The 57,269-nt window shown below is 69.8% G+C and carries 51 protein-coding genes (2 of these 51 cut by a window edge); 22 read left to right on the top strand and 29 right to left on the bottom strand.

Going from position 1 to position 57,269, the window contains the following annotated elements:
• Positions 1-665: the 5' portion of an aldose epimerase family protein gene (locus BKA15_RS32015; protein WP_179757696.1), read on the bottom strand. Its footprint begins 166 nt before the window's first position; 665 of the gene's 831 nt are visible here — the first part of the coding sequence; its start codon is at positions 663-665; its stop codon lies beyond the left edge, outside the window.
• 122 nt (positions 666-787) lie between these two features.
• Between BKA15_RS32015 and BKA15_RS32010 the strand changes: the two genes are divergently transcribed.
• The 9 genes from BKA15_RS32010 to BKA15_RS31970 all read left to right on the top strand — a co-directional run bounded on the left by BKA15_RS32010 (position 788) and on the right by BKA15_RS31970 (position 12,505).
• Complete coding sequence (locus BKA15_RS32010; RefSeq protein WP_179757695.1) at positions 788-2,233, top strand: hypothetical protein; 1,446 nt, start codon at positions 788-790, stop codon at positions 2,231-2,233.
• Between the two features lie 215 nt (positions 2,234-2,448).
• Positions 2,449-4,443: an ABC transporter substrate-binding protein gene (locus BKA15_RS32005; protein ID WP_179757694.1), complete on the top strand. Its 1,995-nt coding sequence runs from the start codon at positions 2,449-2,451 to the stop codon at positions 4,441-4,443.
• A gap of 2 nt (positions 4,444-4,445) precedes the next feature.
• A complete protein-coding gene (locus BKA15_RS32000; RefSeq protein WP_179757693.1) occupies positions 4,446-5,438 on the top strand; it encodes an ABC transporter permease in 993 nt (330 codons plus the stop codon).
• Positions 5,435-6,580 carry an ABC transporter permease gene (locus tag BKA15_RS31995; protein WP_179757692.1) on the top strand — a complete coding sequence of 382 codons (1,146 nt, stop codon included), beginning with the start codon at positions 5,435-5,437 and terminating at the stop codon, positions 6,578-6,580. Before BKA15_RS32000 ends, BKA15_RS31995 begins: the two co-directional genes overlap by 4 nt.
• A 12-nt stretch (positions 6,581-6,592) precedes the next feature.
• Positions 6,593-7,804, top strand: coding sequence for an ABC transporter ATP-binding protein (locus tag BKA15_RS31990; protein WP_179757691.1), 1,212 nt, complete (start codon positions 6,593-6,595; stop codon positions 7,802-7,804).
• Positions 7,801-8,862 carry an ABC transporter ATP-binding protein gene (locus BKA15_RS31985; RefSeq protein ID WP_312879592.1) on the top strand — a complete coding sequence of 354 codons (1,062 nt, stop codon included), beginning with the start codon at positions 7,801-7,803 and terminating at the stop codon, positions 8,860-8,862. Before BKA15_RS31990 ends, BKA15_RS31985 begins: the two co-directional genes overlap by 4 nt.
• 95 nt (positions 8,863-8,957) lie before the next feature.
• Positions 8,958-10,925 (top strand): penicillin-binding transpeptidase domain-containing protein, encoded by a 1,968-nt coding sequence (locus BKA15_RS31980; protein ID WP_179757690.1) that lies wholly within the window; start codon positions 8,958-8,960, stop codon positions 10,923-10,925.
• On the top strand, positions 10,922-11,866 hold the full coding sequence (locus BKA15_RS31975; protein WP_218871663.1) for a sugar kinase: 945 nt from the start codon (positions 10,922-10,924) through the stop codon (positions 11,864-11,866). The genes BKA15_RS31980 and BKA15_RS31975 overlap by 4 nt, the downstream gene beginning before the upstream one ends.
• A 9-nt stretch (positions 11,867-11,875) precedes the next feature.
• Positions 11,876-12,505: a bifunctional 4-hydroxy-2-oxoglutarate aldolase/2-dehydro-3-deoxy-phosphogluconate aldolase gene (locus BKA15_RS31970; protein ID WP_179757689.1), complete on the top strand. Its 630-nt coding sequence runs from the start codon at positions 11,876-11,878 to the stop codon at positions 12,503-12,505.
• Positions 12,506-13,012: 507 nt separating this feature from the next.
• Here BKA15_RS31970 and BKA15_RS31965 read toward each other — a convergent pair.
• Positions 13,013-13,267: a hypothetical protein gene (locus tag BKA15_RS31965; RefSeq protein ID WP_179757688.1), complete on the bottom strand. Its 255-nt coding sequence runs from the start codon at positions 13,265-13,267 to the stop codon at positions 13,013-13,015.
• Positions 13,268-13,470: 203 nt separating this feature from the next.
• Complete coding sequence (locus BKA15_RS31960) at positions 13,471-14,883, bottom strand: citrate synthase (RefSeq protein WP_179757687.1); 1,413 nt, start codon at positions 14,881-14,883, stop codon at positions 13,471-13,473.
• 91 nt (positions 14,884-14,974) lie between these two features.
• Between BKA15_RS31960 and BKA15_RS31955 the strand changes: the two genes are divergently transcribed.
• A complete protein-coding gene (locus tag BKA15_RS31955; RefSeq protein ID WP_246322468.1) occupies positions 14,975-16,150 on the top strand; it encodes a citrate synthase in 1,176 nt (391 codons plus the stop codon).
• A gap of 44 nt (positions 16,151-16,194) precedes the next feature.
• Positions 16,195-16,968 carry an enoyl-CoA hydratase-related protein gene (locus BKA15_RS31950; protein ID WP_179757686.1) on the top strand — a complete coding sequence of 258 codons (774 nt, stop codon included), beginning with the start codon at positions 16,195-16,197 and terminating at the stop codon, positions 16,966-16,968.
• Here BKA15_RS31950 and BKA15_RS31945 read toward each other — a convergent pair.
• From BKA15_RS31945 to BKA15_RS31925, 5 genes are all read right to left on the bottom strand, one after another.
• A complete protein-coding gene (locus tag BKA15_RS31945; protein WP_179757685.1) occupies positions 16,955-17,431 on the bottom strand; it encodes a hypothetical protein in 477 nt (158 codons plus the stop codon). The genes BKA15_RS31950 and BKA15_RS31945 overlap by 14 nt on opposite strands.
• A gap of 93 nt (positions 17,432-17,524) precedes the next feature.
• A complete protein-coding gene (locus tag BKA15_RS31940; protein ID WP_179757684.1) occupies positions 17,525-18,286 on the bottom strand; it encodes a 3-hydroxyacyl-CoA dehydrogenase in 762 nt (253 codons plus the stop codon).
• Between the two features lie 15 nt (positions 18,287-18,301).
• Positions 18,302-19,495, bottom strand: a complete 1,194-nt coding sequence (locus BKA15_RS31935) for a thiolase family protein (protein ID WP_179757683.1) — start codon at positions 19,493-19,495, stop codon at positions 18,302-18,304.
• Between the two features lie 61 nt (positions 19,496-19,556).
• Positions 19,557-20,504: a permease prefix domain 1-containing protein gene (locus BKA15_RS31930; protein ID WP_179757682.1), complete on the bottom strand. Its 948-nt coding sequence runs from the start codon at positions 20,502-20,504 to the stop codon at positions 19,557-19,559.
• A 1-nt stretch (position 20,505) separates the two neighbouring features.
• Positions 20,506-20,841, bottom strand: a complete 336-nt coding sequence (locus tag BKA15_RS31925) for a PadR family transcriptional regulator (protein ID WP_179757681.1) — start codon at positions 20,839-20,841, stop codon at positions 20,506-20,508.
• A 165-nt stretch (positions 20,842-21,006) separates the two neighbouring features.
• Between BKA15_RS31925 and BKA15_RS31920 the strand changes: the two genes are divergently transcribed.
• The 3 genes from BKA15_RS31920 (at position 21,007) to BKA15_RS31910 (ending at position 24,292) form a co-directional block, all read left to right on the top strand.
• Positions 21,007-21,633: a superoxide dismutase gene (locus tag BKA15_RS31920; RefSeq protein ID WP_179751010.1), complete on the top strand. Its 627-nt coding sequence runs from the start codon at positions 21,007-21,009 to the stop codon at positions 21,631-21,633.
• Between the two features lie 168 nt (positions 21,634-21,801).
• Positions 21,802-22,833, top strand: a complete 1,032-nt coding sequence (gene fgd / locus BKA15_RS31915; RefSeq protein ID WP_179757680.1) for a glucose-6-phosphate dehydrogenase (coenzyme-F420) — start codon at positions 21,802-21,804, stop codon at positions 22,831-22,833.
• A 160-nt stretch (positions 22,834-22,993) separates the two neighbouring features.
• Entirely contained in the window at positions 22,994-24,292 is a 1,299-nt protein-coding gene (locus BKA15_RS31910) for an outer membrane protein assembly factor BamB family protein (protein ID WP_179757679.1), read from the top strand.
• 28 nt (positions 24,293-24,320) lie between these two features.
• Here BKA15_RS31910 and dprA read toward each other — a convergent pair whose 3' ends face one another.
• The 10 genes from dprA to BKA15_RS31860 form a co-directional block, all read right to left on the bottom strand.
• Positions 24,321-25,481, bottom strand: coding sequence for a DNA-processing protein DprA (gene dprA / locus BKA15_RS31905; protein ID WP_179757678.1), 1,161 nt, complete (start codon positions 25,479-25,481; stop codon positions 24,321-24,323).
• The gene (locus tag BKA15_RS31900) at positions 25,478-27,025 is read right to left on the bottom strand and encodes a YifB family Mg chelatase-like AAA ATPase (protein WP_179757677.1); all 1,548 of its coding nucleotides are present in this window, start codon (positions 27,023-27,025) and stop codon (positions 25,478-25,480) included. The genes dprA and BKA15_RS31900 overlap by 4 nt, the downstream gene beginning before the upstream one ends.
• The gene (locus BKA15_RS31895; protein WP_179757676.1) at positions 27,025-27,399 is read right to left on the bottom strand and encodes a YraN family protein; all 375 of its coding nucleotides are present in this window, start codon (positions 27,397-27,399) and stop codon (positions 27,025-27,027) included. The genes BKA15_RS31900 and BKA15_RS31895 overlap by 1 nt, the downstream gene beginning before the upstream one ends.
• A gap of 141 nt (positions 27,400-27,540) precedes the next feature.
• Entirely contained in the window at positions 27,541-27,861 is a 321-nt protein-coding gene (locus BKA15_RS31890) for a DUF2469 domain-containing protein (protein ID WP_179757675.1), read from the bottom strand.
• A gap of 24 nt (positions 27,862-27,885) precedes the next feature.
• Entirely contained in the window at positions 27,886-28,611 is a 726-nt protein-coding gene (locus tag BKA15_RS31885) for a ribonuclease HII (protein ID WP_179757674.1), read from the bottom strand.
• Entirely contained in the window at positions 28,611-29,396 is a 786-nt protein-coding gene (gene lepB, locus BKA15_RS31880) for a signal peptidase I (protein ID WP_218871662.1), read from the bottom strand. Before lepB (BKA15_RS31880) ends, BKA15_RS31885 begins: the two co-directional genes overlap by 1 nt.
• Positions 29,383-30,375, bottom strand: coding sequence for a signal peptidase I (gene lepB, locus BKA15_RS31875; protein ID WP_312879589.1), 993 nt, complete (start codon positions 30,373-30,375; stop codon positions 29,383-29,385). Before lepB (BKA15_RS31875) ends, lepB (BKA15_RS31880) begins: the two co-directional genes overlap by 14 nt.
• Positions 30,376-30,396: 21 nt before the next feature.
• Positions 30,397-30,753, bottom strand: a complete 357-nt coding sequence (gene rplS, locus BKA15_RS31870) for a 50S ribosomal protein L19 (protein WP_179757672.1) — start codon at positions 30,751-30,753, stop codon at positions 30,397-30,399.
• A 270-nt stretch (positions 30,754-31,023) separates the two neighbouring features.
• Positions 31,024-33,294 (bottom strand): Ig-like domain-containing protein, encoded by a 2,271-nt coding sequence (locus BKA15_RS31865; protein WP_179757671.1) that lies wholly within the window; start codon positions 33,292-33,294, stop codon positions 31,024-31,026.
• Between the two features lie 152 nt (positions 33,295-33,446).
• Positions 33,447-35,036, bottom strand: a complete 1,590-nt coding sequence (locus tag BKA15_RS31860; RefSeq protein ID WP_179757670.1) for an ABC-F family ATP-binding cassette domain-containing protein — start codon at positions 35,034-35,036, stop codon at positions 33,447-33,449.
• Between the two features lie 235 nt (positions 35,037-35,271).
• Here BKA15_RS31860 and BKA15_RS37110 point away from each other — a divergent pair, with 235 nt between their 5' ends.
• The 4 genes from BKA15_RS37110 to BKA15_RS31840 all read left to right on the top strand — a co-directional run bounded on the left by BKA15_RS37110 (position 35,272) and on the right by BKA15_RS31840 (position 41,326).
• Positions 35,272-37,179 carry an ATP-binding cassette domain-containing protein gene (locus BKA15_RS37110; protein WP_179757669.1) on the top strand — a complete coding sequence of 636 codons (1,908 nt, stop codon included), beginning with the start codon at positions 35,272-35,274 and terminating at the stop codon, positions 37,177-37,179.
• A complete protein-coding gene (locus tag BKA15_RS31850; protein ID WP_179757668.1) occupies positions 37,176-38,948 on the top strand; it encodes an ABC transporter ATP-binding protein in 1,773 nt (590 codons plus the stop codon). The genes BKA15_RS37110 and BKA15_RS31850 overlap by 4 nt, the downstream gene beginning before the upstream one ends.
• A 331-nt stretch (positions 38,949-39,279) precedes the next feature.
• Positions 39,280-39,801, top strand: coding sequence for an RNA polymerase sigma factor (locus BKA15_RS31845; RefSeq protein WP_179757667.1), 522 nt, complete (start codon positions 39,280-39,282; stop codon positions 39,799-39,801).
• The gene (locus BKA15_RS31840) at positions 39,788-41,326 is read left to right on the top strand and encodes a hypothetical protein (RefSeq protein WP_179757666.1); all 1,539 of its coding nucleotides are present in this window, start codon (positions 39,788-39,790) and stop codon (positions 41,324-41,326) included. The genes BKA15_RS31845 and BKA15_RS31840 overlap by 14 nt, the downstream gene beginning before the upstream one ends.
• A gap of 60 nt (positions 41,327-41,386) precedes the next feature.
• Here the strand turns inward: BKA15_RS31840 and BKA15_RS31835 are convergent, their stop codons facing one another.
• From BKA15_RS31835 to BKA15_RS31825, 3 genes are read right to left on the bottom strand one after another with little or no spacing between them, the layout of a single operon-like run.
• A complete protein-coding gene (locus BKA15_RS31835) occupies positions 41,387-42,145 on the bottom strand; it encodes a succinate dehydrogenase/fumarate reductase iron-sulfur subunit (protein WP_179757665.1) in 759 nt (252 codons plus the stop codon).
• A 19-nt stretch (positions 42,146-42,164) separates the two neighbouring features.
• A complete protein-coding gene (locus tag BKA15_RS31830) occupies positions 42,165-44,135 on the bottom strand; it encodes a fumarate reductase/succinate dehydrogenase flavoprotein subunit (RefSeq protein WP_179757664.1) in 1,971 nt (656 codons plus the stop codon).
• A 1-nt stretch (position 44,136) separates the two neighbouring features.
• Positions 44,137-44,850, bottom strand: coding sequence for a succinate dehydrogenase cytochrome b subunit (locus BKA15_RS31825; RefSeq protein WP_179757663.1), 714 nt, complete (start codon positions 44,848-44,850; stop codon positions 44,137-44,139).
• 192 nt (positions 44,851-45,042) lie between these two features.
• Here BKA15_RS31825 and BKA15_RS31820 point away from each other — a divergent pair, with 192 nt between their 5' ends.
• Entirely contained in the window at positions 45,043-45,894 is an 852-nt protein-coding gene (locus BKA15_RS31820; protein ID WP_179757662.1) for a GH25 family lysozyme, read from the top strand.
• A 20-nt stretch (positions 45,895-45,914) separates the two neighbouring features.
• Here the strand turns inward: BKA15_RS31820 and BKA15_RS31815 are convergent, their stop codons facing one another.
• From BKA15_RS31815 to BKA15_RS31790, 6 genes are all read right to left on the bottom strand, one after another.
• Positions 45,915-46,691: a succinate dehydrogenase/fumarate reductase iron-sulfur subunit gene (locus BKA15_RS31815; RefSeq protein WP_179757661.1), complete on the bottom strand. Its 777-nt coding sequence runs from the start codon at positions 46,689-46,691 to the stop codon at positions 45,915-45,917.
• 7 nt (positions 46,692-46,698) lie between these two features.
• Entirely contained in the window at positions 46,699-48,561 is a 1,863-nt protein-coding gene (locus tag BKA15_RS31810) for a fumarate reductase/succinate dehydrogenase flavoprotein subunit (RefSeq protein WP_179757660.1), read from the bottom strand.
• A complete protein-coding gene (gene sdhC, locus BKA15_RS31805) occupies positions 48,561-49,364 on the bottom strand; it encodes a succinate dehydrogenase subunit SdhC (protein WP_179757659.1) in 804 nt (267 codons plus the stop codon). Before sdhC ends, BKA15_RS31810 begins: the two co-directional genes overlap by 1 nt.
• Before the next feature lie 297 nt (positions 49,365-49,661).
• Positions 49,662-50,966 carry an MFS transporter gene (locus BKA15_RS31800; protein ID WP_218871661.1) on the bottom strand — a complete coding sequence of 435 codons (1,305 nt, stop codon included), beginning with the start codon at positions 50,964-50,966 and terminating at the stop codon, positions 49,662-49,664.
• Between the two features lie 42 nt (positions 50,967-51,008).
• Positions 51,009-51,917, bottom strand: coding sequence for an NADP-dependent oxidoreductase (locus tag BKA15_RS31795; protein ID WP_179757658.1), 909 nt, complete (start codon positions 51,915-51,917; stop codon positions 51,009-51,011).
• Positions 51,917-53,167: an APC family permease gene (locus tag BKA15_RS31790; RefSeq protein ID WP_312879587.1), complete on the bottom strand. Its 1,251-nt coding sequence runs from the start codon at positions 53,165-53,167 to the stop codon at positions 51,917-51,919. Before BKA15_RS31790 ends, BKA15_RS31795 begins: the two co-directional genes overlap by 1 nt.
• A gap of 67 nt (positions 53,168-53,234) precedes the next feature.
• Between BKA15_RS31790 and BKA15_RS31785 the strand changes: the two genes are divergently transcribed.
• From BKA15_RS31785 to BKA15_RS31775, 3 genes are read left to right on the top strand one after another with little or no spacing between them, the layout of a single operon-like run.
• Positions 53,235-54,515, top strand: coding sequence for an ABC transporter substrate-binding protein (locus BKA15_RS31785; RefSeq protein WP_179757657.1), 1,281 nt, complete (start codon positions 53,235-53,237; stop codon positions 54,513-54,515).
• A gap of 7 nt (positions 54,516-54,522) precedes the next feature.
• Positions 54,523-55,455 carry a carbohydrate ABC transporter permease gene (locus BKA15_RS31780; RefSeq protein WP_179757656.1) on the top strand — a complete coding sequence of 311 codons (933 nt, stop codon included), beginning with the start codon at positions 54,523-54,525 and terminating at the stop codon, positions 55,453-55,455.
• The gene (locus tag BKA15_RS31775) at positions 55,452-56,276 is read left to right on the top strand and encodes a carbohydrate ABC transporter permease (RefSeq protein ID WP_179757655.1); all 825 of its coding nucleotides are present in this window, start codon (positions 55,452-55,454) and stop codon (positions 56,274-56,276) included. Before BKA15_RS31780 ends, BKA15_RS31775 begins: the two co-directional genes overlap by 4 nt.
• Before the next feature lie 69 nt (positions 56,277-56,345).
• Here BKA15_RS31775 and BKA15_RS31770 read toward each other — a convergent pair whose 3' ends face one another.
• Together BKA15_RS31770 and BKA15_RS31765 are read right to left on the bottom strand one after the other, a co-directional pair.
• Positions 56,346-56,906, bottom strand: coding sequence for a hypothetical protein (locus tag BKA15_RS31770; RefSeq protein ID WP_179757654.1), 561 nt, complete (start codon positions 56,904-56,906; stop codon positions 56,346-56,348).
• Between the two features lie 200 nt (positions 56,907-57,106).
• On the bottom strand, positions 57,107-57,269 hold the 3' portion of the coding sequence (locus tag BKA15_RS31765) for a hypothetical protein (protein ID WP_179757653.1). Its footprint extends 314 nt past the window's final position; the window shows 163 of its 477 coding nt (coding positions 315-477); the start codon falls outside the window, past its right edge; the stop codon is at positions 57,107-57,109.

Here is a 57,269-nt window from a genome sequence, read left to right as displayed (position 1 = left end):
TCCAAGGATCCGACGCCGGGCCAGGTCAGCGTCGTCGGCCCGGCGACCTGCAGGCAGTCGTTGAGGGCGCGTTCGGCCGGATCGACCGTCTGCCAGAGCCCGGTCGGTGCCTCGTCGGCATCGCGATGCTGCCGCCAGACCGGTCCGGCCAGGCCGAGTTCGACCGGACCGGAGCCCGGCAGTTCGCGGGCGAACCACGGATGCCAGCCCACCGCGGCCGGCTGTTCGCGGTCGCCGGCCTGGACCCGCAGCACCACCCGCAGCCGGCCCTCGGACAGCTTCGGGATGATCATGACCCGGCCGCCGAACGGCCAACCGCTGCCCTGGTCCAGATCGCAGACCAACCGGTCGCCGTCGATCCGCCAGGGCAGCTTCCAGGTGAGTCCCAGCACGGCATGCCGGCCGTCGTCGGCGGGCAGCCGGTGGGTGGTGCCGCCGAACTCGAAGACGGCGTCGCGGATCAGGCTGGTCCAGGGCGCCATCACGAACGAGCCCCAGAACCAGGAGCCGCGGGGCGGCGGCTGCTGCTCCGGCCCGACGATCACCTGATGTGCACCGAAGACCAGCGACGTCAGCCGCCCGGCCTCCGTACTGAACGTGGCCCGGCTGCGGGCCGTCTCCAGCACCAGCAACTGGTCTGGCCCATGATCATGAACTCGGTCCATCGTCCGTCCTGCCCGTTGCGGATCCGCCGAACGGTAGGTTACCTTGATCAACGAGATATTGGTCTTATTTTCCGTAATTCGAAGATAGTCGCCATCGTTGGCTCGATCGGAGCACCGACACCATGTCCCAAGATCAACTCCCCCGACGTTACCGCGCTCCCGGATTCAAGGCCGGGCTGCCGCCGGGCGGCATCAAGTCCGCACTCCCCGGCGGCAATACGGTCGGCGGCTGGATCCGTGAGGCCGAACCCCGCAAGGATGGCTACCGCCACGTCGACACCCCTGCCATGATCGAACTCCTGCAGCGGATCGGCGCGAACCACTACTTCTTCGGCATCTGGGACTCGCCGACCGACTTCGACGACCTGCGGCTGGAGTTCGCGCCGGCCGCCCAGGCCGCCGGGATCCAGCTGCTGCCGTACATCGTGCCGCCGACCGAGACCTACAGCTGGGGCCGTGCCTCGCGGCCGTACGTGATGGACTACCTGGCCTGGGCGAAGGCACTGGCGGAGCTGTCGCTGGAATACCCGGTGCTCACCGGCTGGGCGATCGACGACTTCGACTGCGGCGACAACCCCGCCGTGTTCACCCCGGAATACCTCGCCGAGATCCGGGAGGCTCAGTTCGCGATCAACCCGGACCTGGGTTTCTTCACCTGCGCCTACCACGGTTCGGCGACGTCGGACGAGTTCATGATCAAGTACGGGCCGTACATCGACGGCATCATCTATCCGTACCTGGACGGGCCGAACATCAACACGATCGTGACCGACCGGGTCCGGCAGGACATCACCGAGATCAACGAGGTGGCCCGGCGGCACGACGTCGGGCTGATCTTCCTGGTCTACACCGGCCGGTTCCTGGACGGGGTCCTCGCGCCGACCGCCGAGTACGCCGGTTCCTGTGTCAGCCAGGCGGTCCAGGCCGCCGCCGAGGGCGAGACCTTCGGCGTCGTCTCGTACGGGCTCCAGGTCGATGGCGCCCCGACGGTAGCGAACGAGCGCCGGTCGATGTACGGCGACGGCCGCGGTGCCCTGGTCGCCTCGCACGCCCGGATCAAGGCCGGCGACTACGCGGAGCTGTCCACCAAGATCACGATCGATCCGGGCAGTCCGCGTTACGAGCTGAGCTTCTGGCACTCCCGGGCGTTGCAGCTGTGGCGGATCCCGCAGCGCGGCGACTTCCGGATCCTGGTCCTGGTCGACGGCGCCCAGGTCTGGGCCGCCGACGTGCACGACGCCACCTGGCAGCAGCTCTGGGTGCAGGGACTCGATCCGCAGGGCCAGTTCGACGTCTCCTCGGCCATGATCGGCAAGACCGAGGCGACGCTGAGCTTCCGGCTGACCGCCCTGCGCGACATCTCGGGGCGCAGCGTCGACGTCGGAGTTGATCATCTGGAGACGATCGGATTCAGCCTGGCCGATCCCGGCTTCGAGGACCCCGCTGCCTGGCAGGTCAGGTCCTCCGGCGGACCGATCGTAGGCCTGGTCGACGTCTTCGTACCGGATCGTCCGGCGCAGATCATCGAGGCGGTCGGCGCCGCGTACCGGCAACAGCCACAGAGCTGAACGGCCCCGGGCCGGGCGCTCAGGGAACGTTCGGGTTACAACGATCCAGGAGCACCCGGGAACCCTTGACGGGGATTCACAGCAGATTTAGATTCAGAGAACCATCGAGACATCGAAGTTATGTCCGATATTTGGAAAATAGTGGTTCGGGGGGCACTGGGGCTCCAGTGGTCACGGCGCCGCCCACCCGACGCACCCGAGTGAGGTAGCACGCCATGACATCGCCCCTGAACCACGCACTCGACCGCCGCGACTTCCCTCGCCGTGATCTCCTTCGCGCCGGCACCGCCGCCGCGGCGGTCACCGCCCTGGCCGGCTGCTCGGCCCTGGACATCGCGCCGGACACCGGCGGCCAGGCCACCGGGCCGGCGCTGGACACGACGCAGAAACAGTCGCCGATGCTGCAGAAGCTCGTCGACAGCGGGAAGCTGCCCGATCTTGCCGGGCGCCTGCCGGAGAACCCGCTGCAGATCCCGATGCAGGAACAACTCGGCCAGTACGGCGGCAACATGCGCCGGGCCCAGGTCGATCCGGGCTCCACCGGCGGCCAGTACATGGTGTTCTCCGGCCTCGCCGAGTGGAGCCCCACCACCCCGGGCCAGCCGCAGCCGGGGCTCGCCGAGAAGTGGGAGATCAGCCCGGACGGCCGGGTGTATACGTTCACACTCCGCAAGGGACTGAAGTGGTCCGACGGCGAGCCGTTCACCACGGCCGATCTGATGCACGTGTACGAGAAGGTCATGCTCAACAAGGAGCTCAGCCCGGTCTTCCCGGGCTGGCTGACCGTCGCCAAGAAGCCGGCCGTGTTCGCCGCGCCCGACGACATCACCCTGACCGTGACGTTCGCGGCACCGCACTCGCTGTTCCTGAAGTTCCTCTGCTTCATCCCGTTCGGCGGCTGGCTGATCCAGCCGACGCACTACCTGTCCCCGTTCCACAAGGAGATCGCGGCCAAAGATGATCTTGCCGCGGCGATGAAGAAATACTCCGTGACGACCTGGATGGACCTCTACAACAACCGCAACAACTCCAACCAGAACCCGGACCGGCCGGTGCTGGGGCCGTGGCGGCTCACGAAGTCGATCAACGCCACCAACACGACCGGCAGGCTGGAGCGCAATCCCTATTACTGGAAGGTCGACGAGGCCGGCCGCCAGCTGCCGTACCTCGACACCGCGTCGTTCCAGGTGCTGTCCCCCGACGCGATCGGACTGCGGGCCGCCAACGGCGAGCTGGACATCGCCCTCTGGGACCTGCCGGAGACCTCGCTGCCGGTGTTGATCAAGAACCAGGACAGCAAGCCGTTCAGGGTGCTGCGCTGGCAGACCGACGCGAACACCTCGATCCTGCTGAACCAGAGCCACCGGGACCCCGTGATCGCCGAGCTGTTCCAGAAGCTCGACTTCCGCGCCGGGTTCAGCCACGCGATCAACCGCACCGAGCTCAACGACGCGCTGCTGGCCGGGCAGGGCAAGCCGGTCCACCCGTGCGGCCAGGCCGGTGACGAGTACTTCAGCGAGGGCATGGGTCAGCGGTTCATCGAGTTCGATCCCGACGAGGCCAACAAGCGGCTGGACGCGGCCGGGCTGACCGAGCGGGACGGCAAGAACATGCGGCTGCGGCCGGACGGCAAGCCGATGCGGTTCACCATGCAGACCTTCCCGGTCGGCGTCGGCCTGAACCAGATGACCGTGCTGGAGTACGCCAAGCGGAACCTGGCCGAGGTCGGGATCGACACGGTGATCAAGACGATCAGCCAGGACCTCTGGTACACCGAGATCCCGCAGGGCAACTTCGACATCATCTGCTACCCGTTCCCCGGCTACCAGTGGGACATCGATCCGCTCTGGTATGTGCCGAACTCCAACCTGACGTACTGGGCGCCTCGGTTCGGCACCTGGAGCTACGACCCGAAGAACAAGTTCGCCGCCGAGCCGCCGGAAACGATCAAGAGCCTGCTCGACCTGTACGACCAGCTGAAGGTCGCCCCGAACGACGAGGAACGGATCAAGTACGGGCGTGAGATCACCAAGCTGCACGACGAGAACGTGTGGATCATCGGCACCATGCCGCTGCCGTACACGCCGATGGTGGTCGCCGACGACCTGAAGAACGTCCGGCCCGAGGCGGTGGCGAGTTTCCGGCAGCACTACGAGGGAGCGACGGACCTGGCGCAGATCTTCTACGCCGAACCCGCCAAGCACGCCTGACGATGATCAAGTACGTCGTCCGGCGGATCCTGTTGATGATCCCCACCGTGTTCGCCGTGTCCCTGGTGTCGTTCCTGGTGATCCAGTTGCCACCGGGCGACTACCTGACCACGGTGATGGTCAACCTGCAGCGCGAGGGCCAGGTCGTCCAGCCCGAGCAGTTGATCGCACTCCGGCAGCGGTACGCCCTGGACCAGCCGATCATCGTGCAGTACTGGACCTGGATCACCAACATCGTCTTCCGCGGCGACTTCGGCCAGTCGTTCAGTTATGCCAGGCCGGTCTCGGACCTGCTGGCGGAACGGATGCCGCTCACCCTCGGGCTGGGCATCACCGCGTTCCTGGTCGGCTGGGTGATCGCGTTGGCGGCCGGGATCTATTCGGCGGCCCGTAAGTACGGCGTGATCGACTACATCATCACCGTGCTGGCGTTCCTCGGCGTCGCGGTGCCGGGCTTCCTGATCGCCCTGGTCTGCATGTACGTGCAGTTCCAGGTGTTCGGCTGGAGCGTCGGCGGCATGTTCTCGGCCGAGTACGCGCAGGCGAACTGGAATCTGGGCAAGGTGCTCGACCTGCTCAGCCACCTCTGGCTGCCGGCGGCGGTGCTGGTCTCCGGCGGTGTCGGCGGCACCATCCGGGTGCTCCGGGCGAATCTGCTCGACGAACTGGGCAAGCCGTACGTCGTCGCGGCGCGCGGCCGCGGCCTGGACGAGCGCAGCCTGCTGCTTCGCTATCCGGTCCGGGTCGCGCTGAACCCGTTCATCGCCACGATCGGCTGGGCGATCCCGGCGATCTTCGACGGAGAGGTGCTGGTGTCGACCGTGTTCGGGCTGGAGACGACCGGGCCGCTGCTGTTGCGGGCGCTGCAGAGCCAGGACATGTACCTGGCCGGCAGCGTGCTGCTCATCGTCTGTGTGCTGACCGTGATCGGGACCTTGATCAGCGACCTGTTGCTGGCCGCGGTCGATCCCCGAGTCCGGGCGGGGCTGGCATGATCAACGACACCCTGGAGGAAACGCGCCCTGAGCCTGTCGAAGGGCCTGCAGCCGTTGCGGACAAGCGATCCGTCGCCACCGCCTCGCAGCGGCAGCTGATCTGGTGGCGGTTCTCCCGGCACAAGCTGGCCGTGATCAGCCTCTTCGTGCTGTTGATCTTCTATCTGGTCGGCGCGACCTGCGAGTTCGTCGCGCCGCGGGCCCAGGACACCGCGCTGCCGCAGGCCGCGTACTCGCCGCCGCAATGGGTGAAGATCTCCCCCACCGCGCCGCACCTGTACGTCAACGGGGTGGTCGGGGTGCCCAACGTGGACACGCTCAAGCGGGACTACCAGATCGACGAGAGCGTACGGATCCCGGTCGGCTTCTTCGTCAAGGGCGATCCGTACCAGCTGTTCGGGCTGATCCCGGGCGACGTGCACCTGTTCGGGTCGACCGAGCCGGGCGCTCCCGTGTTCCTGCTCGGCTCCGACCAGCAGGGCCGGGACCTGTTGTCCCGGCTGATCTACGGGTCCCGGATCTCGTTGTCGGTCGGCCTGATCGGCGTGGTGCTCAGTCTGACCCTCGGCCTGTTGCTGGGCGGGCTGTCCGGCTACTTCGGCGGCCGGGTCGACAGCGCGATCCAGCGGATCATCGAGTTCTTCATCTCGATCCCGACCTTGCCGCTGTGGCTGGGGTTGGCGGCCGCCGTGCCGCCGGGCTGGGACTCGTTGAGCACGTACTTCGCGATCACCTTGATCCTGTCCCTGATGGGCTGGACCGGGATGGCCCGGGTGATCCGGAGCCGGCTGCTGCAGATCCGGCACGAGGACTTCGTGCTGGCCGCTGAACTCGACGGGGCCCGGCCGTTGCGGGTGATCGGCAAGCACATGCTGCCCGCGTTCACCAGCCACATCATCGCGTCGCTGTCGCTGTCGGTGCCCGGAATGATCTTGGGCGAGACGGCGCTGTCGTTCCTCGGGCTCGGACTGCAGCCGCCGGTGGTCAGCTGGGGCGTCACGCTGGGTGATGCGCAGTCGATCCGGGTTCTGGCCGAAGCCCCCTGGATGTTGTTCGCCGGGCTCGCCGTGGTGATCACCGTGATGGCCTTCAACTTCGTTGGCGACGGGCTCCGCGACGCCGCCGACCCGTACGGATCCTAGGGAGCGCGCGCGATGGCTGAGCAAGATCAACCGCTGCTCCGGGTCCGCGGGCTGAAGACGCAGTTCGCCGTCCGGGAGGGCACCGTACGGGCGGTCGACGGCGTCGACCTGACCATCCGGCCGGGCGAAACCCTTTGTGTGGTGGGCGAATCCGGCTGCGGCAAGAGCATCACCGGCCGGTCGATCATGCAGCTCGTCGACGAACCGGGCCGGATCACCGCCGGCGAGATCTGGTTCCGGACCCGGTCCGGGGTGAACCTCGGCCCGGCACCGGGCAGCGGCCTCCGCCGCGCCTGGCGCCGCAACGAACGACGGCCCGAACGTTCCCTGAGCTTGTCGAAGGGCAAGGGAGATGATCCCCAAGGCCCTTCGACAGGCTCAGGGCACGAAGCGATCGATCTCGCGCCGCTGCCGACCGGCGGCCCGGCGATGCGGGCGATCCGGGGCAAGGAGATCTCGATGATCTTCCAGGAGCCGATGGCCTCGCTCAGCCCGGTGCACACGATCGGCCGGCAGCTGACCGAGATGATCATGCTGCACGAACGGCTCTCCGCGGCAGAAGCCAAGGACCGGGCGATCGACGCGCTGCGCCGGGTCGGGCTGCCGAGCCCGGAGAAACGGTTCGACGCGTACTCCTTCGAACTGTCCGGCGGAATGCGGCAGCGGGCCATGATCGCGATGGCGATCGTCTGCGAGCCGCAGCTGTTGATCGCCGACGAGCCGACCACCGCGCTAGACGTGACCACCCAACGGCAGATCCTGGACCTGCTGCGCCGAATGCAGGACGAGCTGGGCATGGCGATGATGTTCATCACGCACGACCTCGGCGTGGTCGCCGAGATCGCCGACCGGGTCGCGGTGATGTACCTCGGCATGGTGATCGAGGAGTGCGACGTCCACCAGCTGTTCGCCTCGCCGCGGCACCCGTACACCCGAGCCCTGCTGGCCTCCATCCCCGACCTCGAGGCGACCGACCGGCAGCGGCTCAGCACCATCCGCGGCACCGTCCCGCACCCGTTGAACCGCCCCGACGGTTGCCCGTTCGTCACCCGCTGTGATCATGCGATCGACGACTGTTCGGCCGCGTTGCCGTCCATGATCGACGGCGCCGCCGGCGCCCGGCCGCGCGGCGTCCGCTGCGTCCACTATCCCGACGCGGCGGCCGTGGACGACGGGATCGGCCGCGATCTCGACCCGGCACCGCACGCGGAGGTGGCCTCGTGATCAAGGAGAACCCGCCGCTGCTCGAGCTCCGGGACGTGTCGATGGAGTTCGCCGTCGCCCGCGGCTGGTTCGGCGCCAGGGGCCGGATGACCGTCCGGGCGGTCCGCAACGTGTCGCTCAGCATCGGCCAGGGCGAGACGATCGGACTGGTCGGCGAGTCCGGCAGCGGCAAGACGACCCTCGGCCGCTGCATCCTGCGCGCGCACCGGCCGACCGGCGGATCGATCGTCTACCACACCGAGGCCGGCGAGGAGGTCGACCTGGTCACCGCCGGCCCGGAGCAGCTGCGCCGGCACCGGCGGGACATCCGGATGATCTTCCAGGACCCGAACTCCTCGCTGAACCCGCGGCTCACCGTCGCCCAGATCATCGGCGAGCCCTTGATCACCAACCGGCTTGCCCGCGGCGCCGACCTCAAGGAGCGGGTGCTGGAGACGATGCGGCTGGTCGGGCTCCGGCCGGACCAGGCCGAGCGCTACCCGCACGCCTTCTCCGGCGGCGAACGGCAACGGGTCGGCATCGCCCGTGCGTTGATCACCAACCCGCGGCTGGTGGTCTGCGACGAGGCCGTCACCGCGCTCGACGTGTCGATCCGCAGCCAGGTGCTCAACCTGCTCCAGGAACTCCAGGAGCGGCTCGGGCTGACGTACCTCTTCATCTCGCACGACCTGGCCGTGATCAAGCACCTGTGCGACCGGGTGGCCGTGATGTACGTCGGCGAACTGGTCGAACAGGCCCCGACCGCGGAACTGTTCGCCCGGCCGCGGCACCCGTACACGGAGGCACTGCTGGCATCGCTGCCGGTGCCGGACCCCGACCGCCGACGGGACGAGCGACCGCCGATCAGCGGCGAGATCCCCGACCCGGCCGAGCAGATCCCCGGCTGCGTCTTCCACCCCCGCTGCCCGCACGCCCAGGACCGCTGCACCCACGACGTGCCCGGCGAGCACCACACCGCCCCCGACACCGTCTCCCGCTGCCACTTCGCCGAGGACCTCCACCTGCTCGGCATCGGCGGCCGGGGATCTGCCGGTTTTTCACGTAACGTGAAAAACTAGCGCTTCCCCACAGATACTTCTCACGTAAAGCGACAGGAAAGTTGGGGAAGTGGGGCGCACGGGGCGGGTGTTGTGCCGGATGTAAGGATGGGCCGGTGCCGGACCGAAGCTTCGCCCGACTCCGCCTCCTGATCGCCGGAGGACTCGCCTTCGCCCTGACCGCCTGCACGGCCGGCGGAGGCGGCGGTACGGAACCGCCGCCGCCCGGGGACGACCCGGCGCGGGCGGCCGCCGAACTCGCCGCCGGGCTGCAGTCCGGCGATCTGACCAAGGTCCAGTTCTCCCGGCTGGACGGCACCGCCGTCGACGAGCAGTTCGACGCGCTGGTGGCCGGGCTGCCCGGGTCGAAACGGACCGTCGAGGTCGGTGAGATCCAGACCAGCGGGGACGAGGCGACCGCGGTGCTCTCCTACACCTGGGCCTTCCCGGGGGTGAAGGACCGCTGGGTGTACGACGCGACGGCCCGGCTTGTCGTCGAGGACGGGCGCTGGCGGACCACCTGGGCGCCGGACGTCGTCCAGCCCAACCTGGACGGAACCAACCGGCTGACCGGCCGACGGCTGGACCCGACCCGCGGCGAGCTGATCGGCGCCGACGGCGAAACGATCATGAACCTGCGGCCCGTGGTGCGGATCGGGATCGACAAACAGAAGGCCGGCAAGGACGCGGCGAAGTCCGCCGAACGGCTGGCCAAGCTGGTCAAGATCGATCCGGCGGCCTACGTCAAGGAGGTCGAGCAGGCCGGCAAGCAGGCGTTCGTCGAGGCGATCGTGCTCCGCGAGGAGGACAAGGCCCGGCCGAGCAACGAGTCCGTCCTCAAGATCACCGGCGCCCGCGCGATCAGTGCCGACCGGGTGTTGGGCCCCAGCCGCACGTTCGCCCGGGCCCTGATCGGCACGGTCGGCGAGGCCACCAAGGAGATCGTCGACAAGTCGAAGGGCACGGTCGTCGCCGGCGACCAGGTCGGGCTGTCCGGCCTGCAGCGACGGTACGACGAGCAGCTGCGCGGACTGCCCGGCATCGAGGTCAAGGTGATCCCGGACTCGTCGCAGCCCGGCGGGTCGCCCAGCCCGACCCCGTCGCCCACGTCCTACCCGACCGGGCCGGAGACCACGGAGCCGATCTTCACCGCGAAGCCGGTCCGCGGCGTCGACCTGACGATCACACTCAACGTCGCGCTCCAGCAGCTGGCCGAGAAGACGCTCGGCGATGTCAAGGGCGACGCCGCGATCGCCGTCCTGCGCAAGTCCGACGGGGCGCTGCTGGCGGCCGCCACCGGACCGAACTCCGAGGGCGAACCGATCCCGAACTTCGGGCAGTACCCGCCCGGCTCGACGTTCAAGGTGATCACCGCGCTGGCCCTGCTGCGGGCCGGGCTGAAGCCGGACAGCATGATCGAATGCCCGGCGACGATCACCGTCGACGGCCGCCGCTTCACCAACTACAGCGACTATCCGAGCGGATCGCTGGGCCGGATCCCGCTGTCCGAGGCGTTCGCCCAGTCCTGCAACACCGCCTTCATCGGCCAGCTGTCCAAGATCAAGGACTCCGGGCTCGCCGAAGCCGCGGCCTCGCTCGGCTTCGGCGTTGATCACGACTCCGGCTTCCCGTCCTTCTACGGCAAGCTCGGCGAGCCGAAGCTGCAGACCGAGCGGGCCGCAACCCTGATCGGCCAGGGCCAGGTGCTCGCCTCCCCGATGGCGATGGCCGCGGTCGCCGCCTCGGTCGCCGGCGGTGGCACCCGGCTGCCGTACCTGATCAAGGACCAGGTGCCGGAGCAGAAGGGCAAGCCGCTGACCAAGGCCGAGGCGACGCAGCTCCGGTCGCTGATGCGCGGCGTGGTCACCTCGGGCTCGGGCCGGTTCCTGGAGGACCTGGACGGGCCGGACGTGATCGCCAAGACCGGCACCGCCGAGTACGGTTCGGACACGCCGCTGAAGACGCACGCCTGGATGATCGCGGCCCGCGGCGACCTGGCCGTCGCCGTGTTCGTCCAGGACGGCAAGTCCGGGTCGTCGGCCGCCGGGCCGTTGCTCGAGGAATTCCTGGAGGGAGTGGGATGACCGACTCCGAGGTCGTCACGTTCGGCGAGCCGATGGCGCTGTTGCTGGCCGAGCGCGACCTGCCGCTCGACGCCGCCACCGGCTTCGCCTGGTCGATCGCCGGCGCCGAGAGCAACCTGGCCATCGGCCTGGCCCGGCTCGGGCACGCCGTGGCATACGCGGGGCGGGTCGGCGACGACGTGTTCGGCGCCCGGATCCGGCGCGAGCTGCGGGCCGAAGGGATCGACGTCTCCGGGCTGATCACCGATCCGGAGCTGCCGACCGGGCTGCTGATCCGGGACTCCCCCGTCGACCGGCCGATCACCGTCCACTACCGCCGGTCCGGCAGCGCGTCGACCGCGTACAGCGTCGATGATCTTCCCGGTACGGCGATCCGGGCGGCCCGGCTGCTGCACCTGACCGGGATCACCGCCGCGCTGTCCGCGTCGTCCTTCCAGGCCTGCAAGACCGCGATGATCATGGCCCGGGGGGCCGGCGTCACGGTCACCTTCGACCCGAACCTGCGGCTCCGGCTGGCCGGCCCGGACGAGTGGGCCCGGATCGTCGACGAGCTGGCCCGGCACGCCGATCTGATCTTCGTCGGCGCCGACGAGGCGACCATGATCACCGGTGGTGTGCCGACCGAGAAATGGTTCTTCGAACGGGGTGTCGGCACGGTCGTGATCAAGGACGGCGGCAATGGTGCCGTCGAGCACACGCCCGGCAGCAGCACCGCGGTCGGCGTACGCCGGGTGCCGCTGGTCGACCCGGTCGGCGCGGGCGACGCGTTCAACACGGGCTGGCTGTCGGCGTGGCTGCGCGGCCTCCCGGTGGACCGGCGGCTGGCCGAGGGCGCCGCTGTGGCATCGTTGGTGGTCGCCACCCACGGCGACGCGATCGGACTGCCGGACGCGGCCACCCGGGACCGGGTGCTCGCCGAGGGCGCCGACATCGACCGATAGGAGTTGATCATGACCTCCGGCTCGGCCGCCGTCCGCGCGGCGGTGATCGACAGTGCCGTGATCGGCATCGTCCGGACCGGCGACGCCGACGACGCGATCGTCAAGTCCCGCCAGATCTGGGACGCCGGAGTCGGCGTCGTCGAGGTCGCACTCACCACGCCCGGCGGCCTGCGCGCCATCGAGACCCTGGCCGCCGAGGCCGGCGACGGGCGGATCATGGGCGCCGGCACCGTCCTCGACGCCGCCACCGCCCGCGCCGCCGTGCTGGCCGGTGCCCAACTGCTCGTCACGCCGACGCTGGCACCGGACGTGATCGAGGTCGGGCTCCGCTACGACGTGCTGACCGCAATCGGGTGCGCCACCCCGACCGAGATGCTGCAGGCCAAGTCGCTCGGCGCAGACCTGATCAAGGTCTTCCCGGCCAGCCGCTGGTCCCCCGGTTCGCTCAAGGACGTCCTGGCCGCCCTGCCCCAGCTGGACTGCGTCCCGACCGGCGGCATCGCCCCCGACACTGCCGCGGACTGGATCGCGGCCGGCGCCGTCGCCGTCGGCCTCGGCTCCGCCCTGACCAAGGGCCCCGACCCCGCCGCGTCCGTCGCCGAACTGCTCGCCGCGATCCGTACCGTCCGGAACTCCTGAGCCACCGCGCCCTGAGCCTGTCGAAGGGCCAGGCGAGCGCGGCGCACCCTGAGCCCGCCGACGGGCCAAGCCAGAACCGCACCCATCCTGAGCCCGCCGAAGGCCAGGCCCGAACCGCAGCACACCCTGAACCCGCCGAAGGGCCAAGCCCGAACCGCAGCACACCCTGAACCCGCCGACGGGCCAAGCCCGAACCGCGACGCACCCTGAACCCGCCGAAGGCCAGGCCCGATCCTGCCCTTCCCGCCTGCTTGACCCAATCCATCGACTGGGCACCTCCGCAGCGACACGCCGCGGAAACGGCTGCTTTTGTGCCCGGTCGGCGGATTGGGGGCGAGGGCGTGGGCGATCCAGCCGCCGCTCCTGGCCGGTGTCACAAATCTGCAACGCAACGGATCCAGCAATCGGTTTCCCGGCTCCCGGGAGGCGTTCCATCGCAGATCTGGGACACCCGATTCGCCCGACCGGGGGTGCGGCTTGGACGGTGGGCCGTGGCCCGGTTCGCGGCTAGCGACAGACCAGACCCGGCGGAGTCTTGACCGACAGCTGGCCGTCGGTGCGCCCGGCCCAGAGGCCGCCCCGAACCGGGCTCAGGGCGTAGTCGGTGCGCTCCGGTTCGCCGCCGAGTTCGAGGTCCTCCAGCCAGTCCTCGCCGCCCTTCTGGACGGTGAGTGTGCAGGCGCCGTCGCCGGAGATGGTCAGGTTCCGGATCGCCTGGCCGTTCCCGACCGTGATCGATCTGAACTCGACCGTGGTCGGCATCGGCGTCCGCCCATGCTCAGGAGTGATCTGCGCGCAGGCGGCATCGCCGTCGGTGGCGACCTCGCGCAGCGCAGTTCACCTTGTCGATGGCGGCCCGATCGCCAGCGGGCACCGGTGAACTGCAACCGCCGACCGAGACGAGCACGGCGAGAACCACAGCGTGTCGGTCGTAGCGGACCAACGGGCTGGCTGGAGCTTGCCTGTCAGGGGCCGACGTACCGGCCGGTCGGGCGGAGGCGGAGCGGCGGGCGCTGATATTCGTCGAGGGCGTGGGCGATCCAGCCGCCGATCCGGGCGCAGGCGAAAATCACCTCGCCGGACTCGGGCGCCATGCCGAACGCGCGGACCAGACAGGCGAGGGCGAAGTCGACGTTGGGCGACTGACCGGTGCGGCGGGTCACCGTCTCCGCGACCGAGTCGGCCAGCCTCAGGGTCCGGCCGGTCCCGGGCACGGTGGCGAGTCGATCCAGCAGCACCGTGGCGCGCGGATCCTGGCCGGCGTAGAGGCGGTGGCCGAGGCCGGGGACTCCGGTCCGGCCGCGCAAGGTCTCGGCGAGCGCGCGGTCGACCGAGGTTCCGCGCTCGACCGCCGACAGCAGGTGGTACGCGTCGACGCTCGCGGTGCCGTGCAGTGCCGAGTCCAGGGCCGCCAGCCCCGCCGACACAACGCTGTACGGATCCGCGCGGGCCGACGCTGCCGCCCGGGCGGCCAGGGTCGAGACGGCGAGGTCGTGGTCGAACAGCGCGACCAGCGCCGCGTTCAGGGCGGCCACCCGGGGCCGGGTCGGCCGCCGAGCGGTGAGCTTCGGCCAGAGTGCCGCGGCGAGCGTGCGGCCCCGGCGAGGCGCCGGTCCGGGCTCGGCCTGATCGGGCAGGGCGGCGATCAGGCCGGCCAGCAGGGCCCCGGCAGCCCTGGTCACCCGGCCCGATGACAGGTCGCTGCGGAGCGGATCGGTCTGGCCGAACACCCGGGTCGCGACCATGATCAGATCGATCGGCCGGGTGCTCGCGGGCATCGAGCCCAGCACGATCCGGGCGGCCGTCACCGCGCCCTCATCGGCCCGGAACAACTCCGGATCGATCCGGAACGACGTCGATTCGGGCCCGATCAGTCCCGGCTCGGCCACGGCGCCATCCGGGACCGACCCGGTCCCGGACGGACCTCGCTCGGACCCCGCCGATCTCGGCTCCATCCGCGCCGATCCCCGCTCCACCCCGGCCGGGACTCCCGCCGCGTCGGCCGGCCCACGTTCAGCCCCGGTCGTGAACCGCCCCGATCCGGCGTCCCAGAGCCAACCAGCGACCTCCTCGTACGTTCGCTCGGTCAGCCCGGCGATGTCGCGGCCGCGCAGGTAGAGCCGGCCGTCCTCGATCAGCGCCAGATCGGTGTCCAAGATCATCAGCGGGGTGCCGGCCGGGCCGGGCCGGCGATTCACGGCCGGGTCACGCCGCCGGTCGGCGGCCAGCCGCTCCACCTCCAGCGGGTCGAAGGTCGAGCCGTCGCTGTCCCGGTGCCGGGTGATCCGGCCGCGAGAGACGTACGCGTAAAGGGTTTCCAGCCGGATGCCCAGGCGGGCGGCCGTCTCGGCGCTGGTCAGCCGCGGCAGGTCGGGCACCGCACACCTCCCTCAGGTTGATTCGATCAACGTTGACTGTGCCATCAATCAAACTGACAGTGAAGCGTAGTCAAGACGAAGGGGAACCGACATGCCGCGCATGATCATCGACCGGATGGACGACACGCCGATCGACGTCCCGCCCGGGCTGACCAACGTCGTCGTCACCGAGACCTCGCTCGGCGAGGTGCGCGGGCGGGAGGGCTTCTACCACTACCGGCAGTACTCGGCGGTTGACCTGGCCCGGGAGGCGAGCCTCGAGGAGGTGTGGCACCTGTTGCTGCTCGGCCGGCTGCCGAACGCGGCCGACCTGGCCGGGTTCGCCGAACGCACCGCCGCCGTCCGGGCGATCCCGGCCCCCGTCGTCGCGCTGCTGCCGCCGTCCGTCGCCACCGGAGCCGAGCCGATGGCGGTCTTGCGCACCCTGCTCAGCGGGTACGGCGCCGCGGCCGGACTCGCCCCGCTCTACGACCAGACCGCCGAGGAACGGCTCGACGCGGCACTCCGAGTCGGCGCCGTCACGCCCGGCCTGATCGCCGCCGCGCATCGGGTCCGGCAAGGCCTGCGGCCGGTCCCGCCGCGGCCCGAGCTCGGCTTCGCCGCCGACTACCTGCACCGGCTGACCGGCGCCGAGCCGACGCCGGAGCAGGTGGCCGGGCTGAGCGCGTACCTGATCGCGGCGATCGACCACGGCTTCAACGCCTCCACCTTCACGGCCCGGGTGATCGCCTCCACCGGCGCCGACCTGGCCGCCTGCGTCACCGGTGCGGTCGGCGCGCTGTCCGGGCCGCTGCACGGCGGCGCGCCGGGCCGGGTGCTGGCCGCGTTGGACGAGATCGGCACGGCGGACCGGATCGAGCCCTGGGTCCGGGACAAGATCAACTCCGGCGGTCGGATCATGGGGTTCGGGCACCCCGTCTACCGCACCGAGGATCCCCGGTCGGCGATGCTGAAGGAGCTCGTGCGCGGGTACGGGACGCCGCGGGCCGACTTCGCGCTCGAGGTCGAGCGGACCGTGATCGACCTGCTCGCCGAGTTGAAGCCGGGCCGGGCGCTGAATACGAACATCGAGTTCTACGCGGCGGTGGTGATGGAGCACTGTGGCATCCCGGCCGAGCTGTTCACGCCGACCTTCGCCGTCGCCCGGGTGATCGGCTGGACCGCCCACATCCTCGAACAGGCAGAGGATTCCAAGATCATCCGGCCGTCGTCCCGCTATGTCGGCGCGACCCCGCCGGCGCCGGTGCCGCCGCTGTCGGAGCGCTAGCACTCGTGGCAGGATCGACGGATCAGCTTAGTGAGGAGCCGCCGATGTCTGCCGAACCGCCCGTCCTGGTCGCCACCACCGACCAGGTCACCGCGATCACCCTGAACCGGCCGGACCGGCTGAACGCTCTCACCGCGGAGGCGACCGGCGTGCTGGCCGCCGCGCTGGAGGATGCCGCGGCGGACGAGACGGTGCGGGTGATCACGATCACCGGTGCCGGCCGCGGCTTCTGCGCCGGCGCGGATCTCGCCGCCGGGATCGAGGGCGACGGCGGCGCGCTGATCGACGTGCTGAACCGGATCGCGACCGCCATCTGCACCGCGCCGAAGCCGGTCGTCGCGCTGCTGAACGGGCCCGCGGTCGGCGCCGGGGCCTCGCTGGTGCTGGCCTGCGACCTGGTCGTGGCGCACCAGGACGCGTACCTGAAGCCCGGATTCGAGTCGATCGGGCTGATGCCGGACGGCGGCGGCACCGCCTTCTGGACCGCCGCCCTCGGCCGGGCCGCGGCGCTGCGGGTGTTGCTGCTCGGCGATCCGGTGCCGGTCGCGGAGGCGCAGCGGCTGGGGCTGGTGGACCAGGTGCACGGGCCGGAGGAGTTCGCCGCGGCCTGTCGGCGGACCGTCGAGCGGCTGGCCGGCGGGCCGACCAGGGCCTACGCGGCGACGAAGGCGGCGGTCAACGCGGCCGCCCTGCCGGACCTGCCCGGCACGCTGGCGTACGAGCGGGAGCACCAGGTCGAACTGCTCAGCGGCGCGGACCACGCCGAGGGGCTGGCCGCGTTCGCGGAGAAGCGGCCGCCGCGCTTCACCGGTCGCTGACCGGCCGGGCGTGCGCGGTGCCCGGCAGCCGGAGGAAGGATGCCGCGGCCAGCGAGACGATGGCGACCAGGCCGGCTGCGGCGATCGCCAGGTGCAGCCAGTTTCCTTGGCCGAGCAGCAGGGCGCCGAGGGCCAGGGTCAGCGCCAGCACCACGCAGAGGCCGAGGAGCAGCAGCGGGCGCGGGATCCGGCGGCCGGCCGGGGTGATCGCGAGGACGGCGATCGCGACCGGGACCAGGCCGAACGCCGCGTTGCCGAGTTGGGCGAGGGCGGGGTTCGGGATGTCGGCGTACGCCTCGGGCGGGATCGGCGAGCCGACCATGCCGATCCTGCCCTGGCCGGCCAGGTAGACCTTCTCGATCACGTACAGCAGCCAGTGGCCGGCCGTGGCCAGCCCGGCGACCCGGACCAGCCGGCGAACTCTCGTTGCCGTGGCGTCGGTGCTGACCTGAGACGTCGTCATGGCCTCAAGCCTCCCGTCTGCGACCGGTACGGGGATCCGGTGGCGGGGTGAACGAACTCCCCGGCGCGGGTGAACCCGCCGGACCAGGACGACTCAGTGCGGCGCCATCCGGATCGCGCCGTCAAGGCGGATCACCTCGCCGTTGATCATGGGGTTGGCCACGATGTGGGCGGCCAGCGCGCCGTACTCGGACGGGTCGCCGAGCCGGGACGGGTGCGGCACCTGAGCCGCGAGCGAGGCCCGTACCTCGTCGGTCATGCTGGCCATCATCGGGGTATCGAAGATCCCCGGCGCGATCGTCACCACCCGGATCAACAGTGGCGCGAGGTCGCGGGCGATCGGCAGCGTCATGGCGGCCACGCCGCCCTTCGACGCGGAGTACGCTGCCTGGCCGACCTGGCCGTCGAAGGCCGCGACCGAGGCCGTGTTGATGATCACGCCCCGTTCCTCGCCGAGCGGCTCGACGGCCGAGATCCGCTCGGCGGCCAGCCGGGTGACGTTGAACGTGCCGACCAGGTTGACCATGATCGCCCGCTGGAACTCCTCCAGCGGGAACGGGCCGCGCTTGCCCACAGTCCTTGCTGCGTTGACGATCCCGGCGCAGTTGACCAGCACTCGAAGATCACCGAGGGTGCCGGCCAGGTCAAGCGCGGCGGAGACCGAGTCGGGATCGGTCACGTCGCCGGCCGCGAACCGTACCTGCTCGCCGAGCTCTCCGGCGACCTGCTCACCGCGCGACGACGGCAGGTCGAAGATCACGATCTTGGCACCCGCAGCCTGCAGCGCGCGCGCCGTCGCGAGCCCGAGGCCGGACGCGCCGCCCGTCACCAAGACCACCTGACCGGCAAGGTTCATGATCGTTTTCCTCTCTCAGAGCCGCTCGATGATCATGGCGTTCGCCATGCCGCCACCCTCGCACATCGTCTGCAGACCGTACCGGCCGCCGGTCGCCTCGAGGTGGTTGACCAGCGTCGCCAGCAGCTTGGTGCCCGACGCGCCGAGCGGGTGCCCGAGCGCGATCGCGCCGCCGCACGGGTTGAGCCGCTCCGGGTCGGCGTGCAGTTCGGCGGCCCAGGCCAACGGGACCGGGGCGAACGCCTCGTTCACCTCGTACGCGTCGATCCGGTCCAGCGACAGCCCGGTCCTCTCCAGGATCCGGTGGGTCGCCGGGATCGGCCCGGTCAGCATCATGATCGGATCGTCGCCGACCACGGCGAACCCGACGAACCGGGCCCGCGCCCGCAGGCCGAGCTCCGTCGCGCGACGCTCGGACATGATCAACGCCGCCGAAGCGCCGTCGGTCAGTGGCGACGAGTTGCCGGGCGTGATCAGCCAAGGCAGGCCGCCGAACCGGGCGTCCGTGGCTTCGTCGTAGAAGGACGGTTTCAGGCCGGCCAGTCCCTCGACCGTGGTGGCCGGGCGAATGGTCTCGTCGGCGGTGTGCGCCCGTTCCGTACCGTCCTCCGCGGTGATCGGCACCGGCACCAGTTCGTTGTCGAACCGGCCGGTCGCCGCGGCGGCCGCGGCCCGGCGGTGCGACTCGGCGGCATAGCCGTCCACCGCGTCGCGGTCGAAGCCCCAGCGGGCCGCGATCAGCTCGGCCGAGATGCCCTGCGGCACCAGACCGGGCGCGAACCGCTCCGCCATCTTGGGTCCGAACGGATCCCGGCCGCCGACCGGCGAGCCCATCGGGACCCGGCTCATCGACTCCACCCCGCAGGCGATCACGATGTCGTACCCGCCGGCGATCACGCCCTGGGCCGCGAAGTGCGCCGCCTGCTGGCTGGACCCGCACTGCCGGTCGATCGTGACGCCGGGCACGGTGATCGGGAAGCCCGCCGCGAGCGCCGCGTTGCGGGCCAGATTGAACGTCTGCTCGCCCGCCTGGGAGACACAGCCGGCGATCACGTCGTCGACCTGGGTCGGGTCCAGGCCGTTGCGTTCCACCAGCTTGGCCAGGACGCCGGCCAGCAGGTCCACCGGATGGACGCCGGACAGCGCACCGCCGGGCTTGCCTCGCCCGGAGCCGGTCCGGATCACGTCGACGATCACCGCGTCATGCATAGCAATCCCTCCCACCGTTTGTCCCGGTCACAGTAACCCGTCGCGCCGCTGCGGGGAGAGGTCAGCCGCGTCGCCGCCGTACCGTCTTGATCACTCCGTCGGCGATGTCCCAGACGGCGACGATGACGAAGCCGGCGGCGACCACACCCGTGGCGACCTGCCGGACACCGGCCGGGTCCCCCACCGCGACGATGTCGAAGAACGCGCTGTTGAACAGGACGCCGGTGGAGGTCAGGAACAGCCCGACCGCCCCGGCCGCGATCGCGATGGCCGCGTTGGCCACGGCCAGCGCCGGAGTCCACCAGCGGTTGCGGTAGAGCACGATCGCGAAGATCGTCTCGGCGGCCAGGATCGCCAGCAGTACGCCGATCCAGGCCGACCAGAGCTGCGGATTCAGCACCGGCACGCCCTGCCCGCCGATCTGGACGAACCCCTCGAAACGATCCCAGAGCACAGCGCCGATCATGACCGCGAGGAAGATCAGCGTGGCCACCAGATCCGTCCGCGCGACGGCACCCTCCGGACGGACGTCCGGCAACTGCTCAACGGTCCACGGCGCCGACGGCGATCGGACCCCGGCCCGCTCCAAGATCACGAAGAACAGCGTCGTCCAGAATGCGACGTGCACGCCGACCGTCAGCATCGAGGTCACCGTCGCCCCGATGATCTCACCGCCCGACGCGCCGGTGGCGGCCCGGACGATGACGCCGACCACGGCGACCGGCAGCACCGCCCACAGCAACAGCTTGAGCATCCGCAACCAGTCCCGGTACAACTCGGGTCCGATCAGGTAGTTCCGGCGCTCGGCGTAGCCGGCGGCCAGCCGGTCCGGGTCGCCGAGGCCGGTCAGGACGGCATGCTCGGCCGTTGCGTGGTCCTCCCCGTTCTCGGTCCGCGCCTCGATCGCGTCGGCGATCGACGCCTGCAACTCCGCCCGCAGATCGGCGCGGTTGTGCTCCGGCACGGTGCGGGTCGCCGCGGCGACGTACCGCTCGGTGTAACTGGCCATGTCAGTGCTCCTGGGTCAAGGATTCGATGGCGGTGGTGAGTGACCGCCAGTCGGCGATGAGTGCCTCGGCCAGGCTGCTGCCCGCCGGGCTGGTGCGGTAGAACTTGCGCGGGCGCGCCTCATCGGTGTTCCACTCGCTCGCGAGATAGCCCTGCTTCTCCAGCCGCCGGAGCAGTGGATAGAGGGTGTTGGCGTCGACCGCGAAGCCGTGCCGGCCGAGCTCCTCAAGCAGGCCGTAGCCGTACCCGGGGCGGTGCAGCAGCTGCAGGCACGCCAGCACCACCGTGCCGCGGCGCAACTCCTGCAGGTGCATCGTCAACGCCTCGTCTTCGCTCATGCCTACACGATACTGTGCGACACACACTAAGACAAGATACACATTAACGTCCGACGCGCATTCCTGTGTTTGCCTCGGACCGCGGGGTGGTCCCTTGACCTCAACCGGAGTTCAGGTTGCAGAGTGGAGTTCGTACCTCGACGGATCACGAAAGGAACCCCTGCAGTGCCTGCCTACGAGCTTCCTGATCTTCCCTACGACTACGCCGCGCTGGAACCCCACATCTCCGGCACGATCATGGAACTCCACCACGACAAACACCACGCCACCTACGTCAAGGGCGTCAACACCGCCCTCGACCAACTCGACGAAGCCCGCAGCACCAACTCCTTCGCCAACATCAACCGCCTCGAAAAGGACCTCGCCTTCCACCTCGGCGGCCACATCAACCACTCCGTCTTCTGGCCCAACCTCTCCCCCGACGGCGGCGACAAGCCCGACGGCGACCTCGGCGCCGCCATCGACGCCACCTTCGGCAGCTTCGACGCCTTCCGCGCCCAGTTCGAGGCCAACGCCAACGCCATCCAGGGCTCCGGCTGGTCCATCCTCGCCTACGACGCCCTCGGCCAGCGGCTGAACATCGTCCAGCTGTTCGACCAGCAGGGCAACCTCCCCCTCGCCCAGATCCCGATCGTGCTGCTCGACATGTGGGAACACGCCTTCTACCTGCAGTACCAAAACGTCAAGGCCGACTACGTCAAGGCCTGGTGGAACGTCGTCAACTGGGCCGACGCCCAGCAGCGCTACGCCGCCGCCAAGACCCAGACCGCCGGCCTGATCATCCCGGCCTGACCCAGACCATCGCGGGCTGAGCCTGTCGAGGCCCACCTTGATCAAGTCCCCTTCGACAGGCTCAGGGCGCGGGCAGCGGGGAATGCGGGCGGGTGGTTCTTGGTTCGTTCGGGAGCGGCGGCGCTACGCTTCGGTTGGCCGCCGGTCCAGCGCGACGAAGGAGATTCGATGCCCCTCCCCCTGAAGCTCGGCTACAAGGCCTCCGCCGAACAGTTCTCGCCTCGAGAGCTGGTCGAGTTCTCGGTGTCGGCCGAGCGTCACGGTATGGAAAGCGTCAGCGTCAGTGATCATTTCCAGCCCTGGCGGCACACCGGCGGCCACGCACCGTTCTCGCTGGCCTGGATGGCCGCGGTCGGTGAACGGACCTCCACGGTGCAGATCGGCACCTCGGTGATGACGCCGACGTTCCGCTACAACCCCGCGGTGATCGCGCAGGCGTTCGCGACGCTCGGCTGTCTCTACCCGGGCCGGATCATGCTCGGCGTCGGCACCGGCGAGGCGCTCAACGAGATCGCGACCGGCTTCCGCGGCGCGGGGCCGCAGGACTGGCCCGCCTTCAAGGAGCGGTTCGCCCGGCTGCGCGAGGCGATCCGGCTGATGCGGGCCTTGTGGACCGAGGAGCGGGTGACGTTCGAGGGCGACTACTACTCCGCCCACGACGCGAGCATCTACGACCGGCCCGAGGGCGGAGTTCCCGTCTACATCGCCGCCGGCGGACCTGTCGTCGCCAAATACGCCGGCCGCGCCGGGGACGGCTTCATCTGCACCTCCGGCAAGGGCGCTGAGCTGTACGTCGATCAGCTGCTGCCGGCCGTCGCCGAGGGCGCCCAGGCGGCCGGCCGCGAGGCCGACTCGCTGGACCGGATGATCGAGATCAAGCTGTCGTACGACACCGATCCCGAGGCCGCCCTGGAGAACACCCGGTTCTGGTCGCCGCTGTCGCTCAGCAAGGAACAGAAGCACGACATCACCGACCCGGTCGAGATGGAACGCGCCGCCGATGCACTGCCGATCGAGACGATCGCCAAGCGCTGGATCGTCGGCTCCGACCCCGACGAGACGGTGGAGCAGATCGCCCAGTACGTCAGCTGGGGCTTCAATCACCTCGTGTTCCATGCTCCCGGAGCGGACCAGGAACGCTTCCTCGACCTGTTCGAGCGCGACCTCGCACCCCGGCTCCGGGCGCTGCCGCAGAACTGACCCGGCCCTGCTGGCCGGTAGCTCGACGCCCTGCTGCCCGTACGCGATGCTGGCGGAGAACCTCCAGGGAGGTGTCCGGGCAGCCGGGTTCTGATCGTCCTCGCCTTCGGAAAGCCTGAAGAGGCAACACCAGCACCCAGGCACTCGAGGGAGATCGACCATGACGTATGCACCGGCATCCGTGGCGCAGCGAACCCGAACCGGCGCGATCCGCAGGAAGGGCCGACTCCGGCGGCTCTGCGCGATCGCGGCCGTGACGACAGCGGTCCTGCTGACCGCCACCATCGCGCCGGCGGGCGCTGCCGGCCCCGCGACCCCGGACACAGCGATGACGCTGGCACCGACGTGGACCAGCCATTTCGGTGACGGCAAGTACCGCTCCTCGCCGGTGGTCTCGGGCGATCACGTCTACATCGGCGATGAGGACGGCCGGCTGACGAAGCTGCCGCTGGCGACCGGGACGGAGGGTGACCCGGGTTCGTTCGTGCCCACCTGGTCCAGCAACGATTGCGGCCACCAGATCCAGTCCTCGCCGGTGGTCGCCGGCTCACGCGTCTTCGTCGGCACGCTTGCCGGCTACGTCTGCGCCTTCGACGACGCGACCGGCGGACTGCTCTGGCGCCAGGCCGTGCCGCACGGCGGTTGGGTGAACGGGCTGGCGATCGTCGGCGACACGCTCTACGCGACAGCCAGGGGCGGCGCCGTCGTGGCGTTCGACGCCTTCTCCGACCGGGGCAATCGGCGTTGGGCGGCGCGGGCCGCTGAGGGAGATGCCGAGCATCCGATGCTCGCCGGCCCGCTGGTGCTCGACGGCACGATCTACGTCGGCACCTTCGACGGCAGGATCGTCGCGGTCGCCCCGCCGGTCCCGGGTGGCACGGAACCCACCGTCACCGAGGTCCGCAGGTTCCTCGGCGGCCGCATCGACGACACCCTGGCCTCCGACGGTGCCGACCTGTACTTCGCGGTCAACTACCGGGTCGGCCAGAACATCGGCATGGTGCGGCTGGTCTCGCTGACCACGGAGGGGCAGGTCCGGTGGAACCGCAGGGCTGAGAGCGACCCGCTCTACAACGACCGCGTCCCGACCCCGACGACGGCCGGCGATCGGGTCTACTTCCCGACGCACTCCAGCATCCTGGTCCTCGACTCCGCGACCGGCCGCCAGACCGCCGTCGCCGACACCGGAGCCCAGAAGCCGACCACCCCGACCGTCGTCAACGGCGTGCTCTACACCGGCGGACTGCAGATCGGCGGCCAGGCGTTCGGAGCGCTCCAGGCCTTCGACGCGGCGACCGGAGCGCTGCTGTTCTACCGGCGCACGCCGACGGTCGCGAACACGACGCCCGCGGTCGCCCCGGACGGCACCGTGTTGCTCGGCGGCGGGAACGCCGGCGGCGGCCAAGGCGGTGGCGTGGTCTGGGCCTATGCCCCGTCCGACGCACCGCAACACCGGTGATCCAGGGGCCTTGTCCTTCGGCGGCTCCTCAGGCGACCCCTTCCCGGGGAGTGGCGGTCTCCCCCGTCCGGGCGGCCAACCGCCAGCCATCGGCCGAGCCATCCACCAGTGCCTCCCCCTCCAGCGCCGTCAGCTCGGCCAGGGCCCGTCGCAGCGGCACCCCGGCGATCAGCGCGATCTCACCGCTGGGCCGCCGGCGGCGGGCCGGGACCGCCTCGAAGACGGCCAGCCGGATCGGATCGAAACCGTCGGTGACCCGGCGCTCACCCCGCTGCACCGGCGCCATCTGCTGGCCGACCGGCGAGATCAGCTCGAGCACGTCCGCCGCCGAGGTGACCAGCGTCGCCTGGCCTTCCCGGACCAGCAGGTGCGGGCCGGCCGACAGCGTCGAGTGGACCGGGCCGGGCAGCGCCATCAGCACCCGGCCGGTCCCGACCGCCCAGTTGGCCGTGTTCCGAGCGCCGGACCGCAGTGCCGCCTCGACCACGATGACGCCGTCCGCCAACGCGGCGATCAGCCGGTTCCGCGCCAGGAACCGCATCCGAGTCGGGGCGGCCCCGGGCGGCAGCTCGGAGACGATCACGTGGTCCGCGGCGATCCGGTCCAGCAACGCCTCGTTCCCCTTCGGGTACGGGACGTCCGCTCCACCGGCCAGCACGGCCACGGTCCGCCCGCCGGCCGCGAGGGCGCCGCGGTGCGCTGCGGCATCGATCCCGTACGCACCGCCGGACAGGACGGTCACCTGCCGCTCCGCCAGGTCGGCGGCGAGCTCGGTCGCCACCGCCGTGCCGTACGCCGTGGCCGCCCGGGAGCCGACGATCGCGACCGCCCGGCGACAACTGTCGGCCAGCCTGGCCGTGCCGCGCAGCCACAGCCCGAGCGGCAGGCCGCCCCGCCGCTGCACCGGCTCGGCGCGCCGGAGATCCTCGAGCGGAGCCGGCCATTCGGCGTCGCCCGGCATCACGAACCGCATCCCGAGCTGGGCGGCGTCCGCGAGCACCGCGCGCAGGTCGAGCCTCGCAGCCCGGCCGGCCAGCGGCGCTCCCAGCGTGCCGTCGCGGGCCCGGCGCCAGACCTCGCTCGCGCCGAGATCGTCGACCAGCCGGCTGAGCTCCGCCTCCCCGCTCTCCACGACCGCCGACAACGCCATCCGGGCCCGACGATCGTCGAGTCGCTCCGGCGTCGTCATGACGCCACCCGCTGGGCCGAGCCGGGCGGTTCGCCGCGCCGCATCGCCAGCGCCACAGCGACATCGTCGGCGCTCGGCCGGTCGCGTCCCTCCAGATCGGCCACGGTCCACGCCAGGCGCAACACCTTGTCCACCCCGCGCGGACTGAGCGAGCCACGGCTCACCGCGTCCTCGACGCGCTCCAGTCCCTCGGCCGGTGGCAGCCTGGTCCGCAGAAACGGCCCCGGCACGTCGCCGTTCGTCTGCCACGGCGAGTCGGCCAGCCGGCTCGCCTGCCGCGCCCTGGCCTCGGCCACCCGGCCGGCCACGACCGCCGTCGACTCGGTCTGGGCGAGCGCCCGCAGATACGCCTTCCGCATCGGCCGCATCACCTGCTGGATGTCGAGGCGATCCCGGATCGGGCCGGACACCCGGTCCGCATACCGGCGGATCGCCATCGGCGGGCAGGTGCAGTCCGCACCGCGGGTCGCCGCATTGCCGCACGGGCAGGGATTCGCGGCCAGCACCAGCTGGAACCGGGCCGGATAGCGGGCTTGCACCTCGCTCCGGCCGATCATGATCACGCCCGACTCCAGCGGCCCGCGCAGGGCGTCCAGCACCCGCGGCGGGAACTCGGGCGCCTCGTCGAGGAAGAGGATGCCGCGATGGGCACAGGAGATGGCACCGGGGCGGGCCATCCGGGAGCCGCCGCCGACCAGGCTCGGGATCGACGCCGAATGGTGCGGATCGGAGTACGGCGGCCGGCGGACCAGCCCCTCGCTCAGGTCGAACCCGGCCAGCGAGTGGATCGCCGACACCTCCAGCGACTCCTCGACGGTCAGCTCCGGCAACAGCCCGGGCAGCCGCTCGGCCAGCATCGTCTTGCCGACACCGGGCGGACCGTGCAGGAACAAGTGATGCCGCCCGGCGGCCGCGACCTCGAGCGCCCAGCGCGCCTCCAGCTGCCCGGCGACGTCGGCCAGGTCGAGCCGGCGATCCACCGGCGGACCATGATCATCGACGAGGTCGACCGGGTCCGCGGTCGGGACCTGGTCGCCGCGGGCCAGTGCGATCAGCTGGCTCAGCGACGCGATCCCGATCACCTCGAGGTCGGCCACCAGCCCGGCCTCGGCCGCCTGCCGGACGGGCACGATCACCCGGCCGAACCCGGCCTGGGCCGCCGCCAGCGTGGCCGGCAGGATCCCGCGCACCGGCCGGATCCGCGCGTCCAGGCCCAGCTCGCCGAGGAACACGGTCCCGGCCAGCTCGGACTGCGGGATCGTCCCCGCTGCCGCGAGCACCGCGGCCACGATCGCGAGGTCGTAGTGGCTGCCGCCCTTGGGCAGCGTCGCCGGCGACAGGTTGATCGTCAGCAGCGACTGCGGCCACTGCTGCCCGCAGTTGGAGACGGCGGCCTTGCAGCGGTCCTTGGCCTCGTGCAGGGCGGCATCGGGCAGTCCGACCAGCACGGTCCGCGGCAGCCCGCCGCCGATGTCGGCCTCCACCTCGACGATCCGGCCGTCCAGTCCGGCCAGCGCCACCGAGCGGGCGCACGCCAGCCCCATCAGCCGATCCCCCGCACGTGGTTCACCAGCGGCACCACACCCGGGCGGAGCAGTACCCCGATAGCGTCCAACCGGATCCCTGTCGGCGGCAGCTCGTTGGCGGCCAGCCACTCGGCCGACAGCTGCCGCAGCCGGCGCAGCTTCTCGTACGTGATCGCCTCGAGCGGGTCGCCATAGCCGAGCCCGGTCCGGCACTTCACCTCGCAGAAGACGATCGTCCGGCCGGCGCCCTCGCCCTCGCTCGCCACGATGTCGATCTCGCCGGTGCTGCAACGCCAATTGCGCTGCAGCATCCGCATCCCTTCCGCTTGCAGCGCAGCCGCCGCCAGGTCCTCGCCCCGGTGACCGACCCGCGCCTTCCATCTGTCAGCCATGTCGCACCTCCACTGGGGAGTCTGCGCACGTCCGTCCGAATCCGCCGGGCGCCAGAAAATCTGTGGACGACGGTATTCAGGAGTCGAGGGCTGTGGAAAGGTCCCCGCGGGCCGGGTGGACTGTCGGTGGTCTGAGGTAGGTCAGTCGCCGCTGACGCTCTTCGGCACCTCGAGATCGGAGTGGGCGATCTCCTCGATCGACACGTCGCGGAAGGTGAGCACCTTGGCGCTCTTCACGAAGCGGGCGGGCCGGTACATGTCCCACACCCAGGCGTCGCCCATGGACACCTCGTAATAGACGTCGCCGCCCTCGGTCCGGACCTTCAGATCGACGGCGTTGCAGAGATAGAACCGGCGTTCGGTCTCGACCGCGTAGTTGAAGATGCCGACGACATCCTTGTACTCGCGGTACAGCTGGAGCTCCAGTTCGCTCTCGTACTGCTCCAGGTCCTCGCTACTCACCGCGCGCGCTCCATCCGTCACAACTCATGATGCCGACATTAGACCCGCCAGCAGCCCACGCGTGCGGTCCGGTCGGATACCGGTCTTCGCGGAGGCCTGGCGGACGTTCTCGAACCGCCACCGGTGGGTCGGGCAGGGCCCGTTGGCGTCCAACTTCTCCTGGTGCAGCGGCGTGCAGTAGCCCTTGTGCACGGCGAATTCGTACTCCGGGTAGGTCCGGTCCAACTCGTCCATGATCCGGTCCCGGGTGACCTTGGCGATGATCGACGCGGCGGCCACGCAGGCGGCCACCCGATCGCCCTTCCAGACGGCGAGACCGGGCACGCCGAGGCCGTCGACGGCGAAACCGTCGGTCAGCACGTACGTCGGCGCGACGTCGAGCCGGCCCAACGCGCGGCGCAGCGCGGCCAGGTTCGCGACGTGCATGCCGAGCCGGTCGCACTCGTCCGGTTCGACGCTGACACAGGCCCAGGCGACGGCCTTGGCCAGGATCTCGTCGTAGCACCGTTCCCGCTGGGCGGCGGTCAGCAGCTTCGAGTCCTTCAGCCCGTTGATCTGCCGCGACTTCTGGTCGGACAAGATCACCGCGCCGGCCACCAGCGGTCCCGCGCAGGCGCCCCGGCCGGCCTCGTCGGCGCCGGCGACCGGGCCCAGTCCGACCCGGCAGAGGGCGCGTTCGTAGCCGTATAACCCGCTGTTGCGGCGCACCTGGATCGGCGGGATGTCGAGCGGCTCGCCTCCGGCCACCATCAGCAGGTCACCCCCTCGGGTTTGATCACCGCTTCCGTCGGCGGCGGTTCACTCGGCTCCGGTACGAGATCGAAGATCGGCGGCCGCTGCACGGTGCTCAGCCGGCTGAGCGGCATCACGATCGCGAAGGCCGGCCCGACCACATTATCGATCGGTACGAACGCGACGGAACCCTCGGGTCCGGTGAGCGACGTGTCGGACAGGTGGCACCGGGAGTCGGCGCTGGCGGACCGATGATCACCCATGACGAAGATCCGGCCCTCCGGCACGGTGACGTCGAACTCGAGGTCGGACGGCTCGTCCTGCTGCCCGTCCGGCGACGTGTACAGATAGCGCGTCTCGTCCAGCGCGACGCCGTTCACGGTCAGCCGGTTCAGCTTGTCGCAACAGACCACTCGGTCGCCGGGCATGCCGATCACTCGCTTGATCAAATAGTCGGAGCCGGGCACCAGGCCGATGAACTCGAGGCCCTGGGTGATCGGCCCGTCGTCCTCGGTGCCCTCGCCGGAGGAGCCCAGCCAGCCGCCCGGGTCGGCGAACACCACCACGTCGCCGCGCTGGAAGTCCGTGATCTTCTGCACGGCGACCCGGTCCTCGATCTGCAGCGTGTTCTCCATCGACCCGGAGGGGATGATGAACAACTGCCCGACGAAGGTCCGCAGCAGCGTCGAAACGATCAAGGCTCCGACGACGACGATCATGAGTTCGGTGAAGAACCGGCTGGTACGGGAGCGGCGCCGGCCGGCCGACTTTCCCGCATCCGGCCTGGACTCAGCAGTTCGCATCGGGCCCGGCATCGATCGTGGGTTTGTTGGGCGGCGGAGATCCGGCTGGCACGTCAGAGAACGTACTCGGTATTGCCAAGGCGCGCAGGTTGCCGAACGGCCAGACGACCGCGATTCCTCGGCCGACCACCAGATCGGTCGACACGAAGGCGTTCTCGCCCTTCACCATGCCCGCCCGTTCGTCACCGAGGTGGCAGCGCGAGTCGCGGCTGTTGGCCCGGTTGTCGCCGAGGACGAAGATCCGGCCGGCCGGCACCACCACGTCGAAGTTGATGTCGGACGGGTCGGCCTTGCGGCCGGAACTGTCCGTGTACAGGTATTCGGTCTCGTCCAGCGGCTTGCCGTTGACCTCGATCCGGCCGTCGGCCGAGCAGCACCGGACCCGGTCGCCGGGCAGCCCGATCAGCCTCTTGATCAAGTGGTCGGTGCCGCTCTCGGGCAGGACGCCGATGAACTCGAGCGCCTTGCCGAACGGCCCCCGCTCCGGCGCCTCCGGGCCGCTCAGCCAGCCGCCCGGGTCGGCGAACACGACCACCTGGCCGCGGGTCAGGCCGGTGATCTTCTCGGCCACCACCCGGTCGTCGACGTGCAGCGTGTTGAGCATGGACTCGGACGGGATCAGGAACATCTGGCCGACGAACGCCCGCAGCAGGGCGGCCACCACGATGGCGCCGACGACGACGATCGCCAGTTCCTTGAAGAACACCAGCACGTGCTGCCCGAAGGTCAGCTGCTTCTCGTCGTCCTCGTCCTCGTCGCGGCCGCCGCGAACGTCCACGGCCGATTCGGGTTCGGGCTCGGCGGCCTCGGCAGGTTCGTCCTCGGGCCACGCCGCGTGCTGCGGCTCGGGGCGGTCCTGCGCGGTCTCGCGCCGCTCCGGTACGACTCGAGGTTGCTCGGCCGTGTCGGCGTCGCTGTCGTCATCCTCCGGCGGCAGCGCTCGGCGCGGGCGTGGCTCGTCGGCCTCATCACCGGTCACCGGCACCGTCCCTGGGCCGGATCAGCGAGCGTTGTCGCGCTTCTCCTTGATCTTCGCCGCCTTGCCGCGGAGATCACGCAGGTAGTACAGCTTGGCTCGGCGGACGTCACCACGGCGCTCGACCTCGATCTTCTCGATGATCGGCGAGTGCACCGAGAAGGTCCGCTCGACGCCGACACCGAAGCTCACCTTGCGGACCGTGAAGGACTCCTGCAGCCCGCCACCGGACCGGGAGATCACCACACCGGCGAAGACCTGGATCCGGGACCGGTTACCCTCGACGACCTTGACGTGCACCCGTACGGTGTCGCCGGGCCGGAACTCCGGCACGTCGGTACGCAGCGATGCCTGGTCGATCTCGCGGATCAGCTCGTTCATTTCTTCGTTCCTCGCCAGTGCCACAGGTCACTACCGTGATGGTGACGTTTCGGGGTTCCTCGGTCGCGATCGATCCCCCTGTGGCAGGAGTCGCGGTTCCCGAGGACAACAGCCGCTAAGTCTGCCATACGGCGACGGCTGAGCAGAAATCGGCCCGGGGAGGCTCGGCCGTGTCGTACCCGAGCCCCTGAGAACGCCGCACGGCCCGGCCCCCAGGAATCCCCTGAGGACCGGGCCGGTTCAGCTGTTACAGCGGCGTCAGGCCGTCAATCAGGCCTTGTTCCGCCGGCGAGCGGCAGCGGCGATCGTGACGCCGGAGCCGACCAGAACGATGCCACCGATGCCGAACAGCGTCAGCGCGGTGCTGGCACCGGTCGACGGCAGACCGCCATCGTCGTCACCACCGTTGTCGTCCGACGGAGGCGGCGTGGTCTCGTCGTCCGACGGCGCGGGCGACGGGGTCTCGTCGTCGCTCGGCTCCGGGGACGGCGTCTCGTCGTCACTCGGCTTCGGCGACGGCTCGTCGTCGGCCTTCACCACGGTCAGCGTCGCCGACCCGGTGTAGTCCTTGTCGTCGTCCGCGGTCAGCGTCACCTTGTGCTTGCCGACCTCGAGCTTGCTGCCATCGAAGACGAACTCGACCTTGCCGTCGTCGTCGGCGATCTTGGTGCCGAGTTCGACCGGTTCCGAGTTCACCACGCCGCTGACCTTCTGGCCGGCCGCGAAGCCGGTGCCGACCACGGTCACGCCGCCGTCGTCACCCTCGGTGATCTTGCTCGGGTCGACCTTCACCTTGACCTCGGGCTTCTCCTCCGTGATCACGGTGACCGAGGCCGGGCGGGAACGCTGCCCGTCCTTGGCCTGGCTGACCAGGAGCTCGTCGCCCTCCTTGGCTGCCGGATCCAGGGTGACCGAGTACTTGCCGTCGGCACCCACCTCCGCGGTGCCGATGACCTTGCCGTCGGCGTCCTGCACCTCGACGGTCGCGCCCGCCACACCGGTGCCGGCGACGGTCTCACCGTAGGTCGGGTCGACCGCCGGCGGAGCAAGCTCCGCAGCCGCGGTGCCCTGAACGGCGAGCTGGTAGACGCCCAGGTTGCCGTACTTCGGCGACGCGCCGGCCTTCTTGACGGTGTTGCTGTTCAGGCTGCCCAACGAGGCCTGCTCGACCTTCACGAAGTAGGTCTGAGCGCCGGTCCCGAGGTGATCGACCTTGGCGTCCTGGCCGGTGGCCTCGAGCACGACGACGTGTCCGCCGTCGTCCACGATCGGCTTGACCTCGGGATCGTCGGTGGCGAGCTGCTTGAGCTCGGAGTCGTACAGCGTCACCTTCAGGTCCAGCGCGGTGAACGGCTGCTGCGGCGTCACGGCCACGCTGATCGGGCCGGCGGCCGCGTCGAAGCGGTACCAGTTCCCGACCCCGTCACCGAGGTTCTTAACGAACTCGCCCCAGGCGTCGGCCTTGCCGTCCTGGATGGTCAGCGCGCGGGCCCGGCTGTCGGTGTTCGACTCCTGGTTGTCCCGATACGTGACCCGGCCACGAAGATCGTTCTGCCACTTGAGCGGCTCGTCGTCGTAGCACTCGTCGGTCTCGCTGTCGCCCTTGACGACCTCGCCGGTCTGGCTATTGGTGCAGTACGCGCCCCAGTAGACCTTGCCGTCCTTGTCGTAGAGACGCTTCTTGGTGGCGTCCTTCTCCGACAGCTTCTTGGTCATCACGGCCAGGTCGTCCTGGTCCTTGCTGTTGTTCGGGTATGCGCCCGACCAACGGTGCATGCTGGCGATCGGGGATCCCATGGTCGGACCCCAGACGCTCGCGGACGCTTCGGTCCAGTCGGCGCCAGGAGAGTAGTACTCCTCCTTGGTCTCGCCGTCGTCCCAGCCCTGGTGATCGAGGCCGAGCGTGTGCCCGACCTCGTGGACCGCGATGTCGCCGGTCAGCCGGCCGAGGTAGGTACGCACATCGCGCGCCTCGACGGCCTTGCGGATGGTGCCCTTGCCCCGTTGCTTGAGCTTGCCGTTGCCGGCATCGCCGAACACATCGGTCGTCGTCCACGTGTCGTACTCGTACGGATCGCCGAAGCCGGAGACGACGCCCTTACCGGCGGCGACACCCGGGACGAAGATCTTCTCGAATCCGGCCGAGGAGCTGTTGCTGTCCGTGATGTGCGCGATGCCGCCGTATTCCTCGTCGTCCATGCTGGACCGCTCCAGCTTGGCCTTCGCGGGCTTCTTGGTCGTCACGTTCACGTCGAACGGCGCGTACGCCTGCACCATGCGCTGGTACGCCTCGAGCTTCTGTGCGTCCGACAGCTTGTCGGCCGGCTCGAACTTGAGCTCTTCGTACCCGCTGAGATCGTTCCAGTTCGTGTTGGTGACCGTGCCGCCGCCAAAGTTGAGCCAGATCGTCTTCTTCGCCGAGGGATTGCTCCCGTCGGCCGGAATCTGATCAAGCACCAGCGGCTTGATGTCGGCCTGCGTGCTCGCGTCAGCGGCCGGATCGGCGGCGGCGGGTGTCGCCAACGCCAGTGATCCGACCATCCCGCCCAACGCAAGCGCCGGCACGAGAGTCCGAGCTACCCACCTTCTCTTCCCTTGCAAGGTTCGTAGTCCCCTTCGTCGGTGTTCTTCAGCCCCGCACCCACGGGCGAGCCTGTCGCCCCGCGTATGTCTACCGTTCCTCCGGGGTCACGTCAACCAACGACACCCGTATCGCGGGCATCGAGGTCCAACCTTCCGGTTAGCTCAAGATCATCCAAAAAATGTCGATCATGGCTTGCCACCAGGAGCGCGCCGCGATACTGCCGAAGCGCCGACGTGAGTTGAGCCACACTGTCAAGATCAAGATTGTTCGTGGGCTCGTCCAAGATCAACAATTGCGGCGGTGGTTCGGCCAGCAGCAGGGCGGCCAGGCTGGCCCGGAACCGTTCCCCGCCGGAAAGATCACCGACCCGGCGGGCCACCACCTCAGCTCCGAGCAGGAACTTCGCCAGCTGGGATCGCAACGTGTTGTCGTCGGCGGTCGGCGCCAGCCGGGACACCCCGGCCAGCACCGTCTCGTCGTCGTCGAGTACGGTCAGGCGCTGCGGCAACAGGCTCGCCGGCACCTTCACCTCGATCGTGCCCTGCCGCGGGGGGAGCGTACCCATGATCGTGTTGATCAAGGTCGTCTTGCCGACGCCGTTCCGGCCGACCAGCGCGAGCCGTTCCGGGCCACGGATCCGCAGCGACAGCTCCAGCCCGTTGCGGAGCACCAGGTCCTCGGCGATCACCACGTCCCGGCGGGACGGCACCGTGGTTGCGCCCAGATCGACCTTGATCAGATCGTCGTCGCGGACCCGCTCCTCCGCCGCGGCCACGGCGGCCGTCGCCTCGGCGAGCTCGCCGCGGGAGGTGTCCATCAGCTTCGCCGCGGACACCTGCGCCTTCCGTTTCAGGTTGCCGGCGACGATCCGCGGCACGTTGTCCTGCTGGCCCTTCGCGTAGCGCTGCCGGCGGTCCAGCTTCTCCCGGGTCTCGATCAGTTCGCGGCGCTGCCGGCGCAGATCGGCCTCGGCGTTGCGGAGGGCCCGCTGTGCCGCCTGCTGCTCGCTCTGCACGGCCTCCATATATAAGGAGTACGGACCGCCGTAGATCCGTACCTCGCCGTCGCGCACCTCGGCGGTCTGATCGACCCGTTCGAGCAGTTCCCGATCATGGCTGACCAGGATCACCGCGCCGCGCCAGTCGTCGACCGCCGCGTACAGCCGCTCCCGGGCGTTCCGGTCGAGATTGTTGGTGGGCTCGTCCAGGATCAGCACGTCCGGGCGGTCCAACAGCAGCGCCGCCAGCGCGATCAGGACGGACTCGCCGCCGGACAGGGTGCCGATGGTCCGGTCCAGGCCGATCCCGTCGAAGCCGAACCGGGACAGGGCGGCGCCGACCTCGGCCTCGACGTCCCAGCGGTCGCCGATCACCTCGAACTCGATCTCGCCTCCCTCGCCGCGATCGACCACCGCCAGGGCGGCCAGCACGTCGGCGACGCCGAGCACCTCGGCGACGGTACGGTCCGCGGCGAGCACCAGATCCTGCGGCAGGTAGCCGATCCGGGTCGCGCCGGTGACCGTACCGGAGGTCGGCGAGAGGTCGCCGGCCAGGAGTTTGATCAAGGTCGACTTGCCGGCGCCGTTGCGGCCGACCACCGCGGTCCGGCCGCGCGGGAACGCGACCTCCAGCCGGTCGAACACCACGGTGCCGTCGGGCCAGGCGAACGAAAGTTGATGGCAGACAAGAACGTCGGGCATGGAGCGCCTCCTGAGGTCGTCGAGTCGGCCCGACCGCGCGGATGGCTGATCAAGGGCCAGGGGTTGAGGTGACGGACCTCAGATCGACACGGGCGCTCCTCTGGTCGACGACAGGGACAGGTGGCCGAACCACCGACGAAGAAGCATAGCGCCCGCCCGCCGGCGGTTATTCCGTTGCCGCTGTCAGTGGTGCCTCGTAGGCTCGACAGGCTCGCTCGGGGGGCTGCCTCGGCGGGTGACGAACCCCCTTGCGAGGAGCGACAACGACGTGCTTCGGCTGATCCGGTATTCCTGGCGGTTGAGTCCGCTGAACACGGTGTTCGCCGTGCTGTCGGCGCTGCTCAGTGCCGGCCTGCTGGTGGCGGTGCCGATCTTCACCGGCCGGGTGATCGGCATGCTGCCCGGCGTGGTGGCGGCCGGGCTCGATCCCGACTTCAACCAGTCCCTGGCCGCGCTGCTGATCCTGCTGGTGGTCGGGCACGGGGTCGGGCTGGTCGCGAAGTCGGCCGGCGAGCAGTTGATCGGCCTGTCCGAGCGGGACGCGACCTCCCGGATCGGGCTGGCCCTGTCCGACTCCCCCGACCTCTCCGTCGCCGAGGACTCCGACGCCGCCGCCCAGGTGCAGAAGGTACGGAACCGGCGCTGGGAGATCGAGATGGCGCTGCGGATGGCGACCGGGCCGGGCATCACCCAATGGCTCGGGCTGATCGGGACGTCGGTCGCGCTGGCCGTCACCCTGTCCCCCTGGGTCGCGGTGCTTTTGTTCCTCGGCGCGCTGGCCGAGGGCGAGTACCTGCGCCGGATCATCATGACCGAGATGGACGTCTGGTCCGGCCAGACCGAGCCGCAGAAGCATGCGTACTACGCGTTCGAGCAGGGCATGGGCAAGTCGGCCAAGGAGATCCGGATCTTCGGCCTGACCGGCTTCATCCGGCGCCGCTGGTGGGACAACATCACGTCGGCCTACCTGCCGTACTGGCGCAAGCGGCGCCGCGGCGCCATGATCAATCTCGCCATCGGCGGCGGCCGGGTCCTGGTCACCTGCGCCGCGATCGGGTACGCGGCGTGGCTGGCCTCGGACGGCCGGATCGACCTGACCGCGCTGGCCACCGCGCTCTCGTTGATCATGGCGATCGGCAGCACCGACCTCTGGTCGCTCGGCCAGCTCCAGCGCGGCGTGGCGGTGCTGGCCTGGCTGGACCGGATCGCCCCGGCCAAGGCCGTCCTGCAGCGGATCCGGACCAGCCCGCGGACCGCCCCGGAACCGGCGCCGGTGCCGGCCGGCGCTCCGTCGATCGTGTTCGACGACGTCACCTTCCGCTATCCCGGCGCCGAGTCCGACATCCTGCGCGGGCTCAGCTGGGAACTGCCGGCCGGCGACGCGGTGGCGCTGGTGGGCGTGAACGGCGCCGGGAAGTCGACGCTGGTGAAGCTGGCCTGCGGCGCCTACCTGCCGACCTCGGGCCGGGTGCTGGTCGGCGGCGTCGACCTGGCCGACCTCGACCTGGACCAGCGGCGGGCCTGGCAGCGCCGGGTCGCCCCGATCACCCAGGACTTCGTCCGGTTGCCGCTCGCCGCCGGGGACAACGTCGCGCTCGGCACCGGCCGGATCTGGTCCGGCCGGATCGACCTGGCCGCGGACCGGCTGCCGGACACCACCGAACTGGACGCCACCGCCGAACGAGCCGGCATCGTCGACCTGATCGAGAAGCTGAAGACCGGCTGGGGCACGCCGCTGAGCAAGACCATTCCGGGCGGCACCGACCTGTCGGGCGGCGAGTGGCAGCGGATCGGGCTGGCCCGGGCGCTCCGTGCGGTGGCCGCCGGAGCCGGCGTGTTGATCTTGGACGAGCCGGCCGCGGCGCTCGACGTCGAGTCCGAGGCGCGGATGGTGGACAGCTATCTCGAGCTGACCTCCGGCGTCACGTCCTTGATCATCTCGCACCGGTTCTCGGTGGTCCGGCCGGTGCCCCGGATCTGCGTCCTGGAAGGCGGCCGGATCACCGAGGCCGGCAGTCACGAGGAGTTGATGGCCGCCGCCGGCCGGTACGCGGCGATGTTCCGGCTGCAGGCGAGCCGGTACGTCGATGATCATGAACCGACCGTGCCGGAACTCGTCGAGAACGGGGAGGTGGCCCGATGACGATGCTGCGGATCCTCGCGCTCTGGATCGGGACGGCGTTCCGGGCCAACCCCCGGCTGACCCTGCTGATGTGCGTCACCACGGTGCTCGGCGCCGCGCTCGGCCCGATCTCGGTGTACGGCGTGAAGCTGATCATCGACGGCGCCACCGGCGCAGACACGCTGATGTCCGGCGTCGCGGTCACGGTGATCACGCTGCTGGTCTCCACGGCGGCGAACCAGATCGCCGGGCCGCTCGGCGACACGCTGGACGACCAGGTGGTCCGCTACGTCTACGACGACCTGCTCCGGCTGACCGCGGGGATCCCGTCCTTGGCCCACCACGAGAACCCCGAGCTGGCCGACCGGGTCTCGCTGATCGAGCGGGACGCGCACCAGTTGGGCGGGATCTGGCGGATGCTGATGACGATCGGCGTGGTCAGCGGTGTCACCACGGTGATCGTCATGCTCAGCTCGGTCGACCCGCTGCTCAACCTGCTATTGCTGCTGGCCATGTTGCCGGCGGCCGTCTCGGCGCTGCTGCTGCACCGCCGGAACAGCCTGTGGCGCGAGAACGAGCGCTTCCGCCGGCTGGCCAACGGCGTGACCGATCTGCTCGCCGAGCCCAAGCACGGCGTGGAGGTGCGCTGCTTCGGGCTGGTCGCGCCGCTGGTCGAGGTGGTCCGCGGCGCGATGGACGCCCGGCGGATCCCGTGGGTCGGGATGACCCGGCGGTACGGCGTGCTGGAAGGCCTCGCCTGGGTGGTCTTCGGCGCCGGGTACGCCGTCGCGATCGTCGGCGTGCTCGGCTGGGCGCAGGCCGGCCAGGCCACCGCCGGCGACGTGATCCTGGTCGTGTTGATCGGCCCGCAGATCGCGACCACGGCTCAGGGGATGGCGGCCAACCTGGCGATCGTGATCGGCGCGGCCCAGACGTTCGGCCGGTACCAGTGGCTGCGCGACTACGCCACCGAGCACGCCTGGTCCGGCAGCCTCGGCGCTCCGCCGGAGCGGCTGACCCGCGGGATCCGGTTCGAGGACGTGTCGTTCAGCTATCCCGGCACGACCCGGACCGTGCTGGACCGGGTCGACCTGACTCTGCCGGCCGGCCGTACCGTCGCGTTCGTCGGCGACAACGGCGCCGGGAAGTCGACCCTGGTGAAGCTGCTGGCCCGGCTGTACGACCCGTCCGAGGGCCGGGTCACCATCGACGGCACGCCGCTGACCGAGCTCGACCCGGCGGCCTGGCGGGACCGGATCTCGGCCGGCTTCCAGGACTTCGCCACCTTCGAGTTCCTGGCGTCGGACTCGGTCGGCGTCGGCGACCTGAAGCGCCGCGACGACCGCGTCATCCTCGACGACGCGGTCCGGTCCGGCGAGGCCGGCCCGGTGGTCGAGTCACTGCCGGACGGGCTGGAGACGATGCTCGGCCGTCGGTTCACCGACGGCGTCGGGTTGTCCGGCGGTCAGTGGCAACGGCTGGCGCTGGCCCGGGCCTTCATGCGACCCGAGCCGCTGCTGATGCTGCTCGACGAGCCGACCGCCGCACTCGACCCGGAGGCCGAGGCTGCGATCTACGACCGCTACGGACAGGCCGCCCGGGACCTGGCCCGGCGCACCGGCGCGGTGACCATCCTGGTCTCGCACCGGTTCTCCACGGTACGGATGGCCGACCTCATCGTGGTCGTCTCCGACGGGCGGATCACCGAGTTCGGCAGTCACGCCGACCTGCTCGCCGCCGGCGGGCACTACGCCCGGCTGTTCGAGCTGCAGGCCCGCGCCTACCGCTGACCCGCCCCAGCGCAAGTCACATGGATTCCGGCATCGCTGACTGGACACAAGGGGCACCTTGTGGACACGATCTCGTGCCCTTTGGGTCCATTCGGCGAGGTCGACGCTGGCCGATGTGATCCTGCGCAGAAAATGTGCAATGGGTATGCAACCCCGCCGCGACACCGGGCGTAACCCCTGCGAACAGATCCCCAGCGAGAGGGAATCCGATGGACCGGGGCGCGCCGTGAGCGGCACAACCGTGACCTCGACCGTCCTTCCGGGCATGATGCACCAGGAAGGTTCGGCGATCGGGTCGAGCCGTGGTGCTCGCCCGACTACGGGGAAGTTGATGGATTCGGATTCCTTCGACGCGTTCTACAACGCGTCGTTCAGCCGACTCGTCGGTCAGATCTACGCCATGTGCGGCAACCTCGCCGAGGCGCAGGACTGCGTGCAGGAGGCCTTCGTCCGAGCCTGGGACAAGCGCCGGATCCTGGACACCGAGCAGTCGCCGGAAGCTTGGGTCCGTACGGTCGCGTACCGGCTGGCGGTGAGCCGCTGGCGGAGGGCGCGCCGGGCGCTGCTGCCGCCGGACCGGGCCAAGCAGCCGGAACAGTCGCCGCCGGAGCCGGACGTCACCCGGGTCGCGCTGGCCCAGGCGCTGGCCCAGCTGCCGGCCGACCAGCGGCGCGCGATCGTGCTGCATCACCTGTGCGATCTGTCGGTGGCCGAGATCGCGCAGGAGGTCGGCTCACCGGTCGGGACCATCAAGGCCCGGCTGTCCCGAGGGCGCACCGCCCTCGCCTCCCTCCTCCAGGACGAACCGCAGCCCGACGAACCCGCAAGCGAGGTGCGACATGACCGGCCGTGACCCGCTGGACGACCTGCGCGACCTGGCCCAGGTGGGCGAGCGCGCAGCCCGGCCCAGCCCACCCGAGGAGATCCGAGCCCGCGGCGAGCAGCGCGGCCGGCGCCGGCGGATCGCCGCTGCGGCCGGCACGCTGGCGGTGGCGATCCTGGCCGGAGTCGTCGGCGGCGGCATCCTGAACCAGGCCAACCTGGTGCCGCTGGACCCGTCCGGCGGCGGCACCACGCCGCCACCGGTCACCGCGGCACCGCCGGTCCCGTTCTCGGACCGCCTGCTGCCGACCGAGACCGACCTGGAGTGGCAGCGACCGGGCGACTGGAAGATCGGCGAGACCCGGAACCAGACGCGGTCCGGTGAGCAGGGTTACGGCGTGGTCAGCGAGTGCCTGCAGGACCAGCTCGAGGCGTTCGACGCTGAGCACCTGCGGCACCGGACCTATCTGATGGGCGAGGACACCGCATCGGCGACGGCGCTCGAGTTCCGCGACGCCGCGGCGGCCCGGCGGGCGTACGCGAAGCTCGTCGAGTGGGGCGACGCGTGCGAGCAGACCCTGACCGAAGCCGGCCACGAGAGGGTCAAGGTCTACGACTGGGTGAAGGTCCCGATCGGCCAGGGTGAGGCGCAGTACCGCGTCCTGCAGGCCGATCAACTCGAGGATGCGTCCGGGTCGCAGACCATGAGTTCGGAGTACGGCGTGATCCTCACCGGTGCGCGGGTCGAGCTGGTCGTGATGACGCTGCGCGCGGGCGGTGAGGACCACAACTGGGCCCAGAACCAGGACCAGGCCGAAAGCACCGGGCTGCCGCTGGATCCGATGATCAGGTCGTTGCCGAAGGCGGCGTCCCGGCTGGCCGGCGAGCCGGTACGGGACACACCCGCCCCGACGCCGACCCGCTCGTTGTCCGACGACAATCTGCTCCGGGCCGGTGACCTGCCGCAGCACGAGGGACTGGAAGCCCAGGAGTACAAGCGGAGCGCGCGGCCGTCGACCCGTCCGTCGGCCTGCCTGCAGAGCCTGGAGAACCTCGGCGCGGTCGACCTCCAGACCCGCAGCTTCAACTACAAGATCACCGATCCGGAGGCCAGCGCCGACAGCTCGGATCCCCTGTACGGCCAGCCGACGATGTACGCCAGCGCGCTGCAGTTCCAGAACGAGGAGCAGGCCAAGCAGGCGTACGACACCGTCAGCGGCTGGATCGAGAACTGCGCCGACGCGCTGGACTCGGACGGCTTCCGGGCACCCGGCGGTGGTCCGGTGCGGGGGTTCGACCAGTGGTACCCGGTGCGCGGCAAGGTGCCGTCCGCTCGCTTCACGGAATTCGTCTACCAGCGGCCCGACTGGGGTGACGGAGAGGGCGCCTTCTGGGAGTCCGTCGGCCTGGTCCGAGTCGGCGACCGCCTCGCGATCACCGTCACCGTCGGCTTCGGGATGGACTCCAACTGGGACGCCGATCCGGAGGAGAACATCGCCGGCCCGCACCCGCAGGCCGACATCCTGCCGGCCGCAGCCAAGCGCCTCGCGAACTGACCCCGGTCGGCGGCACGCCGACCGGACGGTCTCGTGGGGAGGGGCAAGTGTCGCGCGTCCCTAGTTGCCGGGGCGGAGCATGGCGCCGAGCAGGTCCCGGTTGAGCCGGGAGATGGTCTCGAGCGGGATCCCCTTCGGGCAGACCGCGGTGCACTCGCCGATGTTGGTGCAGTTGCCGAAGCCCTCGGCGTCGTGCTGCTCCACCATCGCGAGCACCCGGGACTTGCGCTCCGGCTGGCCCTGCGGGAGCAGGCCGAGGTGGGTAACCTTGGCCGCGGTGAAGAGCATCGCGGAGCCGTTCGGGCAGGCGGCGACGCAGGCGCCGCAGCCGATGCAGGTGGCGGCGTCGAAGGCGTCGTCGGCGTCCGACTTCGGCACCGGCACGGCATGCGCGTCCGGTGCCGAGCCGGTGTTGGCGGCGATGTAGCCGCCGGCGGCGATGATCCGGTCGAACGCGCCGCGGTCGACCACCAGGTCCTTGATCACCGGGAACGAGTCGGCCCGCCACGGCTCGATGTCGATCACGTCGCCGTCGGAGAAGGACCGCAGGTGCAGCTGACAGGTCGTGGTCGGCACGGACGAATCACCGCGGCCGTGCGGGACGCCGTTGATCACGACGCCGCACATGCCGCAGATCCCTTCCCGGCAGTCGGAGTCGAACGCGATCGGGTCCTCGCCGGCCAGCGTGAGCCGCTCGTTCAGGACGTCGAGCATCTCCAGGAAGGACATGTGCTCCGAGACGTCGTCGACCGGGTAGGACACCAGTTCGCCCTTGGCGTCCGGGCCGGACTGCCGCCAGACCCGTACCGTGATCTTCACTTGCCGCGCTCCATTCTGATCACTTGTAGCTGCGCTGTTTCAGCTCGACGTAGTCGTAGACCAGCGGTTCCTTGTGCAGGATCGGCTTGCCGTTCTCGCCGCCGAATTCCCAGGCCGAGACGTGCGCGAACTCGGCGTCGTTGCGCAGCGCCTCGCCGTCCTCGGTCTGGCTCTCGGCACGGAAATGGCCGCCGCAGGATTCCCGGCGGACCAGCGCGTCGGTACACATCAATTCGGCGAGTTCGAAGAAGTCGGCAACCCGGCCGGCCCGTTCCAGCGCCTGATTCAATTCCTCGTTACCGCCCAGCACGCGGACATCGGACCAGAATTCGGCCTTGAGTTCGCGGATCTCGGAGATCGCCTTGCGCAAGCCGGCCTCGGTGCGCTCCATCCCGCAGTATTCCCACATGATCTTGCCGAGTTCCTTGTGGAACGAGTCGACGGTACGGCTCCCCCTGATCGACAACAGCTTCTCGATCCGGCCCTGCACCGCTTCGATCGCCTCGGCCGCCGCCGGATGCGAGGCGTCGACCGGCTCGAACGGACCGTCGGCCAGATAGTCGTTGATCGTGCTCGGCAGCACGAAATAGCCGTCCCCCAGCCCCTGCATCAGCGCGCTCGCGCCGAGTCGGTTCGCCCCGTGGTCGGAGAAGTTCGCCTCGCCCGTCACGTACAGCCCGGGAATGGTCGACTGCAGGTCGTAATCCACCCACAGGCCGCCCATCGTGTAATGCACGGCCGGGTAGATCCGCATCGGCACCTGGTACGGATCCTCGCCGGTGATCTGGGCGTACATGTCGAAGAGGTTGCCGTATTTCGCCTCGACCGCCTTGCGGCCCATCCGCTTGATCGCGTCGGCGAAATCAAGATAGACGCCGAGCCCGCCCGGGCCGACACCACGACCCTCGTCGCAGACATTCTTCGCGGCCCGGGAGGCGATGTCGCGCGGCACCAGATTGCCGAAACTCGGATAGATCCGCTCCAGGTAGTAATCCCGGTCCTCGTCCGGGATCTCCCGCGGATCTCGCTTGTCCTCGCCGGATTTCGGCACCCAGATCCGGCCGTCGTTACGCAGCGATTCGCTCATCAGAGTGAGCTTGGATTGGTATTCCCCGGACACCGGAATGCAGGTCGGGTGGATCTGCGTGTAACAGGGATTCGCGAAATAGGCGCCCTTGCGGTGAGCCCGCCAGGTGGCGGTGACATTGCAGCCCATCGCGTTCGTCGACAGATAGAAGACATTGCCGTAACCACCGGTCGCCAGCACCACGACATCGGCGAAATGCGGCTCGATCTCGCCGGTCACCATGTCCCGGACCACGACCCCGCGAGCCCGGCCGTCGACGACGATCAACTCCAGCATCTCGTGCCGGGTGTGCACCTCGACCGTGCCGGCGGCGACCTGGCGCTCCAGCGCCTGATACGCGCCGAGCAGCAGCTGCTGCCCGGTCTGGCCGCGGGCGTAGAAGGTCCGCGACACCTGCACGCCGCCGAAGGAGCGGTTGTCCAGCAGTCCGCCGTACTCCCGGGCGAACGGGACGCCCTGCGCCACGCACTGGTCGATGATCTGCAGGCTGACCTGGGCCAGCCGGTAGACGTTGGACTCCCGGGACCGGAAGTCGCCGCCCTTCACCGTGTCGTAGAACAGCCGGTAGACCGAGTCGCCGTCGTTGCGGTAGTTCTTCGCGGCGTTGATGCCGCCCTGCGCGGCGATCGAGTGGGCCCGCCGCGGCGAGTCCTGGTAGCAGAAGCTCGTCACCGCGTAGCCGGCCTCGCCGAGCGTCGCCGCCGCCGAGGCGCCGGCCAGACCGGTGCCGACGATGATCACCCGCAGCTTCCGGCGGTTGGCCGGGTTGACCAGCCGGGCGCCGAACTTCCGCTTGTCCCAGCGGTCCTGGATCGGGCCGTCGGGAGCCTTCCGGTCCTGGATCGGTTCGCCCTCGACGTAGATCGAGTCCGCGTCGACCGAATCGATGTTGATCTCGCTCATCTCAGCCCACCACTCCTAGGAAGATCAGCACGGGCGGGGTCAGGAAGCCGACGATGATCACCAACGCGACCGCGGTCGCCAGTTGGTTGAGCACTCGGCGGGTGCCCGCGCTGAAGTTGGCGCCGAGCGTGGTCAGGCCGCTCCACAGGCCGTGCCGCAGATGGAAGCCGACCGCGATCAGGGCGATCACGTACGACAGCAGCACCCACCAGATCTTGAAGCCCGCCACATACCGCAGGTACGGGCTGTCGCTGGCGCCGCCCGGCGCGATCACGTTCAGGGTCAGGTGCAGCAGGTGGTAGATCACGAACAACGCGATGATCGCGCCGCCCCAGCGCAGGGTGAAGGAGGCGTAGCTGCGCTGCATGCCGCGGCGGTGCTGGTTCGACGCGTACCGCTTGCCGATGCCGCCGCGCGCGTGATGCGACCGCCGGGCCAGCACCACGGCCGACCAGATGTGGGCGACCACGCAGGCCAGCAGGACGATCCGGACGATCCAGAGCACCGTCGAGTGCGGCACCATCGGCTCGCCGATCGTCCGCAGGTGGTGCGCGTAGGTGTCGAAGGCCTGCTGCCCGCCGAACACCCACAGGTTGCCGCCCATGTGCAAGATCAAATAGCCGTACATGATCAGTCCGCTGATCGCCATCAGCGCCTTCAACCCGACCGTCGACCTCGCCGCACGCCGCGCCGGCGTCACGATTGTGCCTGCCACGTGGGTAACACTAGAACCTGAGGCTCGCTGGTCTTAAATCCAGAACGCCCTTTGTGGCGGATCTCTCAGGGCTGTCGGAAACCCACCGATTGCCGCTACCGTTAGCGCGAACCGTTGCGTTCGGGGTGTCGTTCCTGGCAGCACGTCGGGGCGAGTGGCGGAGATCACCGGTACGACAGATGGATCCCGCAGATGTACCTCTCCAGACGCCGTCCCCTCGTCGCCACAGCCGTCGCGCTGCTGGCCCTGGCGCTCAGCCCTGCGCTGGCGTACGCGGAGACTCCCACCAGCGACGACCAGATCGTGATCGGCGAAGGAGGACGGATGGGCGGCGGCGACGACCGCTCGGCCGGACCTCGCGAACGGCGCGATCGCTCCCAGGCCGCCCCCGCCCCGGAAGAGCCTCCGGCCGTGCTCGGCATCGATGTCTCCGGTCACAACAAGAGCGTCGACTGGGCCAAGCACTGGCAGGACGGGAAGCGGTTCGCCTACGTCAAGGCGACCGAGGGCTCGACCTTCCGGAGCTCGAAGTTCAGTGCGCAGTACACGGACTCCTATTACGCCGGCTTCATCCGCGGCGCGTACCACTTCGCCCGGCCGGACGGGAAGCCCGGCGACGTGCAGGCCGACTTCTTCGTCGATCATGGCGGCTCCTGGTCGGCCGACGGGCAGACCCTGCCCGGTGTGCTCGACATCGAGGGGCCGTACTTCGACTTCGACGAGTGCTGGGGCCTGACTCAGGACGAGATGATCACCTGGATCCGCGCCTTCACCACCCGCTACTTCGAGCGGACCGGACGCCAGGCCGTGATCTACACCGGCTACTACTGGTGGGAGAAGTGCACCGGCAACAGTGCCGCGTTCGGCGAGACCAACCCGCTCTGGCTCGCCGCCTGGCGGTCCACCCCGCCGGAGAAGATCCCGGCCGGCTGGAGCGGCGGCTGGACGTTCTGGCAGTACACGGACACGCCGCTTGATCAGAACCGGTACGCCGGCGACTACGCCCAGCTGCAGGAGTACGCGACCGGCGGCCCGATCGACTGAAGCCCGACGTTCCCTGAGATCTAGGAGTCCTCGCGGTCCCGGTAGTCCTTGGTCCGGATGCCGATCTTGTTGCCGAGCCAGACCAGCGGGTCGAACTTGCGGTCGATCACGCGTTCCTTCATCGGGATGATCGCGTTGTCGGTGATCTTGATGTTCTCCGGGCAGACCTCGGTGCAGCACTTGGTGATGTTGCACATGCCGAGGCCGGCCGCGCCCTGGGCCAGCTCGCGGCGATCGTGGGTGTCCAGCGGGTGCATGTCCAGCTCGGCGTACCGGAGGAAGAAGCGCGGCCCGGCGAACGCGGGCTTGTTGTCCTCATGATCACGAACGACGTGGCAGGTGTTCTGGCAGAGGAAGCACTCGATGCACTTGCGGAACTCCTGGCCGCGCTCGACGTCGACCTGCATCATCCGCCGCTTGCCGTCGGCGTCCCGGGGCGGCGGCGCGAAGGCCGGCAGCTCGGCCGCCTTCTCGTAGTTGAAGGACACGTCGGTGACCAGGTCGCGCACCACCGGGAAGGTCCGCATCGGCGTGACGGTGATCGTCTCGGTCTCGTCGAAGTCGGACAGCCGGGTCATGCACATCAACCGCGGCCGGCCGTTGACCTCCGCACTGCAGGAGCCGCACTTGCCGGCCTTGCAGTTCCACCGGACCGCAAGATCACCGGCCTGGGTGGCCTGCAGCCGGTGGATCGCGTCCAGCACGACCTCGCCGGACTCGACCTGCACGGTGTAGTCGGTCAGTTCGCCGCCCGACTCGTCGCCGCGCCAGATCCGCATCTTCAGGTCGTATCCCATGATCAACTCACTTGCTCTCGAAGAAGGTCTTGAGCTCGTCCGGCATGACCGGCAGCGGCTGCTGGGTCAGCTCGACCCCGTCGCCGCGTTCGTTGAGGGTGAGCGCGATGTTCTTGGTGCCCCAGCCGTCGTCGGTCATCGGGAAGTCGTCCCGGGTGTGCCCGCCGCGCGACTCGGTGCGCTCCAGTGCCGCCTTGGCGATGCACTCCGACACCAGCAGCATGTTGCGCAGGTCGATCGCCAGGTGCCAGCCCGGGTTGTACTGCCGGTGCCCCTCGACGGACAGGTTGCGTACCCGTTCCTTGAATCCCTCGACCGCCTCGGCCGCCTTGCTCAGCTCGTCGGCGGTCCGGATGATCCCGACCAGGTCGTTCATCGTCTGCTGCAGCTCTTGATGAATCGTGTACGGGTTCTCGCCGCCCTCGGTCTCGAACGGGGCCAGCGCCGCTGACTGGGCCGCCTTCACTTCCGCGTCGTCGACCGGCGGCCGGTTGTCGCCGACCTCCGCCGCGTACGCCGCCGCCGACTCACCGGCCCGCCGCCCGAACACCAGCAGGTCGGACAGCGAGTTGCCGCCCAGCCGGTTCGAGCCGTGCATGCCGCCGGAGCACTCCCCGACCGCGTACAGCCCGGTGACACCGGTCAGCTCCGTGTCGGCATCCACCTCGACGCCGCCCATCACGTAGTGACAGGTTGGCCCGATCTCCATCGGCTCGGCGGTGATGTCGACGTCGGCCAGTTCCTTGAACTGGTGATACATCGAGGGCAGCCGGCGCCGGATGAACTCGGGCGAGCGGCGGGACGCGATGTCGAGGAAGATCCCGCCGTGGGGCGATCCCCGGCCCGCCTTGATCTCGGAGTTGATCGCCCGAGCCACCTCGTCCCGCGGCAGAAGTTCCGGCGGCCGCCGGTTGTTCGCCTTGTCCTCGTACCAGCGGTCGGCCTCGGCCTCGTTGTCCGCGGTCTCGGCCTTGAAGAACTCCGGGATGTAGTCGAACATGAACCGCTTGCCCTCGGAGTTCTTGAGGATCCCGCCGTCGCCGCGGACCGACTCGGTGACCAGCAGCCCCTTCACCGACGGCGGCCACACCATGCCGGTCGGGTGGAACTGGACGAACTCCATGTTGATCAAGGCGGCGCCGGCGCGCAGGGCGAGGGCGTGCCCGTCGCCGGTGTACTCCCAGGAGTTTGAGGTGACCTTGAACGCCTTGCCGATCCCGCCGGTCGCCAAGATCACCGACGGTGCCTCGAAGACGACGAACCGGCCGGTCTCCCGCCAGTAGCCGAACGCGCCGCTGATCTTCTTGGAACCTTGATCGGCGCCGGTGAGCAGGTCGGTGATCGTGCATTCCATGAACACGTCGATGCCGAGCTGCACGGCCCGCTGCTGCAGGGTCCTGATCATCTCCAGCCCGGTCCGGTCGCCGACGTGGGCGAGCCGGGCGTAGCGGTGACCGCCGAAGTCGCGCTGGCTGATCAGCCCGTCCTCGGTGCGGTCGAACAGCGCACCCCAGTCCTCCAGTTCCATCACCCGCTCGGGCGCCTCCTGGGCGTGCAACTGGGCCATCCGCCAGTTGTTCAGCATCTTCCCGCCACGCATGGTGTCGCGGAAGTGCACCTCCCAGTTGTCCTCCGGCCACCGGTTGCCCATCGCGGCGGCGATGCCGCCCTCGGCCATCACCGTATGAGCCTTGCCCAGCAGGGATTTGCAGACGATCGCCGTACGCGCTCCGGCGTCGTGGGCGGCGATCGCTGCCCGCAGCCCGGCCCCGCCGGCGCCGATCACGACCACGTCGTACGCGTGCCGTTCCAGGCCGCCGGGCTCGCTGCCGGACATCTCGTTGCCGGTCATGGGATGACGATCACTCATCAGAAGAACCTCACATCGGTGATCACGCCGGTGGACAGCAGGTAGATGTAGAGATCGGCCAGCGCGACCGAGAACAGCGAAGCCCAGGCCAGCAGCGAGTGCCGCGCGTTGAGCTTCGACACCCAGGTCCACAGCTTGTAGCGGACCGGGTGCTTGGAGAAGTGCCGGAGCCGGCCGCCGAGGATGTGCCGGCAGGAGTGACAGGACAGGGTGTAGAGCCAGATCAGCACGACGTTGATCAACAACACGACGGAGCCGAGGCCCATGTGGCCCCACTCGTGCTCGGCGTTGCGGAACGACAGCACCAGGTCGAACGTGAGCACGCAGGCGATCACCATCGCCGCGTACCAGAACCAGCGGTGGATGTTCTGCAAGATCAGCGGCAGCCGGGTCTCGCCGGTGTACTTCTTGTGCGGCTCGGCGACCGAGCAGGCCGGCGGCGACAACCAGAACGCCCGGTAGTAGGCCTTGCGGTAGTAGTAGCAGGTCATCCGGAAGCCGAGCGGGAAGATCAAGATCAACAGCGCCGGCGACAGCTGCCACCAGGAGAACGGCTGCCCGAAGTCGGAGGCACCCTCGACGCAGAGGTTGGTCAGGCAGGGCGAGTACAACGGCGAGAGGTACGGCGAGGCGTAATAGTGGGCCCCGCTGAACGCCCGCCAGGTCGCGTAGATCACGAACGCCGTGAAGACGACGAAGGTCGTCAGCGGACTGAGCCACCACCGATCCCGCCGCAAGGTCCGCGCGTCGATCTGGGCCCGGGTGGGTCCGTTGACCCCTGTCGGCGTTTCGGTTGACGCCATTGCCACCTCCGCTGATCCGATCCGATCTGCAGGGTGCAGTCTGCCAGCACGGCGCGCGGTGGTGGCAAGGGACCCGCCGCCGAAGTGGATTGTTACCCGGCCGCGCTTGTCCGTGCGATGTTCTCCACCCGTTGGACTATCGGGTCACCGAGGACGTCCCGTACACCGTCGTCACTCTGGCCACAAGTTTTTCACGTAACGTGAAAAACTGTCGCTTTACCACAGAAGCTTCCCTGGTAGAGCGCCAACTTTTCACGGGACGTGAAAAACTGCACGACTCGAGTGACGGGTGGGAATTCAGAGGACGTCGATGGGTTCGGTGCGGCGGATCGCGAGGGCGGCGCTGACGGCGGTGATCACGCTCATCGCGGCGAGGACGACGGCCGGGTGCCACCAGGCGTAGTCGCTGGCCTGGCCGAGCAGCAGGGTGACGGCGGGGACGAAGCCGGAGATGATCGCGGCGACGGCGTACGCGAAGGAGATCGCGGCGTAGCGGAACCGGCCGGCGAACAGCTCGGTCATCAGCCCGCCGAGCGCGGCCCAACTGAGGGTCGGCAGGATGCCGCCGATGATCATCATCGCGACCAGGATGCCGAAGCTCGCCGACTGCAGCAGCGCGTAGATCGGGAACGCGACGACCAGCGTGCCGATCGCGCCGATCAGCACGACCCGGGCCGACCCGATCCGCTCGGCCCAGAACCCGAACAGCGGGATGGTGATCAACTGCAGCAGCCCGCCGATCGTCGTCGCCAGCAGCAGTTGGCTGTAGTCGAAGTTCAGCGTGGTCACGCCGTAGTTCAGGGTGTACGTGTTCATCAGCGAGTACGACCCGATGCCGAGCAAGGCCGCGCCGGTGGCCAGCAGCATCGCCAGCGGACGCTGCCGGAACGCTTGCAGCAAAGGGAGCCGGGCCCTGCGGTCCTCGGCCACGACCTCGCGGAAGATCGGCGTCTCGTCGATCGAGTAGCGCAGCCAGAGCGAGACCAGCAGCAACGGGAACGCGGCCAGGAACGGCACCCGCCAGCCCCAGGCCAGCAGATCGGCCTCGGACAGCAGCACCGGCAGGGCGAGATAGAGCGCGGCGCTCACGATCGAGCCGACCGGCGACCCCAGCTGCGGTACGGCCGCGTAGAGCGCCCGGCGGCCGGGCCGCGCGCTCTCGGTGGACAGCAGCACCGCGCCACCCCACTCGCCGCCCAGCGAGAGCCCCTGGACCAGGCGCAGCCCGACCAGCAGCACGGCACCGAGCCAGCCGGCGGTGGCGTAGTCGGGCAGCAGGCCGATCGCTCCGGTCGCCACGCCCATGATCGTGATCGTGATGATCAACGCGGCGCGGCGGCCGAACCGGTCGCCCAGGTGGCCGAACACGATCGCGCCGAGCGGCCGGGCGACGAAGCCGAGCGCGTTGGCCAGGAAGGCGCTCAAGGTGCCGCCGAAGACGCCGAGCGGTTCGAAGAACAGCGGCCCGATGAAGAACGCGGACAGGTAGCTGAAGACGTAGAAGTCGAACGACTCCAGCGAAGTCCCGACCAGGGAGGCCCAGAGGACCTTGCGGGCCTTCCGGTCGTTCGTCACCCGGGAGCCGTGCAGCTGCGTGGTCACCTCCGGGCCAACCTCCGCGACCGTCCGCTCTATTCCCGGGCCCTAGGCCCGGTGTTCCAGGACCAGGGCGAGCTTGCCGCGGAGCCCGCCGGCCTCGCTGTCCCGGTGCGCGGTGACGACGTCGGCGAACGGATAGGTCCGGACCGGGATCCGCAGGTCGCCGGCGGCGAGCGCGTCGGCCACCTCGGCCAGCGCGGCGACCGGGTCGCCACCGCCACCGGTGACCTGGACGCCGGTGTCCGCGGCGCCGAAGTTGGCGATGCTGACCACCCGCCGCGGCTCGCCGGCCAGCCCGATCAGGACGTCCATGATCGTCTTCCCGGCGACGTCGAAGACGGCGTCCGGGCCGTCCGGCCAGAGCGCGCGGACCCGGTCGGCCAGCCCCGCGCCGTACTCCACGGGTTCGGCGCCGAGCGAGCGCAGGTAGTCCTGGTTGGCGGCACTGCCGGTGGCGACCACGCGGTAGCCGCGGCGCCGGGCCAGCTGGATCGCCACCGTGCCGACGCCGCCGGCGCCGCCGTCGATCAGCAGCCGCGCGTCCGGGTCGAGACCGAGCAGGTCGAAGGACCGGAGCGCCGCCTCGCCCGTGGTTGCCGCGGCCGCCGCGGTGGCGTCGTCGATGCCGTCCGGCTTCCGGGCCCAGGCGTGCAGCACCGCTTGTTCCGCGTACGTCGAGCGGCCAATCCCGAACACCGGGTCGCCCGCCGACCAGCCCGTCACGTCCGGCCCGACGGCCGCGATCACCCCTGCGGCGTCGACGCCGATGATCACCGGCTCGACCGGCTCCGACCCGGCGGCGAACATCCCGGTCCGGACCTTCCGGTCGAACGGATTGATCGAGGCGGCGCCGACCAAGATCACGATCTCCCCGGGCCCGGGAACCGGCGGCTCGGCTTCTTCGACCGCCAGCACCTCGGGTCCGCCGAATCGATGCAGTCGGACGGCAAGCATCAGCCGCTCCTTCCTCCTAGCCTGGTACGGAGAACGTAGCCGATCGCGCCGACCAGCAGCACCGCCGCGCCGGTGAGCGCCGAGGCCGGCGGCAGCGCGGCCGCCACCACCAGGCAGCCGATCAACCCGATGATCGGCACCGCCCGCGGCGGCCGCCCCTCGGCGCGGGACAGGGTGAGCGCGGAGGCGTTCGCGATCGCGTAGTAGACCAGGACCGCGAACGAGGAGAAGCCGATCACCGACCGCAGGTCGGCCAGCCCGGCCAGCAGCGCGACGACCAGGCCGACCAGGATGATCGTCCGGTGCGGCACCGCGAAGCGAGGGTGGATCGCGGCCAGCGGCGGCGGCAGATGCCGGTCCCGGGCCATCGCCAGGGCGGTCCGGGAGACGCCCAAGATCATCGCCAGCAGGCTGCCCAGCGCGGCCAGTGCGGCGCCGGCCGCGACCACCGGCAGGAAGCCCGGCACCCCGGCGCGGATGACCAGGTCGCTCAGCGGTGCGATGGACCCGGCCAGATCCGGCCCGAGCACGGCGATCACGGTTGCGCCGACGACGGCGTACAAGATCAGGACGATGCCGAGCGCCACGCCGACGGCGATCGGGATGGTTCGTTCCGGCTGCCGTACCTCCTCGCCGAGGGTGGCCACCCGGGCGTAGCCGGCGAACGCGAAGAAGATCAGCCCGGCCGCCTGCAGCACGCCCCACACCGAGGCGTCCGGCCCCAGCGCGAGCCGGGCCGGATCGGCGGCGGGCGAGGTCAGCCCGATGATCACCACCGTGGCCAGCACCAGCAGCACCGCGCCGACGATCAGCCGGGACGCCCAGGCCGCCTTCTGCACGCCGAGGCAGTTGATCACGGTCAGCACCAGCACCGCGGCGACCGCGACCAGATGGGCCTGGTCCGGCCACAGGTACCAGCCGGCGGTCAGCGCCATCGCCGCACAGGACGCGGTCTTGCCGACCACGAAGCCCCAGCCGGCCAGATAGCCCCAGAACGGGCCGAGCCGTTCCCGCCCGTACACGTAGGTTCCGCCGGAGTCCGGATAGCGAGCCGCCAGCCTCGCCGACGAGGTGGCGTTGCAGTAGGCGATCAGCGCCGCGACGGCGAGCGCGATCGGCAGTCCGGTCCCGGCGGCACCGGCGGCCGGCCCGAACACCGCGAAGACTCCGGCGCCGATCATCGCCGCCAGACCGACGGTGACGGCGTCGCCGACGCCCAGCCGGCGATGCAACTCCCCGTTCAAGATCACGTACCAGGACCCTACCGAAGGGTGAGCCGTCCACCGCGGGCGCCGCCGATTCGTCTAAAGTCCGGTCATGGCCCTTCGACGTCGTGCCTTCCTCACCCTGAGCGGCGGTCTCGCCGCGGCCGCCGGACTGACCGCCTGCGGTTCGAACACCGGTCGGCCCGAGCCGGGCGGCTCCGCCCCGGCGACCGGTGGCGCCAAGCCGACGCTGAGCCAGTGGTACCACGAGTACGGCGAGGACGGCGTCGAGGAGGCGGTCAAGAGGTACGCCGCCGCCTACGACCAGGCCACCGTGACGGTGCAGTGGAACCCGGGCGACTACGAGAAGCTGGTCTCCTCGGCCCTGCTCACCGACAAGGCGCCGGACGTCTTCGAGTACGCCAACGGCCCGACCCTGGACATGATCAAGGCCGGGCAGGCGCTCGACCTGACCACGATGCTCGGCGACGCCAAGCCCCAGTTCACCCAGTCCGTGCTGGACGCGGCCAGCTGGGAGGGCAAGGTGTACTCCATCCCGCAGACGGTGGACATGCAGATGCTCTTCTACCGCAAGTCGGTCCTGGACCAGGCGGGCGTCGCGCCGCCGGCGACGATCGACGACCTGATCAAGGCCGTGCCGGCGGTGCAGAGCAAGGACATGGGCGGCTTCTACGCCGGCACCGACGGCGGCATCGGCGTGCTCAGCTCGATGTTCATCTGGGCCGCCGGCCAGGAGCAGATCTCGGCGGACAAGACCACGATCGGCTTCGACAACGCCGAGGGTCACGCGGCGTTCGCCAAGTTCGCCGAGCTGGCCGCGGCCGACGGGTACGTACCCAGCGCGTCCGGCGACTGGTCCACCGCGTCCCCGTTCGTCAACGGCGAGACGGCGATGCAGTGGAGCGGCCTGTGGATCCTGCCGGAGGTCACCGACGCGCTCGGCGACGACTTCGGCGTGCTGCCGTTCCCGTCGGTGGGCGCGGCCGGCCGACCGGCGGTCCCGTTCGGCGCGTTCGGCGCCTGCGTCAACGCCAAGGGCAAGAACGTCGAGGCCGCGACCGAGTTCGTCCGCTGGCTCTGGGTCGACCAGGAGGACTATCAGCTGGAGTTCTCGAACGCGTTCGGCACCCACATCCCGGCCAAGACCGCGCTGGTCCCCAAGGCCGACAAGGTGGCCTCCGGCGCCGGCGCGGAGGCGGCGAAGTTCGTCGCGGAGTTCGGTCACGCCAACGACAAGCTGTGGACGCCGGCGATCCAGCAGGCGATCACCGCCGCGGTGACCAACGTGGTGCAGAAGAAGGCCGACCCGAAGTCGGAGATCGCCGAGGTCGCGGCCACGGCCAAGGCGGACATCAAGCGCCTGAACGGCTGAGTCCGCGATGCCGCGCACGGCACTGTCCCGGCGGATCCGCGGGCTGCACGACCGCAACCTGTGGCAGTTGATCTTCGTCGCGCCGTTCTTCGCCGGCCTGTTGATCTTCACCATCGTGCCGATCGGCTGGAGCGCCTGGCTGTCCGTGTTCGACGCCCGCAACACGGTCACGCCGACGAAGTTCGTCGGCTTCGACAACTACCTGTATCTGCTGAACGACCGGGCCTTCCAGACCAGCCTGGGCACGTTCATCGTGTTCGCGCTGTTCATCGTGCCGACGACGTTCGCGATCTCGCTCGGTCTCGCGCTGCTGGTCAACCGGGCCACCGTGGCGAAGGCGTTCTTCCGGTCGGCGTTCTTCCTGCCGACCGCGTGCTCGTACGTGATCGCGGCGATGGTGTGGCGGCTGGTCTTCTTCAACGGCGCCCGGTTCGGCATGATCAACAGCTTCCTCCGCGAGCTCGGCCTGGACCCGGTGAACTGGCTCGGCGGCGGCAACTACCTGTACTGGGTGGTGCTGGTCACGCTCCGGCTGTGGCTGCAGGTCGGCTTCTACATGATCTTGTTCATCGCCGGCCTGCAGCGGATCCCGACCGACACGTACGAGGCGGCGGCGATCGACGGCGCCCAGGGCTGGCGGGTGTTCCGCTACATCACGTTCCCGCAGCTCCGGGCCACCTCGATCGCGGTCGTGCTGCTGTTGTTGATCAACGCGTTCCAGGCGTTCGACGAGTTCTACAACACGCTGATCTCGGTCGGCAGCTATCCCCCGTTCGCCAAGCCGCCGCTGGTCTACCTCTATCTGGTGTCGTTCGGCTCCGGCAGCCAGGACCTCGGGCTGGGCAGCGCCGGGTCGATGATCCTGACCGTGGTGATCGCGATCTTCGGGCTGGCCCAGCTCGGCATCCTGTCCCTGGTCGGCAGGGACCGCAGCCGATGAGACCACGACCGCTGCCGACCGCGCTCCGCTACGCCGCGCTGATCTTGCTCGCGGCCGTGTTCCTGCTGCCGTTCTGGGTGATCCTGCGCAACGCGTTCTCCACCAGCCAGTGGATCACGGCGGCCGAGTGGCACTGGCTGCCGAACGCGGTCGGCCTGGACAACCTGACCGAGCTGCTGGACAACTCCAGCGTCCCGATCGTCCGCAGCTTGATCAACTCCGCCGTCGTCTCGGTGCTGCAGACGGTCGCGACGGTGATCATCTCCGCGCTGGCCGGCTACGGGCTGGCGATCGACAACAAGATCAGCAAGGTGTTGTTGACGATCACCCTGGCCACGCTGATGGTGCCGGCCGCGGTGACGTTCGTGCCGACGTTCGTCATGGTGTCCAGCCTGGGCTGGATCTCCAGCCTGCGCGGCCTGATCATCCCGGGCATGTTCTCCGCGCTGGCCACGTTCCTGTTCCGGCAGTACTTCCTGTCCTTCCCGCGCGAGCTCGAGGAGGCCGCCTACCTGGACGGGGCCGGTTACTGGCGGACGTTCTGGCGGATCGTGCTGCCGAACTCGTACGGCATCTGCGCGGCGGTCGGCACGTTGATCTTCATCGGGTCCTGGAACGCGTTCCTGTGGCCGCTGCTGATCGGCCAGGATCCCGGCTACCGGACCATCCAGTTGGCGTTGAGCCAGTTCCTCACCTCGCAGCGGGTCGACTATCCGCAGCTCTTCACGGGCGCCGTGGTCGCGATCATCCCGGTCCTGCTCGTTTTCCTGTTCCTGCAGCGCTATCTGATCCAGGGAGTGGAACGGTCCGGCATCGATTGATCATCGACGCCGGACCGTTCGATCGCCCCCCGCCCCGTCGGTTCCCCCAGGTACCGGCGGTAGCTCAACTCATCCCTGGCAGAAGGGAATCTCCTTGCTGGTCTTCACCGCACTCGCCGGGACCCAGCCGTCCTCCAGCGTGACCACCCAGCGCTTGCTGCCGCCGGCCGCCGTGTACACGTAGCAGAGCACCTCCTGGCCGCCACCGGCGTGCTGCAGCCGGCGCTTCTTGTCCAAGGTGGACGGGCCCTGCCGGGACCAGACGTCCTTGGTGATCTTGACCGAGATCGTCTCGCCCGAGTCGCCACACCAGCGCGGCGCGGGACCCGTGAGATCGACGTACCTGGCGGAGACCCAGTTGGCGTCGCCCTCGGCGGCGACCAGGTACCACTCGGCGTTGCCGCCGACGATGGTGCCCTTGGTCCGGCAGTCGATGCTGATCTTCGACCCGTCCCGGAAGAGATAGTTCTTCGCCGTGTGAGTGCTGGGCGCGATCCGGCCGTTCAGGCCCCCGTTGGCGTCGACCGTGCCGGTGACGAACCTCGGGGCGGCGGTGGCGCTCAAGGCCAGGGCGGCCATCAGGCCGGCACCCGCAATCACAGCACCGACAATCCGCGTGACCATACGCATCGAGTCATCCTCCTCAGGATGGAAGGTTTTTCTTCTGTCACCCGGGAGTAGTCCGGCGGCGGCCGTACGGTTGCATTCTGTGACCCAACTCACAATCCACCGCTCGCGACGACGCGGCGGACAAGAAACGGCCGCCCGGCAGGCCGGGCGGCCGCTGCCCCGGTCGCTCGGACCGGGGATCACCACTGACGGTGCGGAGGTCAGCTCTCCTGGTCGCCGGCGGACAGGTCGCCGGTGACGGCGATGTTCAGGCCCAGGCCGAGGTCGACCGAGAGGTCCACCGCGACGTCGGCGCCGAGGGCCGCCGCCAGGGCAGCCTCGACCGAAGCCTCGAGGCTCGCGACGACGTCGGCGTCCACCGAG

The organism is Microlunatus parietis (assembly GCF_013407955.1).
GTDB lineage: Bacteria > Actinomycetota > Actinomycetes > Propionibacteriales > Propionibacteriaceae > Microlunatus > Microlunatus parietis.
This window is presented reverse-complemented; position numbering and strand designations above follow the sequence as displayed.

Bases quoted from the DNA above. Each gene is read 5' to 3' on its own strand.
- BKA15_RS32010 (WP_179757695.1), top strand. From the start codon at position 788: ATGTCCCAAGATCAACTCCCCCGACGTTACCGCGCTCCCGGATTCAAG.
- BKA15_RS32005 (WP_179757694.1), top strand. From the start codon at position 2,449: ATGACATCGCCCCTGAACCACGCACTCGACCGCCGCGACTTCCCTCGC.
- BKA15_RS32000 (WP_179757693.1), top strand. From the start codon at position 4,446: ATGATCAAGTACGTCGTCCGGCGGATCCTGTTGATGATCCCCACCGTG.
- BKA15_RS31995 (WP_179757692.1), top strand. From the start codon at position 5,435: ATGATCAACGACACCCTGGAGGAAACGCGCCCTGAGCCTGTCGAAGGG.
- BKA15_RS31990 (WP_179757691.1), top strand. From the start codon at position 6,593: ATGGCTGAGCAAGATCAACCGCTGCTCCGGGTCCGCGGGCTGAAGACG.
- BKA15_RS31975 (WP_218871663.1), top strand. From the start codon at position 10,922: ATGACCGACTCCGAGGTCGTCACGTTCGGCGAGCCGATGGCGCTGTTG.
- BKA15_RS31970 (WP_179757689.1), top strand. From the start codon at position 11,876: ATGACCTCCGGCTCGGCCGCCGTCCGCGCGGCGGTGATCGACAGTGCC.
- BKA15_RS31965 (WP_179757688.1), bottom strand. From the start codon at position 13,267: ATGCCGACCACGGTCGAGTTCAGATCGATCACGGTCGGGAACGGCCAG.
- BKA15_RS31955 (WP_246322468.1), top strand. From the start codon at position 14,975: ATGCCGCGCATGATCATCGACCGGATGGACGACACGCCGATCGACGTC.
- BKA15_RS31950 (WP_179757686.1), top strand. From the start codon at position 16,195: ATGTCTGCCGAACCGCCCGTCCTGGTCGCCACCACCGACCAGGTCACC.
- BKA15_RS31945 (WP_179757685.1), bottom strand. From the start codon at position 17,431: ATGACGACGTCTCAGGTCAGCACCGACGCCACGGCAACGAGAGTTCGC.
- BKA15_RS31940 (WP_179757684.1), bottom strand. From the start codon at position 18,286: ATGAACCTTGCCGGTCAGGTGGTCTTGGTGACGGGCGGCGCGTCCGGC.
- BKA15_RS31935 (WP_179757683.1), bottom strand. From the start codon at position 19,495: ATGCATGACGCGGTGATCGTCGACGTGATCCGGACCGGCTCCGGGCGA.
- BKA15_RS31930 (WP_179757682.1), bottom strand. From the start codon at position 20,504: ATGGCCAGTTACACCGAGCGGTACGTCGCCGCGGCGACCCGCACCGTG.
- BKA15_RS31925 (WP_179757681.1), bottom strand. From the start codon at position 20,841: ATGAGCGAAGACGAGGCGTTGACGATGCACCTGCAGGAGTTGCGCCGC.
- fgd (WP_179757680.1), top strand. From the start codon at position 21,802: ATGCCCCTCCCCCTGAAGCTCGGCTACAAGGCCTCCGCCGAACAGTTC.
- BKA15_RS31910 (WP_179757679.1), top strand. From the start codon at position 22,994: ATGACGTATGCACCGGCATCCGTGGCGCAGCGAACCCGAACCGGCGCG.
- dprA (WP_179757678.1), bottom strand. From the start codon at position 25,481: ATGACGACGCCGGAGCGACTCGACGATCGTCGGGCCCGGATGGCGTTG.
- BKA15_RS31900 (WP_179757677.1), bottom strand. From the start codon at position 27,025: ATGGGGCTGGCGTGCGCCCGCTCGGTGGCGCTGGCCGGACTGGACGGC.
- BKA15_RS31895 (WP_179757676.1), bottom strand. From the start codon at position 27,399: ATGGCTGACAGATGGAAGGCGCGGGTCGGTCACCGGGGCGAGGACCTG.
- BKA15_RS31885 (WP_179757674.1), bottom strand. From the start codon at position 28,611: ATGGTGGCCGGAGGCGAGCCGCTCGACATCCCGCCGATCCAGGTGCGC.
- lepB (WP_218871662.1), bottom strand. From the start codon at position 29,396: ATGCGAACTGCTGAGTCCAGGCCGGATGCGGGAAAGTCGGCCGGCCGG.
- rplS (WP_179757672.1), bottom strand. From the start codon at position 30,753: ATGAACGAGCTGATCCGCGAGATCGACCAGGCATCGCTGCGTACCGAC.
- BKA15_RS31865 (WP_179757671.1), bottom strand. From the start codon at position 33,294: ATGGTCGGATCACTGGCGTTGGCGACACCCGCCGCCGCCGATCCGGCC.
- BKA15_RS31860 (WP_179757670.1), bottom strand. From the start codon at position 35,036: ATGCCCGACGTTCTTGTCTGCCATCAACTTTCGTTCGCCTGGCCCGAC.
- BKA15_RS31850 (WP_179757668.1), top strand. From the start codon at position 37,176: ATGACGATGCTGCGGATCCTCGCGCTCTGGATCGGGACGGCGTTCCGG.
- BKA15_RS31845 (WP_179757667.1), top strand. From the start codon at position 39,280: ATGGATTCGGATTCCTTCGACGCGTTCTACAACGCGTCGTTCAGCCGA.
- BKA15_RS31840 (WP_179757666.1), top strand. From the start codon at position 39,788: ATGACCGGCCGTGACCCGCTGGACGACCTGCGCGACCTGGCCCAGGTG.
- BKA15_RS31830 (WP_179757664.1), bottom strand. From the start codon at position 44,135: ATGAGCGAGATCAACATCGATTCGGTCGACGCGGACTCGATCTACGTC.
- BKA15_RS31820 (WP_179757662.1), top strand. From the start codon at position 45,043: ATGTACCTCTCCAGACGCCGTCCCCTCGTCGCCACAGCCGTCGCGCTG.
- BKA15_RS31815 (WP_179757661.1), bottom strand. From the start codon at position 46,691: ATGGGATACGACCTGAAGATGCGGATCTGGCGCGGCGACGAGTCGGGC.
- BKA15_RS31810 (WP_179757660.1), bottom strand. From the start codon at position 48,561: ATGAGTGATCGTCATCCCATGACCGGCAACGAGATGTCCGGCAGCGAG.
- sdhC (WP_179757659.1), bottom strand. From the start codon at position 49,364: ATGGCGTCAACCGAAACGCCGACAGGGGTCAACGGACCCACCCGGGCC.
- BKA15_RS31795 (WP_179757658.1), bottom strand. From the start codon at position 51,917: ATGCTTGCCGTCCGACTGCATCGATTCGGCGGACCCGAGGTGCTGGCG.
- BKA15_RS31785 (WP_179757657.1), top strand. From the start codon at position 53,235: ATGGCCCTTCGACGTCGTGCCTTCCTCACCCTGAGCGGCGGTCTCGCC.
- BKA15_RS31780 (WP_179757656.1), top strand. From the start codon at position 54,523: ATGCCGCGCACGGCACTGTCCCGGCGGATCCGCGGGCTGCACGACCGC.
- BKA15_RS31775 (WP_179757655.1), top strand. From the start codon at position 55,452: ATGAGACCACGACCGCTGCCGACCGCGCTCCGCTACGCCGCGCTGATC.
- BKA15_RS31770 (WP_179757654.1), bottom strand. From the start codon at position 56,906: ATGCGTATGGTCACGCGGATTGTCGGTGCTGTGATTGCGGGTGCCGGC.